Source organism: Blautia sp. AF14-40 (assembly GCF_003479665.1).
Taxonomy (GTDB): Bacteria; Bacillota; Clostridia; order Lachnospirales; family Lachnospiraceae; genus Fusicatenibacter; species Fusicatenibacter saccharivorans.
This window is the reverse complement of the sequence record NZ_QUHK01000013.1, coordinates 1-57,671: the sequence shown is the minus strand read 5'-3', so window position 1 is coordinate 57,671 and position 57,671 is coordinate 1. Positions and strand designations below refer to the sequence as shown.

Below are 57,671 nucleotides of genomic sequence, written 5' to 3'. Positions count from 1 at the left end.
GCAGATAGTACAGCAGTGTCTCTGCCTGTACGGAGGACATGCGCTTCTGTGCCAGATGGATTCGGATTCTGCCTCTGCTTTCGTGTTTAATATAAAATTTCAAATCTTATGCCTCCTAGAAAAACACCTGCAGAGAATTCTGCAGGCGCTTCGTTTTTTCCGTATGAATACGACGTAAATCAGATGTTGCTGTGTACAGCTTATGCCTCAACCGTATCCTCTGCTTCTGCTTCAACAGCTTCCTCTGCTGTCTCTTCTGCTACATCCTCTACTGCCTCTTCTGCTGCTTCACGCTCTTCGTTGATCTGTTTTGCGTCAGCATAGATGTCCTCCGCATTCTCCTGGATGGTCGTTACCGTATCCATAACAACTTTCTTTGCACGAAGAACAGCTGCGGTGCAGTTGGTGTAAAGTTTTTTCGCATCCTTGCTGGACAGTGCTTTGATACCTGCTGTTCCGAATAATACTCCTGCTGCGAAAAGTCCTGGATGTTTTAAATCTTTGATTGTCATATTACATTTCCTCCTATTGTTAAAATAAATTTTTCCTGAATTTTACATCTTCCCCCGCTGTGGTTCACAGTATAGCACTCACCTGCTCGGTTAGACAATACGTACAGTTCTTTTTGATAATTATTTTCATTAAAACAGGGAAAACGGAAGGAATTTTCACCCGTTTTCCCCGTTTTTCAGCCTTCCACCGCTGAAACAATCACATTTTCAATATCCTGATTCTGAATATAGCCCTTTGCCTTCAGTCCGGATTTCATCACGTCCATCCACATCTCTCCGCTTAAGCGGCAGATGGTATGATCGCTCAGTTCTACGGTACAGCCCTGATCTTTGAAGCATTCTTCTCCACAGGCAATCTTGTAAAAATTTTTGCGGCTGATTGCACCGATGCTCTCCAGTGTATTCACCATGCGATACACCGTAGCAGGCCCGATGCTGCTGTCTTTCTGCAGAGCTTTATAGTAAATTTCTTTACAGCAGGAGCACTCCTCTTCCAGGATAATATCGAGCAGAATCCGTCTCTGTCTGGTTATTCTGCATCCCTGTTCCCGGAGCTTCTGAATAATCAGTTCTCGCTTCATCTGTGTTCTGTGATAATTTCTGGCTTCATGCTTTGTCTGTTCCTGCGGCATACGTTCTACCTCCTGATGATGATTCCTGTCCTGTCAGTCGCAATGTCCCTTGCACTGCCCGCAGTTACCACCACAGCTTCCCTTGCCGCTTTTTTTATCTTTAATCATACTGCGTACTGCAAGTCCTACCAGACCAACAACGACTACAAGTGTGATAAAAGTTCCCATAGAAACAACTCCTTTCTTTTCAAAAGAGTCCGCATCCTGCAGCGGATGCCGGATACGGACTCTTCATCAGATACATGTTCTCTATCTGTCACAGCAATTATTTGCTGAACATTTTGTTGGTGGAAACGCTCAGAGTTGCGCTCTCTTTGTAAGGTCTTACCAGCAGATATACAAATCCGATGATGAGCAGAACAGCAACTACCGTTCCGATTCCAAAACCGCCGCCGATGAACAGGTTACCGATCTGATAGATGCACAGGGATACAACATAGGCAAGCAGTGTCTGATATCCGATTGCAGTAAAAAACCATTTGGTATTGTTCATCTCACGTTTGATTGCACCCATTGCTGCGAAGCACGGTGCGCACAGAAGGTTGAATACCAGGAAGGAATAAGCTGCTACCGTAGATAAGCTTCCTGCAAGCTGTCCCCATATCTCGGCGCCGTCTTCTGCAACTTCGCCAAAGCCGAACAGGATACCGAAGGTACCAACAACGTTCTCTTTTGCGATCAGTCCGGAAACAGCTGCAACAGCCATCTTCCAGTCGCCCCATCCAAGAGGTGCAAACAGAGGAGCGATCACGCTTCCGATGGAAGCCAGGATACTGTCATTTAACTGCTCAGCTTCCAGCATTCCGAAGGATCCGTCAACCCATCCGAAGTTCATCAGGAACCACAGAACGATGGTAGACATCAGGATGATCGTACCGGCTTTTTTGATGAAAGACCAGCCACGCTCCCACATGCTGCGGAGAACGTTGCTTACCGTCGGCCAGTGGTAAGCCGGAAGCTCCATAACAAACGGAGCCGGATCGCCAGCGAACAGTTTTGTTTTTTTCAGGATGATACCGGAGCAGATGATTGCTGCGATACCAACGAAGTAAGCACTTGGCGCAACCCAGGAAGCTCCATTAAACAGGGCACCTGCGATCAGGGCGATGATTGGAAGTTTTGCTCCACAAGGTACAAACGTTGTTGTCATGATGGTCATTTTACGGTCACGGTCATTCTCGATGGTACGGGAAGCCATGATACCAGGAACACCACAACCACTTCCGATCAGCATCGGAATGAAGGATTTTCCGGAAAGTCCAAATTTACGGAAGATACGGTCCATGATGAATGCAACACGCGCCATGTAACCGCAGGACTCCAGAAATGCCAGGAACAGGAACAGTACCAGCATCTGCGGTACGAATCCAAGTACGGCACCAACACCGGCAACAATACCATCCAGGATCAGACCCTGCAGCCAGTCAGCGCAGTGGATCGCATTCAGCAGATTTTCAATGGCCGGCGGAATGATCTCTCCAAAGAGTACATCGTTGGTCCAGTCCGTTACAAAAGTACCTACTGTTGTGACAGATACATAATATACAACCCACATAACAACCGCGAAGATCGGAAGTGCCAGCCAGCGGTTAGTTACGATCCGGTCGATCTTATCCGATGTTGTCATGGCGTTTTTCTTGTTCTTTGTGACACAGTCACCGATGATGCTGGAAATATAAACGTAACGCTCGTTTGTAATAATACTCTCGGTATCGTCATCAAATTTGTCTTCCAGCTGTTTGATCTCGGCAGATACATCCGGAACGGATTTCATCTGCTCTGTGATCTTATCATCTTTCTCCAGAAGTTTGATTGCAAAGAAGCGTTTCTGCTCATTTACAATATCACTTCCGAGTTTGCTCTCAACGGTGCGGATGACTGCCTCCACATCCTTGTCAAACTCATGAACTGGTACAGCAGCACCTTTTTTCTGTGCAATCTGCACTGCTTTATCAGCAGCTTCTTTGATTCCGGTTCCTTTCAGAGCAGAGATGGTTACAACTTCACAGCCCAGCTTTTTCGCCAGTTTGTCGATATGTATTTTGTCTCCGTTCTTTTCAACAATATCCATCATATTGACAGCCATGATCACCGGAATACCAAGTTCCATGATCTGTGTGGACAGATACAGGTTACGCTCAATGTTGGTACCATCTACGATGTTCAGGATCGCATCTGGTCTTTCATTAATCAGGTAATTTCTGGCTACCACTTCCTCCAGTGTATACGGAGATAAAGAATAGATACCCGGAAGGTCCATGATGGTGACATCTTTGTGGCCTTTGAGCTTTCCTTCTTTTTTCTCGACGGTTACACCTGGCCAGTTTCCTACGAACTGGTTGGAGCCTGTCAGTGCATTGAACAATGTTGTCTTACCGCAGTTCGGGTTTCCTGCGAGTGCAATCTTAATTGCCATTTTTTCCATGCCCCTCTTTCTTTGATTTTTACTGATTTTAATAACTTCACAAGCCTTACCAATATTGGCTACAGCTTGCTTTTGTTAGCATCCGCTAACAAGCAGGCAAAAAAAATTTACTCTACTTCAATCATTTCGGCATCTGCTTTTCTTAAGGATAATTCGTATCCTCTGACGGTTACTTCGACCGGATCGCCGAGCGGAGCAACTTTGCGCACGAATACGTCAACACCCTTGGTGATTCCCATATCCATGATTCTTCTTTTGACCGGACCGGAGCCGTTGAGTTTTACAACTTTAACGGTTTCTCCTACGGAAGTCTCTTTTAAAGTCTTCATCTTCTCTCCTTCTTTCCTATCAAATCAGGATTTTGGCTGCCATATCTTTTCCAACGGCCACCCTGGAATCTTTCACATTCACGATGAGATTGCCGTCGATTTCCGATACGACTGTCACGTTTCCGCCAACGACGAAGCCAAGATTTTCAAGAAATCTTCTGGTCTCTTCTTTTCCGCCGACTTTTCTGATTGTGTAACATTCGCCTGGATTTGCCATCGTTAAAGGCATAGTCAATTACCTCCTGTGTATGATAATGAGTTTCATCTCTATTTCAGTTGTTAGTATATGCTAACGTACGTTAGATGTCAACTGCTTTTTTACTATTTTTTTGTATTTTTTTCTGAAATTTACTCCGTTACTGAGAAAAAGCCTTCGTTAAGAGCCCTGTTTTTTTGAAAAATAAGGCAGAACAGAGAAATTTCGTATCTCCCTGTTCTGCCCTTTTTGCTTTCCATTTTCTTAGAAACGGTACATCATCTTATGCCATTTTGCACCGCCATGTGTCGAGTCGGAAAGTTCGATATATTCGTATCCGATCCTTTTGTAGAATGGAATCATATGATCCTTGCATGTAAGAACAACGGCTTTTTTATCACGCTCTCCTGCGCTTTTTACCATATGACGCATCAGTGCTTCTCCAATGCCCTGTTTCTGGAACTTCGGATTGACGTCCAGTCCGAAAATCATCTGATAATCACCGTCCGGGTTGTGCAGCGTGGCGTCATGGTAGAGTGCATCCGCCAGATAATCGGTATCCGCACAGCAGCCATTGCAGAAGCCTGCGATTTCGCCGTCTTCAGTTTCCGCTACAAAAAAGCTGTTTTTGCAGGTTTTGTACCGCTCCATGAAGTCTTCATAACCTGCCGCCTCGGCAGCCGGGAAACATAGCGCCTCCACCTCGGCTACCTTTTTCAGATCTTCCTCTTTTACCGGACGGATCGTATACTTTACTTTTCGTTTTAAATAGGGCTTCAGTCCCGCAACGACTTCTTCCACCGTTCCATCCACGAACGGATTCTTCAGTCCGGCCAGCTCCAGCAGTGCAAAATATCCCTTGCTTCCGCCTGCCTGGCAGAGACGGTAATAATCGCCCCACGCCTTTTCCGGCTCTTTTTTGGAACGCTCAAAGAACTGGAAAGCACAGATCTGTGCCAGCGCATAATCAATATAATAGAACGGGTTCACAAAGATATGCTGCTTCTGCATCCAGAAACCGCCCTCCTCGAGGAACTTGTGGCCGTCATAATTTCTCCATGGCATATAGGTCAGCTCTAACTGATGCCAGATCGCACGGCGCTCCTTGGCCGTCATGCCGATATTTTCAAATACCTTATGCTGGAACTCATCCACACATACCATGTACGGAATCACTTCCAGCGCGCTCATCAGGTGCGCATAACGGTAATCATCTGCTTTCTCTCCAAAGAATGCATTCATCCAGGGGTATGCGAAATGCTCCATTGTCATCGAGTGAATCTCCGCCACCTCGCTTGTCGGGAATACCATATCCATAAACGGAATCTGTTTTGCCGCCGTATACGCCTCGAATGCATGGCCCGCCTCATGAGTCAGAACATCAACGTCCGCGCTCGTACCATTAAAGTTGGAGAAGATGAACGGCGCCTTGAACGTATTCAGAAATGTGCAGTAACCGCCTGTCTGTTTTCCCGGCTTCGTCTCCAGGTCAAACAGCTCATGCTCCACCATAAAATCAAAGAACTCACCCGTCTCTTTCGACAGCTCATGGTACATCTTCTGCGCCTTCGCAACCAGTTCCTCCGTCGTTCCTTCCGGAACCGCGTTTCCTTCCGGGAAAATCAGCTCCTCATCGTAATAATGCAGCCTGTCCACTCCAAGCCGTTTCTCCTGCTCCTTCCGAAGCTCCAGGCAGAGCGGTACAATCTTCTCCTTCACCTGCGCACGGAACCTTGCAACATCCTCCGCCGTATAATCGTATCTTCCATAGCTCAGGTAAATAAATTCAATGTAAGAAGAAAATCCCAGCTTCTTCGCAATTTTATCGCGCAGCGGAACCAGCTTGTCATACAGCGCATCCAGCTCCCCGGAAATCTCTTCATACAAATCTCCCCATGCCGTCATCGCCTCTTTCCGCATCTGGCGGTCCGTACTCTGCATCGCCTTCAGAAGTCCATAAAAATTACACGTTTCGCCCTTAAATTCCGTCGAAGCATTCGCCGTAATTTTACTGTACTGCTGCGTCAGATTCGCCTCTTCGATCAGATCCTCCACGATACAGTCGTCCGCTAATTTTTGGCCAACCTCCATATTCTTCACAAAGAATTCCCCGAACTCCTCTGCAAACTCTTTGATAAACGGAGACTCCAGAATCACCTTCTCTGCCTTTTGTATCAGCAGATGGATCGCCGGAATCGTCTCATTCCAGAACTGAACCTCTCCTTCATAAAACGAATCTCTGGTGTCCACCGTATATCTTACCTGCGCCACTTCCGCCATTGTCGCCCAGGCATCCTCGCGCGTTTTTTCTTCCATAAAAAGTCCGCGCAGCTCCTCATATGATTTTGCCTCTTTGAGCGCCTTCGTATACGCTCTTACTTTTTCCTGCTCTGCCTCCATGTCCGGCCTTACGTATTCAATTTCCGAAAACTTTTTCATCTTCTCTTACCTCCTTCTATTCCAGAACGCCCAGATTTTTCAACTCATGATAAACCCGGGACGCCGGCAGTCCCATCACATTATAATAGTCTCCCTGGATTCCTTTCACAAACTTTGTCCCAAACACCGTCTGAATTCCGTATCCTCCAGCCTTATCCGACCACACAGGAGCCTCCCCCTCTTTCTCAAGAGCAAGATACCCGTTTATCTCCTCCTCTGTCATCGCATAAAACTCTACATCTGTACGGTCACAGAACGATACCACACGCTTTGCGTCCCCCTCTGTTACCGCAATCGTAACTCCAGTATACACCTGATGCACCCTTCCCTGCAACTGCTGCATCATACTTCTGGCATGTTCTATCCCCTTCGGCTTGCCAAGGATCTCCCCTTCAAAAGCCACAACCGTATCCGCCCCGATCACAACGGCATCCCCTTCGGTAATCTCCGCAACATCCAGACATTTCAGCCGTGAAAGCTCCTCCACAACCTTCTCCGGTTCCGCAGACGTCACAACTTCTTCCGCCCCTGAAGCCTGAACCTTACACCGTATTCCCAACATCTCCATCAACTCTCTTCTTCTGGGTGACCCCGAAGCCAATATCACTTTCATCCTGCTGTCTCCTTTATTTTTTCTTTCATGACATGCATTTTTTTCACACCATGCAGCGGTCCGCGGGAATGTGCGGCTTGCGCCGGATGGCCGGATAAAATAAGTACGCCGGGAACAAACACAATCCACTCGTGTCCGTTCCCGGCGTACTTATTTTATCCAGATGCCTGAATTTCCGTCTTATGCAAAGCAAAACGATAAGCCGGGTTATGTCGTGTGTAATCATCTATCCAATGGAACTGTCGCCAGTCCCCTTAAGCGACCCACCTGAAAACATGACGGGCAGCCATATACGTTTTCTATTCGGTCTTGCTTCGGATGGGGTTTACATGGCTTTCTCTGTTACCAGAGAAACGGTAGTCTCTTACACTGCCTTTCCACCCTTACCAGGAAAAACCTGGCGGTATCTCTCTGTTGCACTATCCCTGGAGTCGCCTCCGCCGGACGTTATCCGGCATCCTGCCCTGCGAAGCCCGGACTTTCCTCACCTGGCCCCTTTCGGTCCTGCCAGCCGCGATTACATATCTTACTTTGTCAAAAACGGAACATCAGACAGTTAATAATCATATCACAAACTTTCTCTGTTGTCCATCCCCCAAATCACAGATCCCGCAAAGCAGCCTCTCATACATCAAAACAGCTTCCGCCCACAAACTCCCGCAGAATCGAATTCTTTGGAATATCCTCAATCGGCACTCCGACAAAATAATCCAAAAACTTCAGCAGCCGCTTTGCTTCCTGGTACTCCGGCTCTCCCTCCTCAATCTGGAACAAAAGCGGCTCCGCATACAGCTTCAGCACCGAAAGCTCATACACCAGCGCTGAATTGAACATCACATCCGCCTTCTCCTGATTCGGGAAAATATTACGATCTTCCCCGCGGCGCACCGACGGCCACATCGCAATCGTCTCCTTCGCCGATGTCGCCCGTGTCCGGCTGTCACGCACCATACGCCGGATCAGCCGGCCGTCCGTCGTTGGAATCCGGTTGTGCTCATCCACATTGATCTGCGTCAGCGCACTGATATAAATCCGGAATTTACTTTCCGAAGGAAGCGACCACGTCAGTTTTTCATTCAGCCCGTGAATCCCCTCCAGCACCAGCACATCGGTCTCCTTCATCTGAATAAAATTCCCCTTGTACTCGCGCTTGCCCGTCTTAAAATTAAAATACGGCAGTTCCACACGCTCTCCGTTCAAAAGTGCTGTCATATCCCGGTTCAAAAGCTCGATATCCAGTGCTTCCAGGCATTCAAAATCATAATCGCCGTTTTCATCCCGCGGCGTATCTACCCGGTTCACATAGTAATTATCAAGGCTGATCGGATGCGGCGTCAGACCATGCGCTGAAAGCTGGATGGAAAGCCGGTTGCAGAACGTTGTCTTTCCGGAGGAAGACGGCCCCGCAATCAGCACAAATTTAACCTGCTTTCTTTCCGCAATCTGCTCCGCAATCTTCGCAATCTTCTGCTCCTGCAGCGCCTCCGCAATCAGCATCATCTGCTGAATATTGCCCTTCGTGATGCGTTCATTTAAGTCGGCAACCGTGGAAATTCCCATCTGCTCACCCCAGCGCTCCGATTCCCGCTGCACCTGGAACACCTTCGGGGAGAGATTCGCTGCCGGCACCGTCTCCGGCGCCTTTTTCTCCGGCATCTGCAGCACAAAGCCGTCATCGTATAAATAGAGATCAAAATACTTCAGATAACTCGTATCATACGTCATAAATCCATAATAATAGTCTTCAAAATCCCCGAGACTGTACAGATTCACACGGGAGACACGGCGGTAACGGAACAAGCGGTCTTTATCCGTCATGCCATGCAGCCGGAACCGTTCTCTCGCCTCGTGCGTATCGACACTCCGCTTATAAATCGGCACCGCCTTTTCCACCTGTTCATGCATATACGCTTTTACTTCGTCCAAAAACTCCTGATTCAGCGTGATATCGCCGTCCACCGTGTAGAAAAAGCCCGAACCCGCCGAAAAATGCAGCATCACATGGCGGATCTTATCGTAGCCTCCCACATGATACACCGCTTTTACCAGCAGAAGAGAAAGACTCCTCTGATACGTTTTATGTCCGATCTCATCCTCCGTTGTCACAAATTCCAGTTCACAGTCTTTTTTCAGCTGTTTGTGCAGCTCCCGCAGCCGTCCGTCCACTTTCACAAGGACAATCGGCGCGTCCATTGTTTTTTCAAAATCCTTTGCAATCTCATAATAAGAGCAATTTTCCGGATATTCGTATCCTTTTCCATCAATTGTTACCTGAATCAATTGTAATTCCTCCTTCTTGCAAAACTTTCTGAAAATTCAGAAGTGACAGAAAAGGCGCGCCCGAAAATTACAACTGCTGAAATTTTCAGACACGCCCCTCTTGTGCAAACGCTGTCGTTACATCGTATGGAAACGCGCAAGCGCAGATTCCAGTACTGCCTCTTTTTCTTTTAATTCCCAAAGGCGCTGTGCTGCCTTTTCACTGGAGTGATCCGAAAGCTGGCGGATCAGCGTCTGGTTCTGCTCCTGCTGTTTCAGAAGGTATTCCCTCAGCACCGGATTTTCCTTTTCCAGAAGGCGCGGTCCATAGAAAAGCTCCTCCGCCTTCAGATTCTCCTTTTCCCCTGGCACTGCCCGCAGAATCGGATAATATTTTCCATCCTCCTCTACAAAATTCTCCTGTGCAAGGAAAAATCCGTGTTCCAGAAGCCATGCACGCACGCGGTCGATATCCGACTGCGGCTCCAGGATCAGCTCCCGAAAACCGGACAGCAGCGGCTCACCTTCGCTTAAAATTCTTATGGTAAGCCCGCCGCCCATGCCCGCGATGAGAAGAGAATCACCCTCTCCCGCACGCAGGGCATGGAGTCCGTCGGAAAGTCTTGTTTCTATGTAGTCCCCCATCTGGTACTGCGCAATATGCTCCCTGGCCCGCTCCAGCGGTCCGCGGTTCACATCCATGGCGATTGCGGAGGAAATCTTCTTCTGTTCCAGCAGCGCAATCGGCACATAGCCGTGATCTGTTCCCACATCGACCAGGCAGCCGCCCGGGGTGACAAACTCCGCTACCGCGGAAAGTCTTTTTGATAACTGCATGTCTTTTCTCCTGACCGAAAACTTAGTCCAGATAATCTTTAAGTTTTCTGGAACGACTCGGATGGCGGAGCTTTCGAAGCGCTTTCGCCTCAATCTGACGGATACGCTCTCTTGTAACGTTGAACTCTTTACCAACCTCTTCGAGGGTTCTCGCACGGCCGTCATCGAGTCCGAAACGGAGACGCAGAACCTTCTGCTCACGGTCAGTCAGCGTGCTTAACACATCCTCGAGCTGCTCTTTCAGCATGGTGAATGCTGCCGCGTCTGCCGGTACCGGCACATTGTCGTCCTGGATGAAGTCACCGAGGTGGCTGTCCTCTTCCTCACCGATTGGTGTCTCGAGTGAAACCGGTTCCTGGGAGATTTTCAGGATCTCACGCACACGCTCTACAGACATGTGCATCTCCTCTGCGATCTCTTCCGGAGTAGGTTCGCGGCCTAACTCCTGCAGTAACTGACGGGAAACGCGGATCAGCTTGTTGATGGTCTCTACCATATGAACCGGAATACGGATCGTTCTCGCCTGGTCTGCAATCGCTCTTGTGATTGCCTGGCGGATCCACCATGTTGCATAGGTGGAGAATTTGTATCCCTTGCGGTAATCGAATTTTTCAACCGCTTTGATGAGGCCTAAGTTACCTTCCTGAATCAGATCCAGGAACAGCATGCCGCGGCCGACATAACGTTTTGCAATGGAAACAACGAGACGAAGGTTGGCCTCTGCCAGACGTTTTTTCGCATCCTCATCGCCCTCTTCCATTCTCTGTGCCAGCTTGATCTCTTCCTCTGCGGAAAGAAGCGGCACTTTACCGATCTCTTTTAAGTACATGCGGACCGGGTCCTCAATGCTGATGCCTTCCGGAACGGAAAGGTCGATGTTTTCCATATCGATCTCTTCTTCCTCGGAAAGGTCGATGTCATCGTCGTCCAGAAGGAGAAGATCGCGGTCTGCCGCATTTGGATCCTCGGTCATATCGGAGAGGCGCAGTACGTCGATACCGCTTGCCTCCAGGTATTCAAATACCTTCTCCATCTGCTCCGCATCCAGCGGCATATCGCGGAAAAAGTCGTTGATTTCCTGATATTCCAGGACGCTCTTTTTCTTTTTGCCGTATGCTACCAGCTCTTTTAATTTTTCCATAAATTTTGCTTTATCGAACTCCATTGACTGTCCATCCTTCCATAGCTTGTATATATTCTGTCCCTGCCCTGCGAAATTAAACACGCAGAACAGAAGATTCCAGGGTTTTTCTTTGGTATCCAGGCCTCCTTAAAAAGCGAAATCCGGAAGTTCCCCTGCTTTCCACCGCTCCAGGCTCTTTTTGTCCGCCATCAGCTTCTGCAGCGCCGCCATATCGGTCACATTCATATGTGCCGACTGATACGCAATGCTGTTTTCTTTCATATTGCAGATCACATCATGCAGCGCGCGCCGTTTTTCCTCCTCTGTCTCCAGCGGGATTCTGGCATTAAAAAGGCCTGCAACTTCTTTCTGCTCCTCGGAATCAACAAACTGATTCAAAAGCTTTGCCGGATTCACCCCGCCCTCGTGATACTGCAGCACAATCATCTCTGCAATCTGGCGGTAAAGAGGTGTGGTAAAATCCTCCGGCGTAATATATTTTTCCAGTTTTCCAATGAGCGCCGGATAAGAGGTCATCCATGTCAGCATCAGCTTCTGTGCTTTTTCGACACCGCCCTCTTTCTCTTTTTTGTTTGCGGCTGTATTCCGCGGCTTGACACGCTCCGTCCTTCCGGCTCCTGATAGTGCCATCTGACCGACCTGCTTTCGCAGTACTTCGACGGCAATCCCGTATTTTCCTGCCACTGCCTCAAGATAACTGTTCCGCTCGATCTCATCCTCGATTGCAACGAGACGACGCACCGCCTCATGCAGGAAATCGGATTTGCCCTGCGGGTCGGCAAGGTCGAAATCGCGTTCCTTCATGCGGATCTCATACAAAACGCTGTTCTCCGCCTCTTCCAGACGTTTTTCGAACGCTTCGCAGCCCTCGTGCTGGATAAACTCATCCGGGTCCTTATACGGTCTCAAATTGACGACACGCGTTGTAAGACCAACCCCTTTGAGCATCGGAATCGCACGAAGCGCCGCTTTGACGCCTGCCTCATCGCTGTCATAGATCACAAGAACCTCGTCGGTATACCGTTTCATCAGCCCCGCCTGCAGCGATGTGAGTGCTGTTCCAAGAGAAGCTACCGCGTTATTGAATCCTGCCTGGTGCATGGAGATGACGTCCATATAGCCCTCGCAGATAATCAGATTTTTTCTCCGTGAAGAGCGCGCCAGATGCAGCCCGTAGAGATTGCGGCTCTTATCGAAAATCTTTGTCTCCGGCGAATTCAGGTATTTCGGCTTTCCATCCCCCATCACACGGCCTCCGAAGCCGATGACACGGCTGTTGGCATCCATGATCGGGTAAATGACACGGTTCCAGAACTTGTCCTGCATGCCATGCACCTCGTCCGCCAGAAAAAGGCCCGACTGACGCAGGATTTCATCGTCATACCCTTTTTCTTTTAAGAAACGGTACAGCAGGCTTCCATACTTATCTGAATAGCCAAGGCCGAATTTTCGAATCGTATCATCCGAAAGGCCGCGCCCCTTCAGGTAATCGTAGCCCTGTTTTCCGCGTTCGGTGTGGAGCTGGTAATAATAGAATTTCGCCGCCTGTTTGTTGATTTCCAGCAGCGTGTTCTTTAAATCCGCCTGCTCCTTTGCTTCTTTCGAATACTCCATCTGCGGAAGCTCCACCCCGGCCCGGTCGGCCAGAAATTTCAAGGCTTCCACAAACGTGAAGTTTTCGTATTCCATCAAAAATGTGAAAACATTTCCTCCGGCTCCGCATCCGAAGCAGTAATACATCTGCTTTCCTGGGCTGACGGAAAAGGAAGGGGACTTCTCATTGTGGAAAGGGCAGAGCCCGAAGTAAGAGCTTCCTCTTCTTGTCAGCTTTACGTAGCCGGATATCACATCTACGATGTCATTTTTCATACGAATTTCTTCCACTAAATCATCGGAATATCGCATTTTTTCCTCCCTGTATCTAATAAACCGCCCAGGCTTTCGGCACGAACAGCTCCTCGTATTTGTGCATGGAATACTGATCGGTCATACCGGCAATGTAATCGCATACTACCTGTGTCTTGTCCTCGCCGCACCCGATCAGATTCCGGTACTCGCGGGACATCTGTTCCGGGTGCTCCTGGTAGTAGGTGTAGAGGGAAATCAGCATCTTCTTTGCCTTCTCCTCCTCTTTTTTCGCCTCCGGGTTGCGGTAGACGTTCGCGAACATCAACTCCCGCAGCATGCGCATGCCCTCGGCAATCTCCGCCGACTGGCGCACATACTCCGTTCCGCGGCTCTGCTCCACAATGTCGTGGATCAGCGTATTGAGCCGCTCGCGGCATGTATCGCCAAGGACGACGCGGATCGTAATCGGGATGTCATCCTCGCTTAAAATGCCGGCACGGATGGCATCGTCCATATCGTGGTGGATGTAGGCGATCTTGTCGCAGAGACGCACAACCTGTCCCTCCAGGGTCGACGGCTTTCCCGCCGTGCGGTGGTTCAGAATTCCATCCCGCACTTCCCAGGTCAGGTTCAGGCCCTGTCCTTCCTTTTCCAGAACCTCCACGACACGAACGCTCTGTTCCGCGTGGCGGAAGCCCCCAGGATGCACCGCATTGAGCGCCGCTTCCCCGGAATGGCCGAACGGCGTGTGTCCGAGATCGTGGCCGAGCGCAATGGCTTCGGTCAGATCCTCATTCAGATTCAGCGCCCGCGCAATCGTGCGGGCAATCTGGGACACCTCGAGTGTGTGCGTCAGGCGGGTCCGGTAATGATCGCCCTGCGCAGCAAGAAACACCTGTGTTTTGTCTTTCATCCTGCGAAAGGCTTTGGAGTGGAGAATCCTGTCCCGGTCTCTCTGGTAGACGGTGCGGATGTCACACTCCGGTTCATATCGGTCCCTTCCTCTGGAATTCCGGCTGTGCGCCGCATAAGGACTCAGCTCCTGAAATTCCCGTTCTTCAAACGATTCTCTCAAGTTCAAACGAAGACCACCTCTTTCCCGGTAATATGCCTGTAACAGTTCTTTTCATTGTCCTCCTATTTCCTATATTCGGTGCCCGATTCCGATTTCCTTTTTTATTTTTCAAATTTTTCAAATTTTTTCAAAAAAAGTGTTGACGGCTTACAACTCTGGTGCTATAATACATCTTGTCGTCAGCGAGATGACAAAAACTTAAAGAACATGCGGAAGTGCTGGAATTGGCAGACAGGCCAGACTAAGGATCTGGTGGTCATTGCGATCGTGTGGGTTCAAGTCCCATCTTCCGCATGAAATTTAAAAACTACATAACATGCGGAAGTGCTGGAATTGGCAGACAGGCCAGACTAAGGATCTGGTGGTCATTGCGATCGTGTGGGTTCAAGTCCCATCTTCCGCAGAACGAAAACCCTTGTGCATGCAAGGGTTTTTTCCTGCTCAAAAAAATCAGAGGAAATTCCTTTCCGGATCCCTCTGATTTTTTATTTTTCTTTTTTTCAGAATTTTCTCTGCAATTTCTGTTTTTACAGGTTCGGTCTTACAATCTTCGGTGTATAGCCAGCCTCTTCCAGTGCTTTGACAATACGGTTCTTGTGATCGGTGCCGAATGCCTCCATTGTGATGCGGAGCTCTACTGCAGCACTTCTGTTCGTTGTGAAGAACTGGTTGTGGTCCAGTTTGATGACGTTTCCGTTCTCGTTTGCAATCACCTGGGAAACGCGTACCAGCTCGCCTGGTTTATCCGGCAGAAGAACGGATACAGTAAAGATACGGTCTCTCTGGATCAGTCCGTTCTGGATCACGGAAGACATGGTGATGACGTCCATATTTCCGCCACTTAAGATCGAAACAATCTTTTTGCCCTTGACATCCAGATGCTTTAATGCAGCCACAGTCAGAAGACCGGAGTTCTCGACGATCATCTTGTGGTTTTCTACCATATCAAGGAATGCTACGATCAGCTCATCATCATCCACGGTAATGATCTCGTCCAGGTTCTGTCTTACATACGGGAAAATCTTGGATCCCGGTGTCTGTACTGCAGTACCGTCTGCAATTGTGCTGACAGGAGATACGGTCGTTACCTCGCCTTTTTCAAAAGAAGCCTTCATACAGGCTGCTCCGGACGGCTCAACACCGATGACTTTGATGTTTGGTTTCAGCAGTTTTGCCAGTGTGGAAACACCGGTAGCCAGTCCGCCTCCTCCGATCGGAACAAGGATATAATCTACGAGCGGAAGCTCCTGAATCACTTCCATAGCGATGGTTCCCTGGCCGGTTGCAACGGTCAGATCATCGAACGGGTGAATAAAGGTATAGCCATGCTCTGCTGCAAGCTCGTATGCTTTTGCACATGCCTCATCGTACACATCTCCGTACAGAACAACCTCAGCGCCGTAGCTCTGGGTACGCTCTACTTTGATGAGCGGTGTGGTCGTCGGCATCACAATGACAGCCTTTGCACCGTAGCATTTTGCCGCATACGCAACGCCCTGTGCATGGTTTCCTGCAGATGCGGTGATCAGTCCTTTTGCGCGCTCCTCTTCACTTAAGGTGCTGATTTTGTAATAGGCACCGCGCAGCTTATAGGCGCCGGTCAGCTGCATATTTTCCGGTTTTAAGTAGACTTTATTTCCCGTCTGCTCGCTGAAATATTTGCTGTAAACCAGTTTGGTCTCCTGTGTTACTTTTTTTACAATTTCAGACGCTTCCTCAAATTTCGGGAGTGTCAGCATTTCTTCTGCCATAGTCTTTTCTCCTTGTTGTCTTTTTAAGCATTCTCTTCGGATGTATGGAACAGTGCATTTACAAACTGGTCTGCATCAAATTTCTGCAGATCGTGGATGCTCTCGCCCACGCCGATGTATTTGACCGGAATATCAAGCTCGGACTGGATGGCAACGGCGATACCGCCCTTTGCAGTTCCGTCCAGCTTCGTCAGAATGATACCGGTGACATTTGCCACTTCTGCAAACTGTCTTGCCTGCTGCAGCGCATTCTGGCCCGTGGTACCGTCCAGCACCACCAGCGTTTCCAGGTATGCCTCTGGGTACTCTTTTTCCAGAATCCGGTAAATCTTGTGGAGCTCTTCCATCAGGTTCTTCTTGTTGTGAAGTCTTCCTGCCGTATCACAGATCAGCACATCCGCATTTCTGGCTTTTGCCGCTGCGACTGCATCGTACACGATGGACGCCGGATCTGCTCCGTTCTGTCCGCCGATGATATCCACGCCGGCGCGGTGCGCCCACTCCGTGAGCTGCTCGCCTGCCGCTGCACGGAACGTATCTGCTGCCGCAAGAACAACCTTTTTGCCCTGATCCTTCAGAAGGCCGGCCAGCTTTCCGACGGAGGTCGTTTTTCCGACTCCATTGACACCGATCACCAGCACTACCGATTTCCGGTTTTCAAATTCATAGGCTGTATCGCCTACATCCATCTGTTTTTTGATGCTCTCGATCAGAAGCTGTTTGCACTCTGCCGGATCGGTAATGTGCTCTTCTGCCACCCGTTCTTTTAAGTGGTCAATAATTTTGGTCGTTGTATTGATGCCGATATCTCCCATGACGAGAATCTCCTCGATCTCCTCATAAAAATCGTCATCAATATTGGAATAGCCACTGAAAATAGAATCAATTCCAGCTACAATGCTGTCTCGGGTCTTCGTCAGACCGTTGACAAGACGTTTGAAAAAGCCTACTTTCTCCTCCGCCATACCGTTCGCCTCCCTTTATCTTTTCTATCTTACTTCTTTCGTATTGTATCTTATTCGTTTCTATTTGTCCAGTTCTCCCTCGATCAAATCGACAGAAACAAGGGTAGAAACACCCTTCTCCTGCATCGTGATGCCGTACAGACGGTCTGCCGCCGTCATCGTACCGCGCCTGTGGGTGATGACGATGAACTGGGTATTTTTTGTCAGCTTATGCAGATACTGTGCAAAACGCGTTACGTTGGAATCGTCGAGCGCCGCCTCGATCTCGTCAAGTAAACAGAACGGGGACGGCTTTAAGTTCTGGATTGCAAAAAGCAGCGCAATCGCGGTCAGTGCCTTCTCGCCTCCGGAGAGCTGCATCATATTCTGCAGTTTCTTTCCCGGCGGCTGGGAAATGATGCGGATACCTGCCTCGAGTACATCCGTGTCCTCCTCGAGCTCCAGCGTTCCCTTTCCGCCGCCGAACAGCTGGCGGAACACGCGGTCAAACTCTTTCCGGATCTCCTCGAATTTTTCCGTGAACTGCTTGCGCATACCGGCATCCAGCTCATCGATGATGCCCTGCAGTGTCTCTGCCGCTTTGACAAGATCGGTGTGCTGTGCATCGAGAAAGGCGTGGCGCTCCGAAATCTCTTTGTACTCCTCAATCGCATTCACATTGACAGAGCCAAGCTTCCGGATCGCATCTTTTACTTCCAGCACACGCCGCTTTAATTCACTGCGCTCCGGAATCTCCTCCATCTGGAACTCTCTTGCGTGGCCCGGTGTCACTTCGTACTCTTCCCAGAGATACGAGGTCTGTGCCTCTTTTGTCTCCTCCAGCTTTTCTTTCTGGCTGTTCAGACGGAAGCACTCTTTGTCCATTAGGGAAATCTGGTCGGAGAGCTGATCCCGCTTCTCGAAAAATTCTTTGTGATCTGCGCTTAATGCTTCTTTTTTCTCCTGCAGTTCCACAATCCGGCGGTCTTCCTCTTCTTTTGCCTGCACTGCTGCTGCAATCGTCTTCTGGATCTCCACGATGTCCTGCTGTTTCTTTTTGACATCGCCTTTTTCCTCCGCCGCTTTTTCCAGCATGGTGCGGCTTTCCGCTTCCAGTTTTCCTGTCTCTTCCTCAAGACGGCGGATGTTCTGGGCAAGGAATCCATCCTTCTGGGACAGATTTGCGTAATTTAACCGGATTTCTTCAAGATCCTTCGTATATTCTGCTTCCCGGCGGCGAAGCCCTGTAAGCGCCTCCTGCGCCTTCTGGATATTCTCCTGCAGCGTGCTTTCCCGCTCCACCGATTCCTGCATTTCCTGACCGATGACTTTCCGGTTCCGCTCAATCTCGGCGATCTGATTTTCAATCTCGAGACTCTCCTTCTGAAGCGCTTCAAAATCCAGACGGATTTCCGTCTTTTTCTCGCGCGCTTTTTCCAGATTCAGGCGCACCGTATTCTGCTCGATGTACTGCCGCTGCAGTTTTTCATTCAGCTCGGTGCGGAGATCGCGGATTTCATTCCGCTTATTTTTCTTCTCTTCAAGTTCCTGCTGGATTTCCCGCAGTTCCTTCGCAAGACCCTGTACGCTCTTTTCGAGTTCCTCAATCTCACGCCGTCTTCCGAGCAGGTTGCTGTTGTTCCGGAACGAACCTCCTGTCATGGAACCGCCCGGGCTCAAGAGCTCGCCCTCGAGGGTTACCATGCGGAGCGTCTGACGGTATTTCCGCTGAATCACAATGGCATGGTCGATCGTGTCGACCACCAGCGTTCTTCCAAGCAGCTGTGCCACAAGGCCCTCATACACCGGGTCGTACGAAACAAGTGCATTTGCCACACCGAGCACACCGGTTTCTCTTGCCGCATCCTCATTCACCTGCGTTTTTTTCCCGCGCATACTGGTGAGCGGAAGGAACGTCGCACGGCCGAAATGGCCCCGTTTCAGGTATTCAATCAGGTATTTCGCCGTCGCCTCATTGTCGGTGACAATATTCTGAATGCTGCCGCCAAGTGCGGTCTCGATCGCCGTCTCGTACTTTTTCTCCGCCTGCAGAAGCTCCGCCACAACGCCGTGGATGCCGGGATTCCGGTCTTTCTGCTCCATGACCTTCCGAATACTGTTTCCATAGCCGTCGTACCGCTCGGTGATGTTCTTTAAGGATTCGAGCCTTGACGCTTCTCTGTGGTAATTGGTCTGGCCGGCTTCCATCTCTTTCGTCTGGTTCGAGAGATCCGCCGTCAGCGCGGTAATCTTCTGATCTGCCTCCTGGTACTGCTGTTTCAGGCTGCTTACCGTCTCTTCGAGCGCTTCAAACGCGTTCTGCAGTTCTTCCATCTGCCCGTTCTGTTCGGACTCGCTCGTCTTTAAATGCAGCACCCTCTGGCTTAATTCTGCCTTTCGGATGCCGATCTGCTCGAGCATCGCATCGTAGCGCTGCATTTTTCCCTTCGTGGAACCCCGCTGGTTCAGAAGGCCGATGACTTCGCTCTTATCCTGTTCACTCTGCAGCTCGACTGCCTGGATCTGCTCCTGGCATTCCGAGAGAGCGGCCTCTTTCTCACTCTTTTCCGTCTCTGACGCAAGAAGTGCTTCATGAAGCCCGTCCTTTTCTGCCTGATATGTATTTTTTTCTGCCGTCTTTGTGCGGCTCTCCGCGCGGATCGCCTCCAGACGTTCTCTTAATGTGTCGCTGTTCCTCTCCGATGCATGAATCTGCTCGTTCAACACCTCGATCTGGTTTTCGAGCTGCTGACGTTTCAGTGCATTCTCCCCCGCCTGATCGCGCGCAGAAAGAATCGTCTGGTCCAGTTTTTCCTGCTCCTGTTCCAGCTTTTCATACTCCTGCTTCGTATGCTCAAAAGCCTCTTTCGTGCTCTTTAACTGCTCTTCTGTAATCCGGTACCGGTCTTCTACTTTCGCGAGATCGTTCCGGATGCGCTCCATCTCGAGCAGAAACATATTGATATCGAGGAGCTTTAATTCCTCTTTCTTCTTTAAATAAATCTTTGCCGTCTCAGACTGGCGTTCCAGCGGCTCTAACTGCCTTGTCAGTTCCGAGAGAATGTCGTTGACGCGCACCAGATTCTGCTGCTCTTCCGCCAGCTTCTTTTCGGTCACGGCCTTCCTTCTCTTGAATTTGACAATTCCTGCCGCTTCGTCAAACAGCTCCCGGCGCTCTTCCGGCTTACCACTTAAAATCTTATCAATCTGACCCTGTCCGATGATGGAATAGCCTTCTTTTCCGATACCGGTATCGTAGAACAGCTCGTTGATGTCCTTTAACCGGCACGATGCGCCGTTCATCAGATACTCGCTCTCACCGGAGCGGTAGAGCCGTCTCGTCACCGTGACTTCCTCGAAATCGACATTCAGCTTGTGGTCGGAATTGTCGAGTGTAATTGCAACCGACGCGTAGCCGAGCGGCTTTCTCGTCTCGGTTCCGGAGAAAATAACATCCTGCATATTTCCGCCGCGGAGCTGCTTGGCGCTCTGTTCGCCGAGCACCCAGCGCACCGCATCGCCAACATTGCTCTTTCCACTGCCGTTCGGCCCTACAACGCCGGTAATACCGTCGTGGAACTGCAGAATGGTTTTGTTGGCAAACGACTTAAATCCCTGCATTTCAATGGATTTGAGATACATAATTCACCTACGCTTTTTTCTGGCAAGAATTGCATCGTATGCCGCTGCCTGTTCTGCCGCTTTTTTCGTTCTGCCCTTTCCGGTACCGAGCGCTTTCTTTCCGACGCTGACCTGTGCCCAGAAGCTCTTGTCGTGATCCGGTCCCTCTTCTTTTAAGATGGTGTAAACAATCTCTTCATCCGTCTCACCCTGGATCAGCTCCTGCAGAATCGTTTTGCTGTCGTAGAAAAGCTGTTTGTGTTCGATATCGTTTAAGATATAGTTCAGAACGAACGTTTTTGCCGGTTCAAAGCCGCCGTCCAGGAAAATCGCACCGATCGTTGCCTCCATAGCATCCGAAACGATGGAATCGCGGTGACGGCCGCCGGTTGCCTCCTCGCCCTTTCCAAGGAGCAGAAAGCTGCCAAGGTCAATCTCACGGGCACAGAATGCCAGTGCCGGTTCACAGACGAGGCTGGCGCGTTTTTTCGTCATCTCGCCCTCCGGGAGACGCGGGAATGTCTTGTATAAAAATTCGCTGGATACAACTTCCAGCACGGCATCTCCTAAGAACTCCAGACGCTCGTTGCACTCCAGGCGCTCCATATGGTGCTCATTTGCGTAGGAAGAATGGCGCATCGCCATCTCCAGCAGTCCGAAATCCTGAAATTTATACTGGATCTTCTTTTCCAAATCCACGAGTTTATCAATATTATTCATAACCTGTTTTAAGCCTGTCCTTCCTCATAGTTACCGTTTGCAGGTGTTCTGCGGACGGTAACAAAGGGGCTGTCCTGTAGCAAACAGCCCCTTCGCCATTTTCTATTATTCTGCCAGTTTCTTTTTGATCGCTTCCACCGCATCCTCAACCGATACGATGTGCTCTGCTTCTTCTGCTTCGATCTGGATATCAAATTCTTCTTCAATTCCCATCACAATCTGAAATACATCCAGGGAATCCGCTCCCAGATCATCTGCAAAGGTTGTCTCCATGGTTACTTCATTCGGATCTACGTTTAATACATCCGCAATGATCTCCTGTAATTTTTCAAACTCCATCTTTCGCTGCCTCCCTGCTGCTCTTATAGTCTGCCAGATGCTCCTGCACTTTCTGCGGAATCTTCTCCTCGCTGAATGAAATGCACTGGAGAATGGAATTTTTAAATTCGTTGGCTTTTGAGCTTCCGTGCGTTTTTACAACGAGTCCTTTTAAGCCAAGCAGCGGTGCTCCGCCGTACTCACTGGCATCAAAAGACTTCAGTGTCTCTTTCAGCGCCGGTTTCACAAGAAGGGCTCCGATTTTACTGCGCAGAGATGTCATCATGCCCTGTTTTACCTTGGAAATCAGGGTCGCGCCGACGCCCTCATACAGCTTTAAGATAACGTTTCCGACAAACGCCTCACAGACAACAACGTCTGCGGCTCCGTTTGGAATTTCTCTTGCTTCGATACTGCCGACAAAGTTGATATACGGGTTTTCTTTCAGAAGCGGATACGTCTCTTTAACGAGCGCGTTTCCTTTTTCTTCTTCCACACCGATATTCACGATTCCCACACGCGGATTTTTAATGCCGACAACGTGTTCCATATAGATGGAACCCATCATGGCAAACTGCACCAGATGGGACGGTCTTGCATCAACATTCGCACCGCAGTCGATCAGAAGGGATACACCGTCTTTCGTTGGGATCAGCGGAGCCAGCGGCGGGCGCTCTACGCCCTTGATGCGTCCTACGATCGTCTGTCCGCCGACCAGGACTGCTCCGGTGCTTCCTGATGAGACAAACGCGTCTGCCTCTCCGTAGCGCACTTTTTTCATGCCGACAACAATCGAAGAATCTTTTTTGTGGCGGATCGCATTGACCGGCGGCTCTCCCGTCTCAATGATCTCGGTTGCCGGGACGATCTCAACCCGCTCCTTCGGGTACGTATATTTCTGCAGTTCTTTTTCGATGACGTCCACCTGGCCGACCAGCTGGACTTTGACACGTTCATCTGCGTTTACGGCCTCAACGGCGCCTTTTACCGGCTCCACAGGCGCATAATCGCCGCCCACCGCGTCCACTGCAACTCTGACTAAGTCACTCATGTTTTTTCCTCTTTTCTCTTTTCTAAAGCGCGTTTGAAAACTCTTTTTCTTTCAAAAAACCGTTTTCAACCACGCTCTAAAAGCACTTATGCAAGCGCTGTATTAACTATACTAAACTCCTTTGCAAAAATCAAGCACAAATGCCCATCCGCGCTTTCTCCTGTATTCCAAAAAAGCGGGTGGATTTATCTTTCCAAAATCCATCCGCTCTGTTTTGTCTTATTTTTCTTAAGAAACCTTGACTCCGCTCGAATTCATCTCATGACCGTCTATGGTTGTATTCCGTGCCATGACACCGGTATCCGGATCCAGATAATATTCCTCACCATCCTGCGTGAACCAGCCGGTCTGCATCTGACCGTTGTCCGCCAGATAATACCATTCTTCTCCGCTCCAGTACCATCCTGTCACCATGTATGAATTTTCATCAAACACGTACCAATAGCCGTCGATATTCTGCCAGGTATTGGTTGCATAGCTTCCATCATTATTCTGATACTGCCATCCGTTTTCATTCTGAACCCATTTCCCTGCCGGAATTACCGTAACTTCTGTTACCGTACTCGTCGCCATGGAAACGGTATTTCCAACCGTGTTTGTTGCCACAACGTAATAGTAATCTTTGCCCTCCGCCGAAGTATCGACCTGGTATGTCACTTCTGTTGCGCCTTCAATCGGCGTTCCTCCGCCGTTGGAATTTACGTTGTTCTTATACCACTGATATGTTACTGTGCCTTCTCCCGTTATTCCTGCCTCACAAGTCAGCTTTCCAGATGTATTTCCAACGGGAATCTGCAGGCTCTCCACCGGATTTACCGAAAAAACCGGCTTTTCCAGATTGGCATCTACATGAACAGCATCACTGTCCTCTTTTGAAATATCTACGCTGACCGAAGACGAAACCGTCGTCTCAGTTCCCATCATTTTATCCATCAGACTGTCTGTGGAACATCCTGAGAGGAATACTACACTGCACATGCATGCTGCCAGAAATATGATTCGTCTATTCTTCATATGCTTTGCACTCCTTTTTTATAATTGTTACGAAAATGTTGCAATATTGTTTCAATTCTCACCGAGACCATTATAGCACATCACGACACACCACGTCAAATCTTTTATATGACGCTTCCAGACAACCCGCAGAGACAACAAAAAAGCCCCCGGTGACGGGAGCCTTTTGCTGCATTGCACATCGGAACTGATTCCGATTTATGAATATTAGTCCATTGCAACGACTTCTTTTTTGTTGTAAGAACCACAAGCTTTGCAAACTCTGTGCGGCATCATAAGAGCACCACATTTGCTGCATTTTACAAGGTTCGGAGCAGACATTTTCCAGTTTGCTCTTCTCTTATCGCGTCTTGCTTTGGAAGATTTATTCTTAGGACAAATGGACATAGTTACACCTCCTTAAATTTGCTGAATATATCTTTGATTGCAGCCATTCGGGGGTCTAGCCCTGTGGTATCACAATCACAGGTCTGAATATTCAGATTCGCACCACAACGGCTGCAGATTCCTTTACAGTCATCTTTACACAGCACTCGAATCGGCCATTGGACTATGAGTTCATTACGAACCAGTTCTTCCACATCGAGCGCGTCTCCCTCCACAAACGAAGAGTCCTCTTCTTTTTCCTCGCGTTCTTCCTCTGACAGATTCAGATCAATCTGCAGATCGAACTCGAGCTGGAATGGAGTCGCTACCGGTGTCAGGCATCTTGCACATGGAATCTCCATTGTAAGGTCTGCACTGCCGGTGATCGTGATCACACGATTGCCTTCATGCGTAAGACCAAGGATAACAGGATGTTTTTCGATTACCCGATAGTCCTGCCCGCCGATCGAAAAAGTTTCGGATGTAAGCGGAATTTCATACTTTTCGGACTTTCCGTCCTGCGCAAATAACTTGGTCAGACTGATTTTCATATTGTTCTCCTAATCACACTTTACCAATTATACCCGGGAAGGTAAGAATTGTCAACTGCTTTTTGAATTATTTTTTATTTTCCTTTTACTAACTCTACAGTCTCCTCGCAGATTGCGATTTCCTCGTTGGTCGGGATCACGCATGCTGTAATCTTGGAGCCTTCTTTGGTGATGATCTTCTCAACGCCGCGGCAGTTATTTGCCTCAGAATCGAATTCCAGACCCATGAACTCAAATGCTTTGCAGATGGTCTCACGAAGCGGAATAGCGTTCTCTCCAAGGCCTGCGGTGAAGGTGATCACATCTACGCCGCCCATAGCTGCGATGTAGGAACCGATGTATTTGATAATGCGGTAAGCGTATGCTTCCAGACAGTTGATGGCATCCTGATTGCCTGCCTCTGCTGCTGCAGATACATCACGGTAATCGCTGGAGATGCCGGTCATGCCGAGCATACCGGATTTCTTGTTCAGAATGTTCAGAACCTCGGATACGGTCAGGTTCTCTTTGTTGCACAGATACTCAACAAAAGCCGGATCGATATCTCCGGAACGGGTTCCCATGATCACACCTTCGAGCGGGGTAAGGCCCATGGAGGTATCTACACATTTGCCGTTCTTTACAGCGGAAAGGGAAGCACCATTTCCCATATGGCATACGATGATCTTCAGATCGTTGTAGTCTTTGCCAAGGAACTCTGCGGTTCTCTTGGATACGAATTTATGAGAAGTTCCGTGGAAGCCGTATTTACGGATTGCGTATTTCTCATAGTACTCTTTCGGAATACCGTACATATATGCTTTCGGAGGCATGGTCTGATGGAATGCGGTATCAAATACTGCTACGTTCGGAACGCCCGGCATCAGTTTCATGCAGGCATTGATTCCCATCAGGTTTGCCGGATTGTGCAGAGGACCGAGGTCAGCGCACTCCTCGATAACTTTGATTACTTCGTCATCGATGATAACAGAGTTTGTGATCTTCATTCCGCCGTGCAGAACGCGGTGTCCGATGGCATCTACTTCTTCCAGGCTCTTGATGACGCCGCTCTTCTCGTTTACCAGAGCGTCCAGAACCATCTGGATTGCCTCTACGTGTGTCGGCATTGCTGCTTCTGTTACCTCTTTTTCGCCGTTCTTTGGCTCATAAACGAGGCGTCCGTCGATACCGATTCTCTCACAGAGTCCTTTTGCCAGGACGTCACGGTTATCGTAATTGATCAGCTGGAATTTCAGAGAGGAACTTCCGCAGTTTACTACTAATACGTTCATTTCTAAATTCTCCTATTTTAAAATTCTTATTAAAACTTCTGGCCGGCCTGTTCTCCGCAGCCGGCCAGAAAACCGCTTGTAATTGGTTTTATTTCGTGCTTACTGTGCCTGGCACTGTACAGCAGTGATTGCTACAACACCAACGATATCCTCTGCGGAGCATCCACGGGACAGATCGTTGACTGGAGCTGCGATACCCTGCGTCATCGGGCCGTATGCTTCTGCTTTTGCCAGTCTCTGTACCAGTTTGTATCCGATGTTTCCGGCATCCAGATCCGGGAAGATCAGAACGTTTGCTTTTCCTGCTACTTTGCTGTCCGGAGCTTTGGATGCACCTACGCTTGGAACGATAGCGGCATCAAGCTGCAGCTCGCCGTCGAGTGCGAGATCCGGGTTTGCTTCTTTTGCAATTCTGGTAGCCTCAACAACTTTGTCTACATCAGCATGTTTTGCACTTCCTTTGGAGGAGTGGGAAAGCATAGCAACTCTTGGCTCGTTTCCGGTCAGCATGCGGTAGGACTCTGCGGAAGACTCTGCGATTGCAGCCAGCTCTTCCGGATTCGGGTTCTGGTTCAGACCACAGTCACCGAATACGAATACACCGTCATCGCCGTACTCGCAGTCCGGAACTACCATCAGGAAGAATGCGGATACGAGTTTTGTGCCTGGTTTGGTCTTTAAGATCTGCAGGCATGGACGTAAGGTGTTTGCGGTAGAATGGCAGGCACCGGAAACAAGTCCGTCTGCATCTCCCATTTTAACCATCATAACGCCATAATATGTATAGTCATTCAGGATGGTCTCTCTTGCTTTCTCCGGAGTCATGCCTTTCTTTGCACGAAGCTCTACCAGCTTATCTACATAAGCCTGTGTTTTCTCGTTTTTCTCTGGATCTACAATAGTAGCTTTGGAGACATCCAGTCCCTCGCTGCCTTTCTTTACTGCCTCTTCGCTTCCGATGATGATCAGATTTGCAAGGTCCTCTTTCAGGATCTGTGCAGCAGCCTCATATGTTCTTCTGTCTTCTGACTCTGGCAGTACAATTGTTTTTTTGTCTGCTTTTGCTCTTGCTTTAATTGTGTCAATAAATCCCATGATCTTTTGACTCCTTTCGATAAATTTACTCGATATTCTCATTGTAGTACGCTTTTTGCCCTTTCGCAAGTATAAAATTCAAAACAACTGGACAAAAAATCCAAAACGGAGGAATTCTTGCATTCCTTTTCTGTTTTTGTTACGATAGGGCTATGTGATCCGCGGTTCCTCTCTATTTGGAATCGTGCTATTTTTTTCGAAAGAAGGTACGTTTTATGACCATTACCGCAGTCATTGCAGAATATAATCCTTTTCATAACGGCCATGCTTATCAGCTGGCAAAAGCCAGGGAGCTTACCGGGGCGGACTATCTTGTCGTGATTATGAGCGGCGATTTCGTCCAGCGCGGCGCACCTGCGATTCTTGACCAACACGACCGTGCGGAGCTGGCGCTTCTTGGCGGCGCGGACCTTATCTTACAGCTTCCGTGTCACTTTGCACTCGGCAGTGCACAGCATTTCGCACGCGGGGCGGTATCGCTTCTTACTGCGCTTGGCTGTGTCGATTTTCTCTGCTTTGGCAGTGAATATGGAGACACGGCGCCGTTTCTGGAACTCGCTGATGTTCTGCTCCACGAGCCGGAGGAATACCGTGAGCTGCTCTCCGGTCTGCTTCGGAACGGACTTTCCTTCCCGACGGCGCGCGCACAGGCACTTTCCGCTTATTTTTCTGACAGCGCTTCCTTCTCTTCGCTTTCAAAAGAAGAACTTGATACCTTTTTAAAAGAACCAAACAATATTTTAGGCATTGAATACGTCCAGGCACTTCTGCTGTCACAAAGCCGCATTCGGCCGGTAACGATCCGCCGGGAGGGCAGCGGCTACCACGAAGGAGCGCTTTTCACACAGGCACTCCCTTCTGCTACAGCAATGCGGAATCTTCTTTTTTCCAATCCGCATAAGGGTCCGGAACTGTCCGCGCTCGCCTCCTGCATGCCGGAAGCAGTCTATCCCGCTTTCCAGGACGCCGTCACCGCACACGGCCTGCTTTCCAGCGATGATTTCAGCCTGCTCCTCGCCGCGCGGCTCCTCACAGAAACGAAGGAATCCCTTTCCTCTTATCTTGATCTTTCGCCGGATCTTGCCAACCGCATCCTCCGCCAGCGCCACGCATGCTCCTCATTTTCAGAATTCGCCATGCAGCTTAAAACAAAGGAAATGACGTATACCCGCATCAGCCGCGCCCTGATGCATCTGCTTCTGAACCAGAAAACATTGTACCCGGCCGGCTATAACCGTGTTCTCGGTTTCCGAAAAAGTGCCGGTGCATTGTTAAAAGAGATTAGAAGACGTTCTTCTCTGCCGCTCATTGCCAAGGCAGCCGACGCCCCGCGGCTTCTTACCGGCGATGCACTTGCCGCCTTTGAGAGCGATATACAGGCCTCTCTTTTTTACGAGACTGTCCGTTCTCACAAAACAGGGACACCGTTCGTCCATGAATACACAAAAAAGCTGGTTCTGTTATAGAACCAGCTTTTTTCCAGCAGCATCATCTGCCGCTGTGGAACTGTATAGTCCTCCACAAACGGGAAAACATTTTTTGTATCTGCACTTTCTCTTGTAAAGTCAAACTGCATGAAACGCATCTCACCATTCAGTATAAAATTGATCATAACATGATGCATGATGTGTTCTGCTGTTCCCTGTGTGATTGCTTCCATCGTCATCTGCTGTTTTATCCGATTAAGATCATCTATATTGCCAGATGCATAACGCATGAGTATCTTCAAAATCAATGTACAGGATTTCTATATAATGATTTTTAAGAGCTTTTTCATATATTGCAGCCTGAACCGCTTTCTCCAACAACTGAATTCCTCCTTGTTTTCTCATGTACTATTAATGCTTCATAGCACTCCCGCTATAAATTACTTTCATCAGTAATTCCACATCAACAGGCTTAGCAACATGTTCATTCATCCCTGCTTCTTTTGCCCTTATTCTGTCCTCCGTGAACGCATTTGCTGTCATTGCAATGATCGGTATTTTCTTTGCATCCTCTCTGTCCAGAGACCTAATCATCTTTGTAGCTTCATAACCATTCATGACCGGCATCATAATGTCCATAAGAATGACATCAAATTCACCAAGTTCACTATTTCTGAACAGTTCAACAGCTTCCTGACCATCCCATGTTTTTGTCACGTCGGCACCTTTTTTCTTTCAGGAAATCCTCTCTTAGCTGCCCGCCGTTTTCTGTTTCCATTTTAATATTTGTACTCATTTGTCTGGCACTTTCAATGGCACGGAGGAGACTTTTGGATTCCGAAGATTCATTATAATGGGTGTAGTGGAACACTGCACTTTCACATAGTTTACAATCTCCACCATTCTTTTCTCTGCTTCTGCTTTTTCTGCGTGGAAGAAATAAAACAGAGAGACTACAGCTACACAGATTCCTATCAGACCGCCGATCAGCTGGATCCGTTTTTCTCCACCTCCAGATACTTCTGGGGATCATCCAGGTATTTTTCAATGATTTTCAGGGATGTGCCATCCAGACGCATCTCTTCCTGTGTCTGGCCCATCTGCTCACAGATTCCCCTGTCATCCTCTTTTGCAAAAGCAACGCCTATTCCGGTGATCATCAGAGGCTCTTCCAGGATACGGAAGCTTGCATCATAATCCTTCTTATACTGAACGATAGATTCCTCGTGTGCAGCAACCGCATCTACATATCCTTTTCCCAGAAACGTATAGATCAGCTCCCGGTGTCCCAGGATGATCAGATTTCCCAGCTTTGGGATCCTCTCATCCGTCCGGTTCAGAAAGATGCTTTCCGGTTTGGTTGTGGACTGGACAGCGGTAATCGTCAAGACGTCCTTCCATAGAAAAAACAGCCCATGATACAATCAATCTCGCCGCTCTCCACCAGTTCTTTTTTCTCCTCCCAGTTGATCTGGACAACCTTCACCTGTTATCCCATTCTTTTGAATGCTTCCGTAGCCAGTTCTACATCAATTCCTGTCGGTACACCATCCTCATTCAGATAATTGTATGGTGGATAGCTGTCGCTGCCGAGGGTAATAACAGGCTTTTCTGTTTCTTCTTTCGTGTTATCTGTGTTTTTGCACCCTGCCAGGGTGACTGCTAAATATCAAAAGTCCTAATAAAATTACTATAGTTTTTCTTAATTTCAATGAATGATTATGTTTTTGCTTTTACTACCCCTTTTTTGTCAGCAGTTTTGTGATCGCTCTTTTTAATCGCGGAATATCAATCGGCTTTCCAATATGTTCATTCATCCCGGCCTCCAGACATGCTTTCCGATCTTCCTCAAAAGCATTTGCCGTCATGGCAATGATTGGAATCTTTTTGGCATCTTCACGTTCCAGCATACGAATTGCTTTTGTTGCTTCCAGCCCATCCATGACCGGCATCATCACATCCATGATGATGACATCATACTCATCCAACCTGGAATTCTGAAATATTTCAAGTGCCTCTTTTCCGTTTTTCGCTTCTGTAATGTTCAGATGCTCCTCCCCCAGGATTGCATGGGCTATCTCCATATTAATGACATTATCTTCAACAAGAAGCACCCGTTTTCCTGACAGATCCATATCCTGTGAGTAGCTGTCCTTCTGTGAATCATTATTTTCAACCAAATAATCTATCTCAAATGGAACCGTAACCGTAAACGTGCTTCCTACATTTTCTTCGCTTTCCAGTTCTATCGTTCCACCCATCCGTTCAACAATATCTTTGACAATCGAAAGTCCCAGACCGGAGCCACTGAATGTTGTAGTTGACTGTTTGCCTTCCTGCGCAAAAGCATCAAACGCATGTTTTTGAAATTCTTCACTCATACCAAGACCGGTATCTGAACATACAAACTGAAAAACAGCCATATTCCCATCATCCGATAATTCTTCGCAATGAACATTCACTGTTCCATGAAAATGATTGTATTTAATCGCATTGGAAGAAAGATTCATTAAAACCCTGCTCAGATGTACCGGACTTCCAATCAAATATCTGTGGCGGATTGTGCTTGCTTCCACGCCGCCTTCAAATCTTACACCATTCTCATAAGCACTCATTGCAACAACTGTCAGATTATTCCTTAACAGTTCTGCCAGATCAAAGGATTTATGTTCCAACACAAGGGAACCGGATTCCAGTTTGCTGATATCCAGGACATTGTTGATCAGATTTTGCAGATAATCGGCGGACTGAAGTACCTTCTTCCTGCATTCCCTTAACTTGACCACATCATTGTTATATTTTTCAGCGATATGGATCATCCCCACAATTCCGTTTAGCGGTGTACGGATATCGTGGCTCATACGCCGGAGAAAGGCTGTTTTTGAAAGATTCGCGCGATGAGCATCTTCCATGCTTTCCTTAAGCTGTTTCTGATACATGAGTTCCCGTGATTTTTCTTCCGTAATATCTCGTACGACATAAAGCACATCCACAGCGTTTCCATGTGCATCTCTGCTCTTTACAATAAATCTGGCCAGCCGCCATTCTCCGTTTACTCCCATAAATTCAATCGAAACAGAATTCGTATTACGAAGTCTCTCTGTCAATGTATCAAAGTCAAGAAACTCCCGGTATTTTTCTCTCCCTTCCTGGGCGGCAAATGCTGTTGGAAGCCTTTCCATAACATCATCAATTTTCCCCTTTTGTCCAAGGATTTTTTGCACAAGGTCATGGCCTTTCAAAAGCTCATATGTCCGCTCTTTAACATTGGCTTGTACGATTGTTACATACAACGTAGCAATTGCGGCAATAATCTCTGACCTCTTTGTTGCCTCATCAAGAGCCTTTTTCAACAGTACCGTACTTTTCAGATTTTTCCTCACACATCCAAGATGTCCGCCAACATCAGACAGCAGTGTAATGGAAATCTCATTCTGCCTCAAATCAGGATTATCTACCCCGATAAATCCATTCATCTGATGATTGGCATAAATCGGCACCGCAATCAAGGAACATATTTCCTGTGTTTTTAACAATTCATATTCTTCCGGTTCAGAATTTTTTGTCGCTTCCAGATCATGAATCACGATTACTTCCTTGTTTTCAAATCGTTTCACCCAGTTCGGCATCGAACTGACCGGGATTGCCTGAAGGTTATCTATCTCTGGTGCCACTCCATCGGCACACCATTCAAATGTATTGCTCAGACTGTCCTTCTGATCGGTTTCCCAGTCAAAAACATATACCCGGTCTGCCCCTGTATAGTTTCCAATCGCCTGCAACAAAGAGTGAATGATTTCTGACAGCTCCTGCTCATTTTCCACCTGATCCATAAGCGATATCTGATGCAGGATCGTGTCCATACTATGTAATTTTATTTGATAGAGTTCCTGAATCTCTTTTGTTTTCATTTTCTATCCCCCCCTGCAGTAAAACTATTATGGTTACGTCTGTGAAATAACACCGTAAGAAAGGATCCTGCTACGGCAGGATTCTCCGCCTAAACTTATGCAAAAAACTGGTTTTATTATACTCTAACACTTTACTGCACACAAGAAAAACATTACCTTTTAGCGTTAAAAGGCAAAAAAAGAACAGCAACTGTGCCCGAAGTTCCAGTGATGTGTATCAAAAACGGAAATGGACTTTCGGCAGATATATTTTCTTCTGTTTCTCTGTCTTCAGGATCAGATGGAGGAACTGACAAAACAGACACAGACCCGCAATGATAAGATGCAGCTGATGATGGAACAGATCGCGCTGTCCAATAAGAGCAGCCAAAAAGAAAAAACAGATCGGCAAAAAGAATGAAAACAGCTTCCAGATGCCATATCCAGATGTTACCGCTTTGTGCCTGAAAAGTCGAAGTTGAGGAACATCATATTTTGGAGATCTGAAGATCGCAGGGTGCTGGGTACATTACAGGCGCAAGTTCCATGAGGCACTGGAGGTCATACCGAAAGATCTGAGGAAACAGTCTGTTTTGTACCTCATCATGAACCAGATCCGTGCGATTTACCGGGAGGAAGGAAAGCTTTCCGGTCTTTCATCAGACGAACGGACTGCCCATCGACTTTTACATAATAAATTCCGCTGATCCATTTAGATTCCTGCAGCGCTCCGTTCTTATCCATGTAATACCATTTTCCACCGATCTTCTGCCAGCCAGTCTGCATTTTGCCGTTTTTGTTCAAATAATACTTTGTGTTTTCTATGGCGGCCTTCACATCCACATCCGCAGAGGTATTGCTAGAACAACGGCTGCTACCGCTGAAGTTCCCCGTAATAATTCATTTTTTCTTACACTTTTTATGGGTTGCAAGTAAAATTATCAGTATGTAATATATCATACTATACATTCCTTAAAATTACTATTTTTATTTGCGCAGATGGTAAAAAAGCCGGCAGTGATCCTTTCCATTCAGGATCACTGCCGGCTTTTCAGCTGTCTTTTTAGTTTTTAAACGAATGAATCGGAGCCGGGATTCTTCCGGTGCGATTGACGAATGCCTCGCATGAGAAGTTGTTGACCGGCATGATCGGTGCATAGCCGAGGAGGCCGCCGAATTCTACGGTCTCGCCTACGCCTTTTCCGATGACCGGAATCAGGCGGACTGCCGTTGTTTTCTGGTTGACCATACCGATGGCAAGCTCATCTGCGATGATTCCGGAGATGGTCGATGCTTTCGTGTCTCCCGGGATGGCGATCATATCAAGACCTACGGAGCAGACACAGGTCATTGCCTCGAGTTTTTCAATGGTCAGTGCGCCGTCGTTGACTGCGTTGATCATACCCTGATCCTCAGAAACCGGGATGAATGCGCCGGAGAGACCGCCGACATAGGAAGATGCCATAACACCGCCCTTTTTCACCTGATCGTTCAGAAGCGCCAGCGCCGCTGTCGTTCCCGGTGCACCTGCGTGCTCGAGGCCGATCTCCTCAAGGATATCCGCAACGGAATCTCCGATCGCCGGAGTCGGTGCCAGGGAAAGGTCAATGATACCAAACGGAATGTTCAGCCGTTTCGAAGCCTCCTGTGCAACGAGCTGTCCGACACGCGTTACCTTAAACGCCGTCTTCTTGATCGTCTCGCAGAGTACCTCAAAGTTCTCGCCGCGTACTTTTTCCAGAGCATGTTTGACAACACCAGGGCCGGAAACGCCGACATTGATGATGGCATCCGCCTCGGTTACGCCGTGGAAAGCGCCTGCCATGAACGGGTTGTCGTCCGGTGCATTGCAGAAAACAACGAGTTTTGCGCATCCAAGGCAGTTGTTCTCTTTGCTTGCCTCCGCCGTCTTCTTGATGATCTCACCCATCAGTTTGACAGCATCCATGTTGATACCGGTTTTAGTGGAGCCAAGGTTGATGGAGCTGCAGACAAAATCCGTCACAGCCAGTGCCTTCGGGATAGAACGGATCAGAAGCTCATCTGCTGTCGTCATACCTTTGCTTACCAGAGCGGAATAGCCGCCGAGGAAATTGACGCCGACTTCTTTTGCCGCACGGTCCAGAGTCTGTGCAATCGTCACGAAATCCTCCGGCGTTCTGCAGGCTGCTGCGCCGACTAAGGCAATCGGGGTAACGGAAATTCTCTTGTTTACAATCGGAATACCGAACTCGCCCTCGATCTCCTCACCTACGGAAACCAGATTTCTGGCAGTCGTCGTGATTTTGTCGTAGATTTTGCGGTTCAGCTTGTCAAGATTGGAGTCGATACAGTCCATAAGACTGATTCCAAGGGTAATGGTACGAACGTCCAGATTCTCTTTTTCGATCATCTCGTTCGTTTCCTTTACTTCAAACAGATTTATCATGTCGTTTTTCTCCTTCGCTTTAGATACGGTGCATCATATTGAAAATATCTTCATGCTGGCAGCGGATGACAACGCCGATGGAACTTCCAAGCTTCTCCAGATCTTTTGCAAGCTCTGCGTTGGATTTCTCGCTCTTGGAGACGTCCGTTACCATCATCATGTTGAAATATCCCTGCACAATCGTCTGAGAAATGTCTTCGATGTTTACCTGGTTCTCTGCCAGATAATTACATACCTTTGCGATAATGCCCACGGTGTCCTTGCCTACGACAGTGATAATTGTCTTCTTCATGTTTCCATTCTCCTTTTTCTGGTTTTATGTCAAAGCCCCGGAAAAACCGGTAATGGCGGCCTTGCGAAAAACATGGTATGTAGCTCTAAAAATGTATATTTAAACCTCAATTAACGGTGATACTTCGCTTCTTTTAGCGACAGCGAGATGAAAATCACCCGAGTGATACGGATTATCACCCGTTGTGACCTCGCAGGCCACGGTTTCAAAGGCCAGTGCCTCATAATTATTTTCCTTGCTCAGATGGCCGAGCAGCACTTCCTGCAGATTGTCGTGCAGAATCTCGCAGAGGAGATGGCCTGCCGCCAGGTTTGATAAATGGCCTTTCGCCCCGGCGATCCGCTGTTTTAACGGATACGGGTACGGTCCGACCGCAAGCATGTTCTCGTCGTGATTTGCCTCTAACAAAACGGCATCCAGCCCGGTCAGATTCTGAACCGTGTAATCGCTGTAAACGCCAAGATCCGTCGCAATCGCAATCGATTTCCCGCCGGATTCCATGCGGTAGCCGACCGGCTCTGCCGCATCGTGGGAGATCGTAAACGGATGTACGGCGATATCACCCAGCGTAAACGTGTCATCCGCGTGAATCGTGTGGAAAATCCCCTCCGGGAACTTTCCAAGGCTCTTCGTCTGCTGCATCGCCTGAATTGTTCCATCCGTTGCGTAAATCGGAATACCATACCGGCGCGCCAGCACGCCAAGGCCCTGGATATGATCGGAATGCTCATGTGTCACGAGAATGCCGTCCAGCTCCTTCGCGCTGCGATCGAGAACAGCCAGCCCCGCCTCCACGCGCTTTCCGCTGATGCCCGCATCGATCAGAAGGCTTGTGGTCTCGCTTCCCGCGAAAATGCAGTTTCCGCTCGAACCACTTGCAATACTACAAAGTTTCATATTTTTTCATCCTATGGTCTAACTGTTTTTTTGTTTCCTCAAAATCGCCGCTGTTGTCGATTTCAAAATCGCAGTGGCTGCTGAATTCATCCTCGGAAAGCTGATTTGCCATGATTTCGCGAACTTTCTTCTCGGAATAGCCGCGTCCTTCGATCAATCGCTCCTTCCGGACTTCTTCATCCGCATAAATATACCACAGTTCATCACAAATTTCATCATATTTTTCTTCGATTAAGAGTGCGGCCTCCACAAAGACGTATTCCGTCCCTGCTTTTTCCGCGGCTGCAATGGCTTTTTTGATATACCGTTTTACCGCCGGATGAACGATCGAATTCAGGGCTTTTAACTTTTCTTCGTCCTGAAAAACGATCTCAGCAATCCGTTTCCGGTCAAGTTCGCCGGTCTCTGTGGTGATCTGTCTGCCGAACAGCTTCACAATCTCTCCATAGCATTCGCCGCCCGGCAGCATCACAAGGTAACCTGCCTCGTCCGCCTGGATCACCGTTGCATCATAATTCTGTCCAAGGTACGTGAGCACTTCGCTTTTTCCAGCGCCCACGCCGCCTGTAATTCCAAAAACTTTCATTCTTTTGTATCCTTTCGCTCCTGGTATGAGTGCGCTATTTCGCCTCGTACCAGTTGTTTCCTGTGTGCATATCTATCTCGAGTTTGACAGCCAGATGTGCCGCCCCGGTCATCTCCTCTTCCAGGATCTGTTCTGCCTTTTCGAGCTCGTCTTCCGGCACTTCCAGCAGCAGCTCATCGTGTACCTGAAGAAGAAGTCTGGTCTTTAACTGCTCCTCTTTCAGCCGTTTCGCCACGCGGATCATCGCTATTTTAATAATATCCGCCGCCGTTCCCTGGATCGGCGCATTCATCGCAACGCGCTCGCCGAATGACCGCTGCATAAAGTTGCTCGATTTCAGCTCCGGCATCGGCCGTCTGCGTCCGAACATCGTCACGGAATAGCCTTTCTCTTTGGCATCCTCCACGCAGCGGTTCAAAAACTCATGGATACCCGGATACGTCTCGAAATACTGCTGGATATAGGCCTCTGCCTCTTTCCGGCTGATGCCGAGATCCTGGCCCAGACCGAACGAACTGATGCCGTATACGATACCGAAGTTGACCGCCTTCGCATTTCTTCTCTGCAGCGGTGTTACCTCTTCAAGCGGCACATGGAACACTTTCGATGCCGTCATGCGGTGGATATCCTCCGCCTCGCGGTACGCCTCGATCAGGTTTTCATCGCCCGACATATGGGCCAGCACGCGGAGCTCAATCTGGGAATAGTCGGCATCCAGAAAGACACAGCCAGGCTTTGGCACGAAGGCTTTCCGGATCAGACGGCCAAGCTCCATCCGCACCGGAATGTTCTGCAGATTCGGATCGGTACTGCTGATGCGGCCGGTCGCGGTGATGGTCTGGTTAAATGTCGAATGGATTCTTCCATCTTTCCCGATCACGGCCTGCAGACCGTCGGCGTACGTCGATTTCAGTTTGGCAAGCTGGCGGTACTCCAGAATATCGGCAACAAGTTTGTGATCCGGTGCGAGCTTTTCGAGCACATCGGCGGCAGTGGAATAACCCGTCTTGGTCTTTTTGCCGCCCGGAAGCTGCAGCTTTTCAAACAGAATCACGCCAAGCTGCTTCGGGGAATTGATGTTGAACTCCTCGCCGGCCTCCTCGTAGATCTGTGCCTCCAGCTCTCCGATCCGCTCCGCCAGCTCAGCTCCGTAAACGGAAAGTGCTTCTTTTTCTGCGGCGATTCCATCCGCTTCCATCTGACGGAGCGTAAACACCAGCGGAATCTCCACATTCCGGTACAGATCCCACATGCCCTGCTCCTTCAGCAGCTTTTCCATGTTTTCCTGTGCGGCAAATACAGCATACGCCTGATGACCTGCATACGACTCCTGCTGTTCCGGCGTCATCTTTCCTGCGGCCGGAATCTTGCTTCCGCCGAAGATCTCTTCCACTGCCGGCACATAGCGGTGTACGTACTCTTTTACGATATCATCGTACGAATACTGTGATTTCAATGGATTTAATAAATACGCGGCAATTCCGGCATCAAACAGATGGGCTTCATCGGCGTCCGGCATATCCTTCAGAAATTCTTTTCCGTCCATGACGCAGAAAACCGGAATCTGCTTCTGCAGCTCAGTCAATTTTTCTTTTAAATAATCTCCGGTCAGGAAACCTTCTGCTGGGAAGTAAACAACATCCGGCTCTCCGCTTCCATACGCAACTGCCATACCGACAAGTGAACGGCTCCGATCTGCCATCGGTCCGTCCTTCGGGGTTTCTTCTGTCAGAAGAGCGGCTCCTGCCTTCTCCTCCTTCGCGATGGTTCCAAAGAGTTCTTCCGCCTCGGAAAAATCCGTTACGGTGCGCAGAAAGACGGCATCCTCTGGTTCTGCATTCGTCTCCTCGAAGCGGCCCAGCAGGTTTTTAAACTCCAGACGTTTGAACATCTCATACGCTTTTGGTGTATAAAAATTCGAGAGTGCCGCTTTTTCACGGTCGAGCTCCACCGGCGCATCGGTATCAATCGTTGCAAGTTTTTTGCTTAATTCCGCCAGATCATAATGATCACGCATCGCCTCTTTTGCCTTGTTCGGTTTGATCTCCTCGAAATGTGCATGCGCATTTTCCAGTGTCTCGTACTGCAGCAGGATTTTCGTCGCGGTTTTCTCGCCGACACCCGGCAGACCCGGGATATTGTCTGCGGTATCGCCCATCAGCGCTTTCAGATCGATGATCTGTTTCGGGAGAAGACTGTATTTTTCCAGCACTTCTGCCGTGTGGTAATTTTCGATCGTCGTCACACGCTTCACGGTCTTTGGAATCCGGATCAGAATGTGGTCCGTTGCAAGCTGCAGCAGATCGCGGTCTCCAGATACGATCGTAACTTCCATCCCTTCCGCCTCGCATTTGCGGCCGAGCGTTCCTAAGATATCATCCGCCTCATAGCCCTCTTTTGTAACAATCTCAATGTCCATTGCTGCGAGCACTTCCTGGATCACCGGGACCTGTTCGCGCAATTCCTGCGGCATCGGCTTTCTCGTTCCCTTGTACTGGTCATACATTTTGTGGCGGAATGTCGGTGCATGGAGGTCAAACGCCACGGCAAGATACTGCGGCTGCTCCTCATCGAGAATTTTAAACAGAATATTCAGGAATCCATATACGGCGTTCGTGTGCAGTCCTTCTGCATTGGACAGATCCGGTATGCCGTAAAAAGCCCGGTTCAGAATACTGTGTCCGTCCAGTAATACGATTTTATCACTCATAATAATCCTTTCAGCCAGGGTAATTCTATCACTTCAAAATAGTGCAGAGCCAGGAGCACCAGAAACAGAACGAGAATCAGCATCAGCACCCGGAAAAACGTATCTTTGTACCGGCGGTGTCTCGCTTCTTCCTCTTTTTTCTCCAGATCGCGTTCCAGAAGTCCTGTCAGATTGTAGGAATCGGGCGCGTCATCCTCGAAATATGCCATCGCACGGTTCACAATAAAATATGTCTCCAGTTCCTCGTGGCATGTATGGCATTTCCGGATATGGGAAATAAACGGTTCCATCTCTTTCTCCGGCATATTTCCCTGCACGTATGGCTGTATTAATTTTTCTGCTTCTTTACAGTCCATAAAATCCTGCTCTCCTTTTGTATCCGGCCAGTGTTTTTCTCTGGCCGTTTTTTCTGCTATCTACCATCATACACTATTTTCTTATAATTTAAAAGAGACAACCCGCCGAAAATGGGTTGTCTCTTGTTCTCTTATAAGATAACTGTTTTCTAGTGGATTTCCATTATGCACGGACAATGTTCGGGGTCTCTTTTCCTGCCTCGAAATCCAGCGCATTCTGCAGTGTGGTCTCTGCAATCGCACGCAGTGCTTCCTCGGTGAAGAATCCCTGATGTGAAGTGATCATAACGTTCGGGAAGGACAGGAGACGTGCTGTGGTGGAGTGCTCCAGAATCTCATCGGAACGGTCCTCGAATACGTTCGGGGTTTCCTCCTCGTATACGTCAAGGCCAACGCCGAAGAATTTTCTTGCACGGATTCCCTCGATCAGGTCGTCTGTCTTTACCAGACCTCCGCGGGACGTATTGACCAGGATCACGCCGTCTTTCATCTTTTTGATGCTCTCGCGGTTGATCATGTGGTATGTGCTGTCCATCAGCGGGCAGTGCAGGGAGATCAGATCACTCTGTGCCAGCAGTTCATCAAGAGTTACGTACGTAACAAAATCTTTTAAGGATTCATTCTGGTATACATCGTAAGCAATGACTTTCATGCCGAAACCGCGGCAGATTCTTGCCATAGCCGCACCGATTTTTCCGGTTCCGACGATTCCGGCGGTCTTCTGATAGAAGTTAAATCCCATCAGTCCGCCCAGGCTGAAGTCGTTTTCTCTTACTTTCGTATATGCTTTGTGCATGTGGCGGTTGACCGTCATGGCCAGTGTCATCGCATGCTCAGCTACAGCCTCCGGGGAATAACCCGGTACACGGCGTACATCAATGCCGTATTTTGCAGCTGTCTTTAAATCTACGTTGTTGAAGCCTGCGCAGCGCATCAGGATCAGCTTGACGCCTGCCTCATGCAGTGCTTCTACGGTTTTTGTTCCGACATCGGAGTTTACGAAGGCGCACACGGCATCGTAGCCCTTTGCCAGGGAAGCGGTTCTTGCAGCAAGTCCGGTTTTTAAATATTCCACTTCAATTTCCGGAAACTGCTCTTTGGTTCGGTCGAAAGATTCTCTGTCGTAGCTCTGGGTATCGTAAAATAAAATTTTCATAATGTTTTTCCTCCTCGCTTTGCGGTCATCTTATTGTTCCCGCTTACAGGTATTACTATACTTCATTGTTAAAACTTTGTCAATGTATTATTTGTTAAAATTTTATCAATTAGTAAATTTATTTTCAACATCTTTCACAACAGTACAAATTTACTGGATCACCTCGTCCAGGAACCGGGACGGCTCGACTTTCTTTTCAAACCGTTCCTCCACATAACAGAGCGTCAGCTCTTTCCGGGCGCGCGTCATTCCGACGTAGAACATCCGCCGCTCCTCCTCGATCGCCTCCGCAAGGACTGCTTTCTGATACGGCATTACGCCCTCGTTGACGTCAAGAAGATAGACCTTGTCGTACTCGAGTCCCTTGACGCTGTGCAGGGTGGAAACCATAACTCCTTCCGCACTCTCTGCGCGCTGCTTCTGTTTTTCCTTCATCTTCTGCTGGTATTCCTCAATATGTGCAAACCAGCCCTCGATGCTTTTCTGGCTCTTTGCCGCCTCCTGCAGCTCGTCCAAAACGGAAATCAGATCATCCTCTTTCAGATGGCGGTATGCAGCATATTCCTTCACATACTGTTCATAGCCGATCGCATAGCGGATGTAATTGACCGCGCCGAACGGCGATAAATGCGTCAGTGTCGTGATATCCTGCTCCAGTTTGCGGATCCGCTGGCACATCCAGTCTTTTTCTTCGTAATATTCCAGAAGTGCATCGAACGAAACAGTCGCCTCCTCAAAGGCATCCCGCGACAGATAACGGTTCGGGCGGTTGGCAATCTTTAAAAACTCGCCGCGCTTCCGGCTTCCCATCGCAAGATTCAGATACGTCAGCAGATCTTTCGCAATCCAGTGGTCATAGAGATCCGGCAGGGTATCCCGCATCTGGAACGGGATCTGTGCTTCCATCAGTTCCTCTATTGCTGTCCGGCAGCCAAGATTCGTGCGGAACAAAAGCGCCATCTCTTCATACGGACAGCCGTTTTTCTCCGCCTCCCGCAGCTCCTCGGCAACGGCACGCATCTCCTCGCGCGGGTTCTTATATCCCCGGATTGCAACCGGAGCGCCTTTCTCGTTGTTGGTGGAAATCACCTTTTCATACCGCTTTTTGTTGTGGTGGATCAGGCATTGGGACCGCTTCACGATAAATTCCGTACTACGGTAATTTTTATCGAGCACTACCTGCGCCGCGCCCGGGTAATCTTTCGGAAAATTCAGCATGATCTCCGGCTTGGCCCCGCGGAACTGATAAATCGACTGATCGTCATCCCCGACAATAAAGAGGTTATTTTCCGGCAGCGCCAGCATCCGCACAATCTCATACTGCACGGGGCTGATGTCCTGAAACTCGTCAATCAGGATATACTGAAATTTCTGCTGCCAGGCGCGGAGGACCTCCGGCCGCTCCAGAAAGAGACGTTTGCACTGCACCATCAGATCGTCGAAATCGAGTTTTTTGTTCTCCTTCCGCCATTTCTCATACGCCTCATAGATTTCGCGGAACTTTTCCTGCGGCATACAGGCGGAATAGTAATGTTCCAGCGGGATCTGATTGTTCTTCACAGTGCTGATTTCGCGCGCCAGATTTTCCTCGAGATCCTCTTCCTCCAGGTCTCTGGCATAGTGGTTGACCAGCTCGCGCATCAGCCGCTTTTTCTCTTCCTCGCTTAAAATATTGTTGCCGGACATGCGGTACGTATGGCGCAGAATCGCGTAGAATACCCCGTGGAACGTTCCAAAGGTGACCTGGGTACTCGTCTTTCCCATCGCCTTCAAATACCGCTCCTTCATCTCTTTTGCCGCCGCACGCGTAAATGTTACGACAAGAATACGAGAGGCGGAAATGCCGCTCGTTACAAGCTGGCAGGTCCGCCCCGTAATCACTGCGGTTTTCCCCGACCCCGGTCCGGCAAGGACCATCATGGGGCCGGTGGTATGCATCACCGCTTTTTTCTGTGAATTATTATATATCATTTGGATAATTTCTCAATCGCTTTGTCGATGCGGGCAAGAGACTCCTCTTTTCCCAGAACCTCAAGGATTTCCGTTGCGCCGGCCGGTGTCATCTGTTTTCCGGAAAGAGCGGTACGGATCGGCCACATAATATAACCGGTCTTGTATCCTTTTTCTTTTCCGAATGCGCTGAGCATCTCAAAGAGAGCATCATTGCTGAAATCTTCCTGCGCTGCCAGCAGCGGTTTTACTTCCTGAAGAAGTGCAAGGGAGGTCTCCTCGTTTGTCTTCATCTTTTTGTGAGTGTACATCGAAGCGTCGTACTCCGGAACTTCCTCGAAGAAGTCGATGAGGTCTGCAATATCCGGGAATACTTCGATTCTTGTTTTTACCATGGCTGCAATTTTCTTAAAATCGAGCGGACGGTGGATTGTCTTCTGGATATACGGAAGCGCCATCTCATAGAACTTCTCGTCGTCCATTGCCTTCATGTACTCGCCGTTCATCCAGCGGAGTTTTGTCATATCGAAAACGGCCGGAGATTTGCTGATGTGGTGGTAATCGAAGATTTTTACCAGCTCCTCGAGAGAATAGATCTCGCGGTTTCCTTCCGGGCTCCATCCAAGAAGGGCTACGAAGTTGACAATGGCATCTTTTAAGAAGCCCTGATCGATCAGGTCTTCATAAGAAGAATGGCCGCAGCGTTTGGACAGCTTCTGATGCTCCTCGTTGGTGATCAGCGGACAGTGTACGTAAACCGGAACTTCCCAGCCGAATGCCTCGTAAATACGGTTGTATTTCGGGGATGAGGACAGATACTCATTACCGCGGACAACGTGGGTTACACCCATCAGATGGTCGTCGATGACGTTTGCGAAGTTGTAGGTCGGATATCCGTCGGATTTGATCAGGATCAGGTCTTCCAGCTCCTCGTTGTTTACGGTGATGTCTCCGTAGATCTCATCGTGGAAGGTTGTGGTTCCTTCGGTCGGCATATTGAAACGGATGACGTACGGTTTGCCGGCTGCCAGATTGGCCTCTACTTCCTCTTTGGAAAGACCAAGGCAGTGTTTGTCGTAGATCGAGATTTCTTTTCCGCCTACGTTACGCTTGCACTGGCTCAGGCGCTCTGCGTCACAGAAGCAGTAATAAGCGTCACCCTGCTCTACCAGCTGTTTTGCGTATTTCAGGTACAGACCTGCTGCATTACGCTCGCTCTGTACGTACGGGCCGCAGCCGCCGTCTTTGTCCGGTCCCTCGTCGTGTACCAGGCCGGTCTCTTTTAAGGTACGGTAGATGATATCAAGTGCGCCTTCCTGGAAACGCTCCTGGTCGGTATCCTCGATACGGAGCATAAAGGTTCCGTCATCGTGTTTTGCGATCAGATACGCATACAGGGCAGTACGCAGATTTCCTACATGCATCCGGCCTGTCGGGCTCGGTGCAAATCTTGTTTTTACATTGCTCATTTTTCTTTTCTCCTGATTTCTGGTTTTTCTGGAACAATCCTTTTGTCTGTTCCCTTCCACCATTTATTTAGAATGGAAAACAGCCCGGCGTTTCTTCCGAGCTGCACCATCCTTCCACTTTTGCCAGCGGCAATGCTCTTTTTCAGACCTCTACGCCGTGCTGTTTCAAATATTCCATAAAGTCGCCGACGGTAGAAAGGTCTGTCAGTTCGTCGGTGTCGATTTCAATTCCGTACTCGTCTTCTAATGCCATAACCATCTCGTAGAGATCCAGGGAATCTGCACCCAGGTCATCTTTAAAAGAGGTATCTTCGTTGATGCTGTCTGCATCACAGTTGAGCTGTTCTACTAAAATTTCTTTTATCTTTTCTAACATTGTTCTGCTCCTTTCTGCCTCTACCCGGCAGCCAGTATTTCTTTCGAAAAAAGTGTATCTGTTATTCCGGCATTTGTCAATAGATTTTTCTACTTTTACTGTTCTTCCGCCTGTGCCTCTCCTTCTCCGCTCTTTCCATCCTGGAACACAATAAAGCGGGAGACGCACAGGGCAATGCCGATTTCCGTCAGGATAAAGAGCACCGATGTTCCTCCGTAACTGATAAATGGAAGGGTAATTCCCGTTGCCGGCATCAGTTTCAGAACGACACACAGGTTCAGAATAACCTGAATGGAAATATGTGCAAAAACGCCGCTCACCATCAGCATTCCATACGCGTCCGGCGCATTCTGTGCAACCACAAACAGACGGTACAGCAAGTAGCCAAACAGCAACAATACAAGAAGCGCGCCAAATATTCCAAGCTCCTCGCAGATGATCGAGAAGATCATATCGTTCTGTGCTTCCGGAATTGTTGTAATCTTCTGCGTACTGTTGCCAAGTCCTTTTCCGAGAAATCCACCGGAGCCAATCGCATAAAGTCCCTGCAGAATCTGATAGCTGCCTCCGGAAAGCCATTCATAGATACGGTTCGACCGGAAGTCACCGCCTATTCTTTCAAAGATCTGCAGATTATTTTTTAAAATGATAATCGCAAAAACGCCAATTACCGCCGCGCCCGGAATCACACGCGCATAAAATTTTACCTCCGGGTCCGCCAGAAACAAAATGACGCAGGCGATGAGTCCCAGAATAATGGCGGTACTCAGGTTGTCCGTCAGAATCCACGCAGCCAGCGCCTGCAGCACGCCAAGTCCGAGGACAATCGCTTTTGCGCGGATGGTACGCATATTTTTTCCCATCTTCAGGATAATGTATGGCAAATACAGAATCAGCCCCAGCTTTCCAATCTCCGCAGGCTGAAGACTGACACCGACGATCCGGAGCCATCTTCTCGCCCCATAGGCTTCATAACCAAGCGGCGTAAACCTTACCGCCGCCATCAGAAGGAGACTTCCCCAGTATACCAGTGCTGCAATCCGCTGGAACCATACACTATGATAATCTACAAACTTCGACAATATCACAATCCCCACCAGAACAATAGCAGAAAGCCCCGCCTGATGCGTGAAATAATACATATCATTTCCTTTGAATGTACTGGCCGCCTCGTAGGCGCTCGCGCTGTACAGCATAATCAGTCCGAAGCTGACCAGCAGAATGGTGCAGGCCAGCAGGTTATAATCATAAAAATCCGAAGGAAGTTTTTTCTTCCTCTTTTTCTTCTTTTCTTTCTTCTGGGATGGCATGTTTACTTTCTCTGCCATGAAGTTTCCACCTCCATTGTTTTACTCCATTTATTTCAGTGCATAGCCAAGCAGGCTGACAAAGCCCGGATTTCGGTCGGTCGTTCCGAGGATAACCTTACGCACCAGCTCCGGATCGTCCGTGATAATGTTGTCCACGCCGCAGTTGACCATCCGCTGCATATCTCCCTGATAATTCAGCGTCCAGGCACAGACTTCTTTACCAAGACTGTGCGCATGCTCTACAAAGCTTTCTGTGATGTACGTATATTTTACAGAAAAGAAGTCCGCCGCGTCCATATCCTCCAGGCCTCCGTACGACATTTTCATCGTATACCCGGTCTTGATATCCGGATTGATTTTCTTTGCCTGCCTGAGGAAATTGTAGTTCATGGAGGTCAGCACACACTGATCCACAAAGTCATTGTCCTCGATGATTTTCACCACTTTTTTGACAATATTCTGGTTGTGGCCGTTGTATTTTACTTCGATATTCAGGTTGATTTTTCCTTTCGCGTACGCGATGACTTCTTCCAGCTTCGGAATCTGCTCGCCGCGGAATTTTTTGTTGAATCGTACACCGGCATCGAGCTGGCTGATTTCATCGTAGGTCAGGGTCCAGATGCTGGCATTCAGACCGGTTGTCCGCTTCAGATTTGTGTCGTGCATAAGGACAATCTCACCATCACTCGTCTCCTGTACATCGATCTCCGCGTAATCCGACATGCTGTCCACTGCATATTTGATCGCGCTCATCGTATTTTCCGGTGCTTTTCTGGCTCCGCCCCGGTGCGCTGACACCGAAATATACTGGGAGGAAGCCGTTGCCTCTGCACGTGTTGCGCGCATGGCATATACAAGATAAACCGTTTCTCCCGCCAGCATGGCGATCGTGAGAACCACCGCCGTTACCGGACCGCAGAAGGTGCGTACCAGCTTCGAGCTCGGCTTTTTCGTTGTCCGGCTCTTCTGGTAGCCCTTTCGGGAGGAACGGATAAAAATCAGATACAGATACGTAATGCTTCCGACAAGGCCGAACGCTCCGCCGATCAGGCTCATCGTCGATTTGACCCAGTCACCGTAGACGATGACGGTACTGACAACGGTAGACGGCGTTTTCACCAGCTTTGCATAGGCAACGACAGCCGTTCCGAAAATCAGATACAGAACCCACGTAATCAGAAAAATCATCACCTGGAAAGAGACGTTGATGCCAAGCTCACGCAGCACGCGTTTTTCCAGTGTCTGGCGCACCCGCAGATGGGTATTTTTCTCTTTTTCCGTCATCATGCACCGGAACGGGATGGTGTAGGAAAACACAAACGAGAACGCGACAAGCAGAATCGTCAGCACCACCGGGATCCAGTATGCCGGGAAGGCATTGAAAATCTTCGTCAGGGAAACCTGAAGCAGTTTCATACTGCGGATGGCGCTGTAGCTGCTGTGCAGCCAAAGGTACGGGAAGCTCGCCGCCATGTAGAAAAACCAGGTCCACGGGCGGGCGCGCACAAACTGTGCGGCTCCTCTTCCGCCGGCAAGCATCATGGCAGGAACGGAAATCCGTTTTCGTTTCCAGGAGGCCTCCAGAGCCGCCATGACAGCATAGATTTCAAACAACATACAGAAAAAGAAAACAAGCAGAATTCCAAAAATCAGCAGAAGGGTCAGCGGATGCAGCATGATCTTGTTGAAGTTTTCCGATGTCATATAACTCGTTCCCAGCTGTTTTAAGGAAAAGTTGATCGCCGCATTGGCGAGTCTTGAAACCAGCTGGCTGGAAAACAGGCGGTAGACCGTCTCAAATATCACGATGCTAAGCAGGTCTTTCTGCAAAAGTTTCCATGCCATATTCAGATAAATTCGTATCATTCCTGCATTTTTTACTGCCTTTTTTCTCATCTGCTGTTGTTCTCTCCTGTCAGCCGCAATTCCCCCCGATGAATCTGTATGCAAAAATTACCTTTATTTTTTCTCTTTTGTATTTTACATTTGACACTTCGAGTCTTTTTTGAAGCTCTTTTTCTTTCTGTTCATTTTAAACTATCTTCCAGTATAACACAAAACCGGGTCTTTGAGTATTCTTTTTTCTATTTCTGGTTGCACCACTTCTGCAGTTTTTTTACCATGGCGGATGGGCTGCTTACTGTGCCGTCGATTGGCGTGCCGAGTTTTTTCTGCCAGGCGAGGATTGTCTGCGGACCGATATAGCCGTCCATGCCGGCCGATGCCCATTTCTGCATTTCTTTTACAAGGGCCGATCCGCCTTTTGGCGTACTGTCCCACTCGGCGGCTGTGATGCCATCACAGAATTTCCGGTTGACGGCCAGCTGATTGCTGATTTTTCCATCCTGCGGTGTGCCGAAAAGTTCCTGCAGACGGCGCGTCAGATTTTCGCCCCAGATTCCGTCCTCTGCGACTGTCTTTCCGGATGGCTTTGCTGTCTCTGCCGATTTTTCTTTTGCGGGACCGGCATAACGGCAATACGCTGTATGGCAGTTGACCCAGCCTGCCCCTGAGAGAAGCCGTCCCCAGCTTGTGTTCTGGATTTCCGTCACCGTGTAGCTTCCCTGATCCCGGATCGTTCCGGCAATCCTGCTGTCCGCATCCGGTGCCTGACGGATGTTGAGGGCCGCTGTCTGCACCTGATAGATCCCGGGCGCATACGTTTTTCCTGTTCCGCTGCCTGCTGTTCCCGTTCCTGTGCTCCCTGCACCGCTTCCGATCATCCGCTTCATGCGGTCCCAGTCACCGCGGTTCATGATCTGGCTCGGACAGTATTTGCTGCAGATGTCATAATGACGATAGACTCTTTCCAGCGGAATCCCCGTCTCCCGCATGATCTCCCGCACCAGTGCCGCAGTATTCTCAAATGCTTTTTCATAATTATACCCGGCCTGCACACACATCTCCACACCGATGCTGTTCTTGTTGCCGTACTGCTGAAACAGATTTTTTCCTCCGTAATTAATGCCGACATGCCAGCACCCCCGGCTGTGCGGTGCCGCCTGGTAGGCTGTGTCACCGTCATCGACGTAATAGTGTGCGGAAATGTTCTGGAAATTCCCGTCATGCTGTGCTCTCGCATGTGCCCGCGCATCGGCACCTGCTGCGAAGTTGTCGGTGTTGTGGACTACGATACATTTGGGATTGTTTTCCGCATACGTATTCTGATTGCCAAGATACGACCGATCAATTCTCATATTCTCCCCTTTCTGACGGTTCAGACTGCTCCGGCATAACACAGATTTTTTGAAGCGCCGTTCACTCCGGCTTATGGATCTGCTTGATAATCTGATTCACATAATTGCTCAGCCCCGCCACCAGAATCCCCTGCGTGACCGCCGTAAAAACCGCCATCGCCCCCTCCTTCGCCGTCTCAATCTCACTCGTCGCCATCACCCAAACCGCACACAGCACCATGCTGATGCCGCCTAAGATCAGCGGAATGTACTTATTCTTCACCGCCTGCGACTGCCGCAAAGCAACACCGAAAAAATACAGCACGAACGCAACGACGATGAGTTCGGGCTTTACATAATTCATTGCTTCCATGGAACATCCTTTCTGACTGTTCTGTTTTTGAAAGTCTTTTTTCTATATTATGATGGGATAATGATTTACGACTGGATAAGATTTTCTTACTGTAAACCCAAAAAATCCCACCTGTTTTTCAGATGGGATTTTCCAGTGGTGTGCTGTTCTTTGATTTTTAATTTACTATCTTGTGCAGCAATTCCCCTGACCTGCCCCTGGCTGCGGTGCCGCACAGAAAGTCTTTGCATCAAACGACGGATTAAACGCATAAAAGTTCTTCGAATTCAATTCATCCTGTACAGAACGCAGTGCTTCACCAAAACGCTGGAAATGCACAACTTCACGCGCCCGCAGGAAACGAATCGGATCTGCAACTTCAGGATCTTTTACCAAACGAAGGATGTTATCATACGTTGACCGGGCTTTCTGCTCTGCTGCAATCATATAAGAACAACTTTTGATTAAAAGTTCCAGTGAATTTCAATCGGAACGTCCCTTGTTCCCGGAATACGTTTGCCGACAGATATATAATCAATCAGCGTTTCCACAATCTCGCGGGTAAGATGTTCCAAGTTGGTATATTGTTCAATCAGTTCGCGGCGATTATCGCCCGCCGCAATTTTTTCTTCGATTTCGGCTAACTGCTTTTCTCCGTCAGCAATCACACGTTCCAAACGGTCGCGCTCTGTGGTAAATCCTTTTGACATATCCACATAATCGCTTTCAGAAATTAAGCCCTTTACCTTATCCATATAAAGCTCTCGAATACCCTTTGAATACTCGTCAACCTTTTTTTGATAAACGGTAAGGTTAGAGAGTAGACGGGCTTTCTGCTCCTGTAAGTTATCACAAAATTCAATGTTCTGTTCTAACTCGTCTTTGTCAAGATATTCGGTAGCCAAACGGTTCAACTCGTCAATTACAAGTCGTTCCAGTTTATCAACAGAAATAAAAGAGCCAATACAAGCGTCTTTTGCTACATGGCGGTTAGAGCATTGCAGATAATGTTTATTGTGATTTTTGGAAGAACGCATTGTATAACCGCAGTTCGCACAACGGGCTTTTCTTGCAAATAAACCGATTGTGCCAACATCAAAGGGCTTTGCCCTTTGTTCGATTAACGCTTGCACTCTGTCCCATAACTCCCGGTCAATAATAGGTTCATGCGTTCCCTCGACAATGTACCATTCGCTTTTCGGGCGGGGTTTGTTTTGTTTCGTCTTATAGGACACACTACCATATTTCCCCTGCACCATATTGCCGATATAGATTTCATTTATCAGCATATCGGAAATAGCAAAGTATTTCCAAAGAGTGCTGTTTCTTGTTTTCGGCTGTTGGTATCGTAAGCCATGTAGACGTTTATATTCTGTTGGATTTGGTATGCCCCGGTCATTGAGCATACGGGCGATTGCAGTTTTACCGTAACCTTGTGAAAACAGGGTAAACACTTCTCGAACAACGGCAGCGGATTCTTCATCAATAATCAAATGCCCTTTTTGGTCTGGGTCTTTCTTGTAACCATAAAGAGCAAATGCGCCGATATGAAAACCATTCATACGTCTGTTTGTTAAGACACTTCGGATATTTTCAGACATATCCTCTAAGTACCACTCATTGACAAGCCCGTTAATTTGACGGGATTTTTTATTTCCCTTGTTAGCGGTATCTGCATTGTCAACAATACTGATAAAACGAATACCCCAAATAGGGAATAGTCCATGTATGTACTTTTCTACAAGTTCCAGTTCGCGGGTAAAACGTGACTGTGTTTTGCAAAGGATAATATCAAATCTGTGTTGTTCTGCGTCTTTGAGCAAACGGTTAAATTCTGGTCTGCGGCGGTCAGAGCCGGTATAGTCGTCGTCGCTGTAAATGTTGTAAAGTTCCCACCCCTGTTCCATAGCGTATTGCAGCAGCATAGCTTTTTGATTTTGTATGCTGTTGCTGTCGTCGGTTTCAAATTGCTTGTTTCTATCTTCTTCGGATAAGCGGCAGTAAATAGCTACTTTCATGTTCATATCTCCTCAGAGATAAAACAAGCTCCCTCTAATGGAATTATACCATAATAGAGGAAGCTTGTCATTATCGCTGCGCCGCGGTTATTCCTTTATTTTTTTCTAACTTATTGATAAGCTCAATCCATTTTTGCGTGAATTGGCTTTTAGTAGTCGTATTTTCGCCGCTTTTGAAAACACTACTACAAATGTTCTTAGATTTTTCGTTATTTGCCATAATTAGCCCCCTTTCAAGAATGGCTAATACACTATATGAAAAGTGGCAAGTCCACTATTACAACAAAGGGGCTTTCATCGGACGGCTGTTAGCACAACCTCGCGGGAGTTCCACCCCTGCCCGTTAAGGCAGCTCTACCCAATGCCTGCGACGCTTTTAACGCTCGGACTATGGCTATAAAGGCTTGTCTACCCTTAGTGCGTGTCGTCGCCACAAGCCGCTACACTTGTTCCCCGGCGTGGTGGTGGTCGCTCGACTTTCTCCAATAGAGGAAAAGTGTCATGGCGCACCCGCCGTATGGCTCGACGCAAAAAGGACGTATCCGATTTGCCCTATACTGCGTCGCCGTTATCTTGCGTCGCTTTCTTTTTCAAGGAGCAAGCAAGGTCAAGTCAACAGGCAGCGGAAAGGGGGACGCTGCTTGTGGTTATCTCAAACCTTGAATGAAAGGACTGCCCGCATAAGACGCGAACGCAAACGGTCGCGTATATCCTCGTCTATGCCCCAATAGGTATTCCCGCGCTCGTCGCGCAGCTTTCGCATAGATAGGGACGCTATGTAACTTTCGTAATGCTGTACGACAATGTTCATAGCTTCCGGGTCGCCCTTAGTTGCGGCTATGATTACCGGGTAAGGCAACAAGCCGCGCTCGTCCTGTTCTGATTTAATCTGTGTAATCATAGGCGCGTTCCTCCAAATAGCGTTTTAACAGCTCAAAAGAGCTTTCCCGGCGATAGCGTACTGTTGTTCTCGGAATGTTGCAGAGCTTTGCAATTTCTGTTTCGCTCATATCAAAAAAGTAATACAACAGGACAGCTTCGCGCTTTTCTTCCGGCAAACTGTGCAGAGCTTCGGCAAGCAGCTTCGCAGTAATTTCCTTGCCACCAACAACAAAAGACTGTTCCGCTTCATCATCTACAAAATACTGGTCGTAGACAAAAAGCTGATTTTCTTCCTGTGGCGACAGGTCGGAAAAAGTAACCTCGCGTAATTGCTGCCGCTTAATGTCCCTGCTGGCGTTCATAGCTTCCCGCTTCAACGCCTGTTTGCAAAAGCCGTTAAAAGCGCAACGGATTTGCCATTGGGTACGAATAGGCTCGTTCATGTTCTCACCCCCTTTCGCAGCCGCGAAAGCGGTAGAGTTTTGAAATGTCCCCTTTCGTAAACCCTCAAAACCACGCACCCCCGAATAGTCGGAGGTTTTACGGAATTTCTCAAAAAATTTTTTGAGAAAATGCAAAATGCGCCCGTCTGCAAAACGCAGACGGGCGCAAAGGAAATATCGCAAGTATATATATGAGTTTTTAGTTCATCTATGTAGCCGGAATATCCCATTGGCGGGTAATGGCTTTTTTTGATAGTAACCCATTAAGGCATAGTAAAAAGGACATGGCGATACCTCCTTGATACCGCCATATCCTCAAAAAAGGGTAACTTTAACACACCCTCCGTATTCTCACTTTTGAAAAAGAAAACAGCGGCTTTGATTGTTATTTCAAAACCGCTGTTAGGTTGCTTCTATTCTGTAAGGCGCGTGAAAATTTTACCGCCGAACAACGGTTTTTTTTATTTTCCGTTGGGCGGTTTCTACTTTTACGTATTATTTGACTACTTCCGTACTATTATCACTATTGATTTCTAACTTGTTTTGTCCCTCTCCAATTATCCTTTGTTTACAAGCGAAAGTTTCCTTGTTATAAGCCGCTTTATTAAAACGGGTCGTAATATCTAAAGTAGCATTACTGTTTTTTTCGTCATAATCCCTCCTACATTAAGTCTTTGTTTTCAACACCCTGTATGGAGAGAAAAGCAAAAATCAGTGAGATAAGCGTTAATATGACAGGGAATATAGCATTGTTTGCCATAGTAAAGTCGCCTATGTTTGCCTGCGTCAGTATAATAAGCAAAAATGAGGATATGATAGTTGCTTTTGACGATTTCATAGCCAAGCCAATAAACAGGGCTATAAAGCTCATTGTTACTATGACAACCGATTTCAAAATTAACTGCACATAAAAGCTCAAACTTGCCATATTAAAATCAAGTGGAAAAGCAGATACCATAAACTGTGAACCAATCAAAATGCACCCATAAAGTAATAACTTTGTAAGCACTAAAGCAGTAAAACTAAAAATCCATACCGCAAGCATTTGTGAAATAAGGATTTTCTGTCGCTTTATCGGATAAGAAAACATTAAATTCATGGTTTTATTCTTGTATGCACTCACAATGAACGAAGAAAGCATAACACTGGTAAATACAAGGAAAGACATACTTGTAAACAATTCAATAGGCGAAGATATAGTATTATTGCCGGGAACTGCGTCTGGTACGCCAGTATCCGGGTCGTTTGCAATACCAAGATAGGCAAGTGCGAACATGAATAGACAGAGAACCGCTGCCAAAATTACAGCATTACGGACATATTTGCCGATATTGTTTTTCTTCCATTCCAACTTAATCAGTTTCAACATGATTTCTCCACCTCCCCAGTCATTTTTAGGAAGTAATCTTCCAAAGTTTCCGCTTTTTTGCCAAGAGATATTACCTCAACATCATTCAAAGCAAGAGTTTTCGATAAGTCTTGTGTTGATACATGGCTGTCATAAATGCGGATTTTTTCGTCCTCAATAATCTTAAAATTATCAACTCCAAGTTTTTCACTTAACACATAAGCCGCCTTTTTCGTATTTAGTACAGACAATTCAATATAGGCTAAACTCATTTGCTCGATTTCTTTCATGCTGATTTCTTTCATCATCACACCATGATTGATTACACCGACAGTATCAGCAATACTTTCAATCTCTGAAAGAATATGACTGGAAATCATAATTGTTATGCCATATTCGGTGCAGAGTGTTTTCAACAGGTCGCGGATTTGCTTCATTCCTGCCGGGTCAAGTCCGTTTGTCGGTTCATCAAGGATAAGCAGCTCCGGCTTACAAAGAATAGCGCGTGCAATTCCAAGACGTTCTTTCATGCCAAGAGAGTAATTTTTAACGAACTTCCCGGCTGCGTCGGATAAACCCAACATATCAAGCGCATTTTCTACGCTGCCATGATTGTAGTACCCCATATATTCACAATGGAGTTTCAGATTTTCATATCCTGTCATGTGGTCGTAAAAGGTGGGAAATTCAATGATACTTCCCATTCGTTTTAAGACCTCATAGGATTGTGGTGAAAGTGTTTCTCCAAAAATCTCAATAGTTCCATTGGTAGGCTTCCAAAGGTTTGTAATCATCTTCATAACCGTTGTTTTACCTGCTCCGTTCGGTCCTAAAAAGCCATAGATTTCTCCTTTTTTTATGTGGAGATTAACGTCATTTACAAGATTTCTTCCGCCAATGGTTTTCGTAATGTGATTAGTTTGTAAAATGTACTGCATATTTCTTATCTCCTTTCTACATACCATTGTAACGGTTTCGATTTTCAAAACTCTTGAATAATCCTTACAAATTTCTTTCGCGGCATTTAGTAAGACATTTTTTTAAGTTTGACACTAAATACTGTCTTTATATTTGGAGTGCTGTCTAAAATAATATCTCCGCCAAGCTGTAATGCTAAATTTTTAGAAATTGTCAACCCCAAACCATTTCCCTGTATATTACGATTTCGGGAGTCCTCCATAGTAAAAAGGCGGTCAAATACACTAGCTGCAAAATTTTTGTCAATGCCTTTTCCCTTATCAATCACATCAATAAATACTGCGTTTTTATCTGTTCTTAAACTTATTCCTAAATATTTTCCATCTGCTCCATACCGGATAACATTAGAAATAAGATTAAATAAAATGCGCTGTATAGCTTCTTTATTTCCATGAACGTAAACAGAAGTTTCCGGTATATCAATATCAACTTGAAAAATTTTATTTGTCAGTATTCCATAAAAATCTAAGATACTTTCACGACAAACCTCGCACACATCAATTCTTGATAGTTCTATATCCATATCGCCAGACTCTAACTTTGCCAAAGTGAAAAACTGGTTAATCAATTCCATGACGTTTTCTGCTTTCTGCTCGATTTTTCCTAACATTTCGTCTGTACTTGTCCCATTGATACGCATAATTTCCAAATATCCCAAGATGACAGTCATAGGTGTCTTTATATCATGCGAAATATTAGAAAGCATTTTTTTTGAAGCAATTTCCGAACGACAATAATCAGCTTTTACTTTCAGATGATTTTCCAACAAACGGTTTATTTGCGCAGCAAGTTCCATAAGTTCTTTGTTTTCGGTAAAAACCATTACGCGCTCGGAGCTGTTTGTATCAGTTATTTCTTTTAGCTTTTCGCTGATTTTTTGTATTTTTTTCTGTATTCCAGTGCGAAAAGCAAATTGCTGATACAAAACTGTTATGAGTAAAATTACAATACAAATCAAAAGAAAAAAGATAATCGTCGGCTCACTCATAGCGTATCTCCCAATTTATAACCAATCCCCCAAACTGTTAGAATATAACGGGGATTTCGGGTATCGTCCTCAATCTTATTCCTCAATCTGCTGATATGCACATTAACAGCATTTTCATCTCCTAAATATGCGTCATTCCAAACAAGGGAATATATTTGTTCTTTGGTATATACCTTTTTAGGGTTTTGCAATAGTAATTTCAAAATATCAAATTCCTTTGCGGTCAATTCAATATTTTTCCCTTTTTTAGTAATGGAATAGTCGGATAAGTTCATTACCAAATCTCCGGCAGCCAGTATAGCCGGAGCAGTAACCGATGTATTATCATACTGGGTTGTTCTTCTTATATTTGCTTTTATCCGGGCTAAAACTTCTGCAACAGAAAAGGGCTTTGTAATATAATCATCAGCACCTAATCCCAAACCTAAAGTTTTATCTGCTTCGGTATCCTTTGCCGACACAATAATAACAGGAACTACGCTGTTTTTTCTGATATACTGCATAACGTCCATACCGCTGATTTTGGGTATCATAAGGTCTAACAAAACTAAACTAAATGTAGAAGTATCGAATTGATTACAGGCTTCTTGTCCGTCAACTGCACAAATAACTTCATAATTTTCAGTCGTTAAATAACTAGTCAGCATTTCGCTGATTTCTGTATCATCTTCAATTAACAGAATTTTGTGTTTATTCATAAATTGCTTTTTTCTCCTTTCTTCTGCCGTCAACAGGTTTTTCTGCGTCCTTTGGTATCAGCCACATATAACCGATTTTAGAAACTCCCGGTATTCTATCTTCTTTACAAAGTATCTGTACTCGCCTTTCAGAAATCCCCCATTTCTTTGCTGCTTCGGGGCAAGAAATATATTCCATAGTCAACCGTCCTTTCTTCAAATTCTATCAGAATAATTATACTCGGATAGACGAACAATAGCAAGTGTATGATATGCTCTATTTCTATCCGTACCATGATGTATGTAATCATATCTCGAAAGGAAGATGAAATATACAATGTAGTTGGGTGAAATGACTATGAAGCAGAACAAAGAAAAATTTGATTTTAAGGCTTTCGGGCAAGCTATTAAAGCCGCAAGAAAAGCAAAGGGAATATCACGCAATCAGTTAGCCGATACACTGAATATTGCGCCCCGATATATCGCGTCCATTGAGAACAGCGGGCAGCACCCAAGTTTACAGATTTTATATGAGCTTGTAACCCTGCTTGATGTATCAGTAGACCAGTTCTTTTTCCCTGAACGGGAACAGGAAAAGTCCACGCGCCGCCGTCAGCTCGATACCATGCTCGACGGTATGAGTGAAAAAGATTTGAAAATCCTGTCTGCTACTGCCAAAGGAATAGAGGAAGCCAACAAGGACGAAACGGGAGAATAAAGTTCTCTCGTTTTTGTTTATATAGAGTGATTGAAGCGTCGCAGATTGCGGCGTTTTTCTTTTGGGAAAGTTCGTCAAATTTGCCGTTCCCGGTGTTGTAGGTAGTAAGGGATTAAGTTTCGTAGCAAGCATAGGAAAAGAGTACCCTTTTCCGTATTTTCGCCCTCCCGTCCTGTGGTGCGTCGGTTGAAAATTGCTTGTTGGGAAGTGTCCCAAACCCTCGGAATGGAAAG

54 protein-coding genes, 2 tRNA genes, 1 other RNA gene and 3 pseudogenes (1 of these 60 running past the window's edge) are annotated in these 57,671 nt (G+C 47.6%); 5 read left to right on the top strand and 55 right to left on the bottom strand.

Going from position 1 to position 57,671, the window contains the following annotated elements:
- The 15 genes from DWW13_RS10835 to DWW13_RS10765 form a co-directional block, all read right to left on the bottom strand.
- Window positions 1-103, bottom strand: partial view of a heavy metal translocating P-type ATPase gene (locus tag DWW13_RS10835; RefSeq protein ID WP_117761772.1) — the start only. The gene continues 1,985 nt to the left of window position 1, outside the view; the window shows 103 of its 2,088 coding nt (coding positions 1-103); it begins with the start codon at window positions 101-103; its stop codon lies off the left edge, out of view.
- A 97-nt stretch (window positions 104-200) separates the two neighbouring features.
- The gene (locus DWW13_RS10830; protein WP_022462749.1) at window positions 201-512 is read right to left on the bottom strand and encodes a DUF6110 family protein; all 312 of its coding nucleotides are present in this window, start codon (window positions 510-512) and stop codon (window positions 201-203) included.
- Between the two features lie 176 nt (window positions 513-688).
- A complete protein-coding gene (locus DWW13_RS10825) occupies window positions 689-1,144 on the bottom strand; it encodes a transcriptional repressor (protein WP_022462748.1) in 456 nt (151 codons plus the stop codon).
- 33 nt (window positions 1,145-1,177) lie between these two features.
- On the bottom strand, window positions 1,178-1,312 hold the full coding sequence (locus DWW13_RS10820) for a FeoB-associated Cys-rich membrane protein (RefSeq protein WP_022462747.1): 135 nt from the start codon (window positions 1,310-1,312) through the stop codon (window positions 1,178-1,180).
- A 97-nt stretch (window positions 1,313-1,409) separates the two neighbouring features.
- A complete protein-coding gene (gene feoB / locus DWW13_RS10815; protein ID WP_022462746.1) occupies window positions 1,410-3,560 on the bottom strand; it encodes a ferrous iron transport protein B in 2,151 nt (716 codons plus the stop codon).
- 116 nt (window positions 3,561-3,676) lie between these two features.
- Window positions 3,677-3,898: a FeoA family protein gene (locus tag DWW13_RS10810; RefSeq protein WP_022462745.1), complete on the bottom strand. Its 222-nt coding sequence runs from the start codon at window positions 3,896-3,898 to the stop codon at window positions 3,677-3,679.
- Window positions 3,899-3,917: 19 nt separating this feature from the next.
- Window positions 3,918-4,127, bottom strand: a complete 210-nt coding sequence (locus tag DWW13_RS10805) for a FeoA family protein (protein ID WP_022462744.1) — start codon at window positions 4,125-4,127, stop codon at window positions 3,918-3,920.
- Between the two features lie 231 nt (window positions 4,128-4,358).
- Window positions 4,359-6,533 carry a M3 family oligoendopeptidase gene (locus tag DWW13_RS10800; RefSeq protein ID WP_118720073.1) on the bottom strand — a complete coding sequence of 725 codons (2,175 nt, stop codon included), beginning with the start codon at window positions 6,531-6,533 and terminating at the stop codon, window positions 4,359-4,361.
- Between the two features lie 16 nt (window positions 6,534-6,549).
- Window positions 6,550-7,146, bottom strand: coding sequence for a Maf family protein (locus tag DWW13_RS10795; protein WP_117510305.1), 597 nt, complete (start codon window positions 7,144-7,146; stop codon window positions 6,550-6,552).
- Window positions 7,147-7,328: 182 nt separating this feature from the next.
- Window positions 7,329-7,679, bottom strand: an RNA gene (rnpB, locus tag DWW13_RS10790) — RNase P RNA component class A.
- 91 nt (window positions 7,680-7,770) lie between these two features.
- Entirely contained in the window at window positions 7,771-9,426 is a 1,656-nt protein-coding gene (locus tag DWW13_RS10785) for a nucleoside kinase (RefSeq protein ID WP_022462741.1), read from the bottom strand.
- A 117-nt stretch (window positions 9,427-9,543) separates the two neighbouring features.
- Complete coding sequence (locus tag DWW13_RS10780) at window positions 9,544-10,242, bottom strand: tRNA (adenine(22)-N(1))-methyltransferase (protein ID WP_022462740.1); 699 nt, start codon at window positions 10,240-10,242, stop codon at window positions 9,544-9,546.
- A 22-nt stretch (window positions 10,243-10,264) separates the two neighbouring features.
- Window positions 10,265-11,407 (bottom strand): RNA polymerase sigma factor RpoD, encoded by a 1,143-nt coding sequence (gene rpoD, locus DWW13_RS10775; protein ID WP_055228389.1) that lies wholly within the window; start codon window positions 11,405-11,407, stop codon window positions 10,265-10,267.
- A gap of 105 nt (window positions 11,408-11,512) precedes the next feature.
- Entirely contained in the window at window positions 11,513-13,291 is a 1,779-nt protein-coding gene (gene dnaG / locus DWW13_RS10770) for a DNA primase (RefSeq protein WP_055228390.1), read from the bottom strand.
- A 16-nt stretch (window positions 13,292-13,307) separates the two neighbouring features.
- Complete coding sequence (locus DWW13_RS10765; protein ID WP_055218880.1) at window positions 13,308-14,315, bottom strand: deoxyguanosinetriphosphate triphosphohydrolase; 1,008 nt, start codon at window positions 14,313-14,315, stop codon at window positions 13,308-13,310.
- A 203-nt stretch (window positions 14,316-14,518) separates the two neighbouring features.
- Between DWW13_RS10765 and DWW13_RS10760 the strand changes: the two genes are divergently transcribed.
- Both DWW13_RS10760 and DWW13_RS10755 read left to right on the top strand, forming a co-directional pair.
- A tRNA-Leu gene (locus DWW13_RS10760) sits at window positions 14,519-14,603 on the top strand.
- Window positions 14,604-14,627: 24 nt separating this feature from the next.
- Window positions 14,628-14,712, top strand: a tRNA-Leu gene (locus DWW13_RS10755).
- A 124-nt stretch (window positions 14,713-14,836) separates the two neighbouring features.
- Here the strand turns inward: DWW13_RS10755 and ilvA are convergent.
- From ilvA to pta, 11 genes are all read right to left on the bottom strand, one after another.
- A complete protein-coding gene (gene ilvA / locus DWW13_RS10750) occupies window positions 14,837-16,048 on the bottom strand; it encodes a threonine ammonia-lyase (RefSeq protein WP_055219017.1) in 1,212 nt (403 codons plus the stop codon).
- A gap of 35 nt (window positions 16,049-16,083) precedes the next feature.
- The gene (gene ftsY, locus DWW13_RS10745) at window positions 16,084-17,025 is read right to left on the bottom strand and encodes a signal recognition particle-docking protein FtsY (RefSeq protein WP_022462735.1); all 942 of its coding nucleotides are present in this window, start codon (window positions 17,023-17,025) and stop codon (window positions 16,084-16,086) included.
- A gap of 60 nt (window positions 17,026-17,085) precedes the next feature.
- Complete coding sequence (smc, locus tag DWW13_RS10740) at window positions 17,086-20,646, bottom strand: chromosome segregation protein SMC (RefSeq protein WP_118720071.1); 3,561 nt, start codon at window positions 20,644-20,646, stop codon at window positions 17,086-17,088.
- A gap of 3 nt (window positions 20,647-20,649) precedes the next feature.
- Window positions 20,650-21,345 carry a ribonuclease III gene (gene rnc / locus DWW13_RS10735; protein WP_055267346.1) on the bottom strand — a complete coding sequence of 232 codons (696 nt, stop codon included), beginning with the start codon at window positions 21,343-21,345 and terminating at the stop codon, window positions 20,650-20,652.
- Window positions 21,346-21,450: 105 nt separating this feature from the next.
- Window positions 21,451-21,684, bottom strand: coding sequence for an acyl carrier protein (acpP, locus tag DWW13_RS10730; RefSeq protein WP_022462732.1), 234 nt, complete (start codon window positions 21,682-21,684; stop codon window positions 21,451-21,453).
- On the bottom strand, window positions 21,674-22,714 hold the full coding sequence (plsX, locus tag DWW13_RS10725; RefSeq protein ID WP_118720069.1) for a phosphate acyltransferase PlsX: 1,041 nt from the start codon (window positions 22,712-22,714) through the stop codon (window positions 21,674-21,676). Before plsX ends, acpP (DWW13_RS10730) begins: the two co-directional genes overlap by 11 nt.
- Before the next feature lie 228 nt (window positions 22,715-22,942).
- Complete coding sequence (locus DWW13_RS10720) at window positions 22,943-23,728, bottom strand: hypothetical protein (RefSeq protein ID WP_118720067.1); 786 nt, start codon at window positions 23,726-23,728, stop codon at window positions 22,943-22,945.
- A 207-nt stretch (window positions 23,729-23,935) separates the two neighbouring features.
- Window positions 23,936-24,115, bottom strand: coding sequence for a 50S ribosomal protein L32 (rpmF, locus tag DWW13_RS10715; RefSeq protein ID WP_022462729.1), 180 nt, complete (start codon window positions 24,113-24,115; stop codon window positions 23,936-23,938).
- Between the two features lie 2 nt (window positions 24,116-24,117).
- Complete coding sequence (locus DWW13_RS10710; protein WP_117761778.1) at window positions 24,118-24,645, bottom strand: YceD family protein; 528 nt, start codon at window positions 24,643-24,645, stop codon at window positions 24,118-24,120.
- A gap of 74 nt (window positions 24,646-24,719) precedes the next feature.
- A complete protein-coding gene (locus DWW13_RS10705) occupies window positions 24,720-25,916 on the bottom strand; it encodes an acetate kinase (RefSeq protein ID WP_022462727.1) in 1,197 nt (398 codons plus the stop codon).
- 99 nt (window positions 25,917-26,015) lie between these two features.
- Window positions 26,016-27,011 carry a phosphate acetyltransferase gene (gene pta / locus DWW13_RS10700; protein ID WP_022462726.1) on the bottom strand — a complete coding sequence of 332 codons (996 nt, stop codon included), beginning with the start codon at window positions 27,009-27,011 and terminating at the stop codon, window positions 26,016-26,018.
- 215 nt (window positions 27,012-27,226) lie between these two features.
- On the opposite strand from pta, the gene DWW13_RS10695 reads away from it, so the two are divergent.
- A complete protein-coding gene (locus tag DWW13_RS10695) occupies window positions 27,227-28,477 on the top strand; it encodes a tRNA(Met) cytidine acetate ligase (protein ID WP_118720065.1) in 1,251 nt (416 codons plus the stop codon).
- Here the strand turns inward: DWW13_RS10695 and DWW13_RS10690 are convergent.
- From DWW13_RS10690 to DWW13_RS10675, 4 genes and pseudogenes are all read right to left on the bottom strand, one after another.
- Window positions 28,420-28,728 carry a hypothetical protein gene (locus DWW13_RS10690; protein ID WP_147398325.1) on the bottom strand — a complete coding sequence of 103 codons (309 nt, stop codon included), beginning with the start codon at window positions 28,726-28,728 and terminating at the stop codon, window positions 28,420-28,422. The genes DWW13_RS10695 and DWW13_RS10690 overlap by 58 nt on opposite strands.
- Window positions 28,729-28,849: 121 nt before the next feature.
- On the bottom strand, window positions 28,850-29,155 hold the full coding sequence (locus tag DWW13_RS10685; protein ID WP_416822167.1) for a response regulator: 306 nt from the start codon (window positions 29,153-29,155) through the stop codon (window positions 28,850-28,852).
- 269 nt (window positions 29,156-29,424) lie between these two features.
- Window positions 29,425-30,150: pseudogene (locus DWW13_RS20175) on the bottom strand (substrate-binding periplasmic protein).
- 24 nt (window positions 30,151-30,174) lie between these two features.
- Window positions 30,175-32,349 carry a hybrid sensor histidine kinase/response regulator gene (locus DWW13_RS10675; protein ID WP_118720061.1) on the bottom strand — a complete coding sequence of 725 codons (2,175 nt, stop codon included), beginning with the start codon at window positions 32,347-32,349 and terminating at the stop codon, window positions 30,175-30,177.
- A gap of 479 nt (window positions 32,350-32,828) precedes the next feature.
- Here DWW13_RS10675 and DWW13_RS10670 point away from each other — a divergent pair.
- Window positions 32,829-33,011 (top strand): annotated as a pseudogene (locus tag DWW13_RS10670) (IS66 family transposase); the annotation flags it as partial.
- Here the strand turns inward: DWW13_RS10670 and DWW13_RS19755 are convergent.
- The 25 genes and pseudogenes from DWW13_RS19755 to DWW13_RS10550 all read right to left on the bottom strand — a co-directional run bounded on the left by DWW13_RS19755 (window position 32,932) and on the right by DWW13_RS10550 (window position 56,919).
- On the bottom strand, window positions 32,932-33,165 hold the full coding sequence (locus DWW13_RS19755) for a hypothetical protein (protein ID WP_055267335.1): 234 nt from the start codon (window positions 33,163-33,165) through the stop codon (window positions 32,932-32,934). The pseudogene DWW13_RS10670 and the gene DWW13_RS19755 overlap by 80 nt on opposite strands.
- Before the next feature lie 226 nt (window positions 33,166-33,391).
- The gene (locus DWW13_RS10660; RefSeq protein ID WP_022462720.1) at window positions 33,392-34,756 is read right to left on the bottom strand and encodes a PFL family protein; all 1,365 of its coding nucleotides are present in this window, start codon (window positions 34,754-34,756) and stop codon (window positions 33,392-33,394) included.
- Window positions 34,757-34,775: 19 nt separating this feature from the next.
- Window positions 34,776-35,048 (bottom strand): ACT domain-containing protein, encoded by a 273-nt coding sequence (locus DWW13_RS10655; protein ID WP_118601355.1) that lies wholly within the window; start codon window positions 35,046-35,048, stop codon window positions 34,776-34,778.
- 99 nt (window positions 35,049-35,147) lie between these two features.
- A complete protein-coding gene (locus DWW13_RS10650) occupies window positions 35,148-35,945 on the bottom strand; it encodes an MBL fold metallo-hydrolase (protein WP_055218850.1) in 798 nt (265 codons plus the stop codon).
- Complete coding sequence (coaE, locus tag DWW13_RS10645) at window positions 35,932-36,531, bottom strand: dephospho-CoA kinase (protein ID WP_022462718.1); 600 nt, start codon at window positions 36,529-36,531, stop codon at window positions 35,932-35,934. The genes DWW13_RS10650 and coaE overlap by 14 nt, the downstream gene beginning before the upstream one ends.
- A gap of 34 nt (window positions 36,532-36,565) precedes the next feature.
- Complete coding sequence (gene polA / locus DWW13_RS10640) at window positions 36,566-39,241, bottom strand: DNA polymerase I (RefSeq protein ID WP_118720059.1); 2,676 nt, start codon at window positions 39,239-39,241, stop codon at window positions 36,566-36,568.
- Window positions 39,238-39,597 (bottom strand): zf-HC2 domain-containing protein, encoded by a 360-nt coding sequence (locus DWW13_RS10635; protein WP_022462716.1) that lies wholly within the window; start codon window positions 39,595-39,597, stop codon window positions 39,238-39,240. The genes polA and DWW13_RS10635 overlap by 4 nt, the downstream gene beginning before the upstream one ends.
- 163 nt (window positions 39,598-39,760) lie before the next feature.
- A complete protein-coding gene (locus DWW13_RS10630) occupies window positions 39,761-40,753 on the bottom strand; it encodes a 2-hydroxyacid dehydrogenase (protein ID WP_022462715.1) in 993 nt (330 codons plus the stop codon).
- 150 nt (window positions 40,754-40,903) lie between these two features.
- Window positions 40,904-42,724 carry an ATP-dependent helicase gene (locus DWW13_RS10625; RefSeq protein ID WP_118720057.1) on the bottom strand — a complete coding sequence of 607 codons (1,821 nt, stop codon included), beginning with the start codon at window positions 42,722-42,724 and terminating at the stop codon, window positions 40,904-40,906.
- Window positions 42,721-44,172, bottom strand: a complete 1,452-nt coding sequence (gene gltX / locus DWW13_RS10620; protein WP_022462713.1) for a glutamate--tRNA ligase — start codon at window positions 44,170-44,172, stop codon at window positions 42,721-42,723. The genes DWW13_RS10625 and gltX overlap by 4 nt, the downstream gene beginning before the upstream one ends.
- A gap of 142 nt (window positions 44,173-44,314) precedes the next feature.
- Complete coding sequence (gene acpP, locus DWW13_RS10615; RefSeq protein ID WP_022462712.1) at window positions 44,315-44,548, bottom strand: acyl carrier protein; 234 nt, start codon at window positions 44,546-44,548, stop codon at window positions 44,315-44,317.
- Between the two features lie 95 nt (window positions 44,549-44,643).
- Entirely contained in the window at window positions 44,644-45,876 is a 1,233-nt protein-coding gene (locus DWW13_RS10610; protein WP_082426238.1) for an FtsW/RodA/SpoVE family cell cycle protein, read from the bottom strand.
- A gap of 30 nt (window positions 45,877-45,906) precedes the next feature.
- Window positions 45,907-47,754, bottom strand: a complete 1,848-nt coding sequence (locus DWW13_RS10605; RefSeq protein WP_118720055.1) for a glycerophosphodiester phosphodiesterase — start codon at window positions 47,752-47,754, stop codon at window positions 45,907-45,909.
- 188 nt (window positions 47,755-47,942) lie between these two features.
- Window positions 47,943-49,055, bottom strand: a complete 1,113-nt coding sequence (locus tag DWW13_RS10600; protein WP_118720053.1) for an N-acetylmuramoyl-L-alanine amidase — start codon at window positions 49,053-49,055, stop codon at window positions 47,943-47,945.
- Window positions 49,056-49,116: 61 nt separating this feature from the next.
- Window positions 49,117-49,407, bottom strand: a complete 291-nt coding sequence (locus DWW13_RS10595; protein ID WP_117510326.1) for a phage holin family protein — start codon at window positions 49,405-49,407, stop codon at window positions 49,117-49,119.
- Window positions 49,408-49,572: 165 nt separating this feature from the next.
- A pseudogene (locus DWW13_RS10590) lies at window positions 49,573-49,830 on the bottom strand (manganese catalase family protein); the annotation flags it as partial.
- 20 nt (window positions 49,831-49,850) lie between these two features.
- Window positions 49,851-51,410 carry a recombinase family protein gene (locus DWW13_RS10585; RefSeq protein ID WP_118720051.1) on the bottom strand — a complete coding sequence of 520 codons (1,560 nt, stop codon included), beginning with the start codon at window positions 51,408-51,410 and terminating at the stop codon, window positions 49,851-49,853.
- 64 nt (window positions 51,411-51,474) lie between these two features.
- On the bottom strand, window positions 51,475-51,624 hold the full coding sequence (locus DWW13_RS19035; RefSeq protein WP_178761796.1) for a hypothetical protein: 150 nt from the start codon (window positions 51,622-51,624) through the stop codon (window positions 51,475-51,477).
- A gap of 432 nt (window positions 51,625-52,056) precedes the next feature.
- The gene (locus tag DWW13_RS10580; protein ID WP_069410406.1) at window positions 52,057-52,305 is read right to left on the bottom strand and encodes a helix-turn-helix domain-containing protein; all 249 of its coding nucleotides are present in this window, start codon (window positions 52,303-52,305) and stop codon (window positions 52,057-52,059) included.
- Window positions 52,289-52,729: an RNA polymerase sigma factor gene (locus tag DWW13_RS10575; RefSeq protein ID WP_069410405.1), complete on the bottom strand. Its 441-nt coding sequence runs from the start codon at window positions 52,727-52,729 to the stop codon at window positions 52,289-52,291. The genes DWW13_RS10580 and DWW13_RS10575 overlap by 17 nt, the downstream gene beginning before the upstream one ends.
- A gap of 661 nt (window positions 52,730-53,390) precedes the next feature.
- Window positions 53,391-54,098: an ABC transporter permease gene (locus DWW13_RS10570; RefSeq protein WP_118720049.1), complete on the bottom strand. Its 708-nt coding sequence runs from the start codon at window positions 54,096-54,098 to the stop codon at window positions 53,391-53,393.
- Window positions 54,092-55,015: an ABC transporter ATP-binding protein gene (locus DWW13_RS10565; protein ID WP_117846281.1), complete on the bottom strand. Its 924-nt coding sequence runs from the start codon at window positions 55,013-55,015 to the stop codon at window positions 54,092-54,094. Before DWW13_RS10565 ends, DWW13_RS10570 begins: the two co-directional genes overlap by 7 nt.
- Window positions 55,016-55,101: 86 nt before the next feature.
- Window positions 55,102-56,043 carry a sensor histidine kinase gene (locus DWW13_RS10560; RefSeq protein ID WP_117846282.1) on the bottom strand — a complete coding sequence of 314 codons (942 nt, stop codon included), beginning with the start codon at window positions 56,041-56,043 and terminating at the stop codon, window positions 55,102-55,104.
- Entirely contained in the window at window positions 56,040-56,741 is a 702-nt protein-coding gene (locus tag DWW13_RS10555; protein ID WP_069410401.1) for a response regulator transcription factor, read from the bottom strand. The genes DWW13_RS10560 and DWW13_RS10555 overlap by 4 nt, the downstream gene beginning before the upstream one ends.
- Entirely contained in the window at window positions 56,734-56,919 is a 186-nt protein-coding gene (locus DWW13_RS10550) for a helix-turn-helix domain-containing protein (RefSeq protein WP_069410400.1), read from the bottom strand. The genes DWW13_RS10555 and DWW13_RS10550 overlap by 8 nt, the downstream gene beginning before the upstream one ends.
- A 159-nt stretch (window positions 56,920-57,078) precedes the next feature.
- Between DWW13_RS10550 and DWW13_RS10545 the strand changes: the two genes are divergently transcribed.
- Entirely contained in the window at window positions 57,079-57,438 is a 360-nt protein-coding gene (locus DWW13_RS10545; protein ID WP_442857774.1) for a helix-turn-helix domain-containing protein, read from the top strand.
- The last annotated feature ends 233 nt before the right edge of the window (window positions 57,439-57,671 follow it).

Bases quoted from the DNA above. Each gene is read 5' to 3' on its own strand.
- DWW13_RS10830 (WP_022462749.1), bottom strand. From the start codon at position 512: ATGACAATCAAAGATTTAAAACATCCAGGACTTTTCGCAGCAGGAGTA.
- DWW13_RS10825 (WP_022462748.1), bottom strand. From the start codon at position 1,144: ATGCCGCAGGAACAGACAAAGCATGAAGCCAGAAATTATCACAGAACA.
- DWW13_RS10820 (WP_022462747.1), bottom strand. From the start codon at position 1,312: ATGGGAACTTTTATCACACTTGTAGTCGTTGTTGGTCTGGTAGGACTT.
- feoB (WP_022462746.1), bottom strand. From the start codon at position 3,560: ATGGCAATTAAGATTGCACTCGCAGGAAACCCGAACTGCGGTAAGACA.
- DWW13_RS10810 (WP_022462745.1), bottom strand. From the start codon at position 3,898: ATGAAGACTTTAAAAGAGACTTCCGTAGGAGAAACCGTTAAAGTTGTA.
- DWW13_RS10805 (WP_022462744.1), bottom strand. From the start codon at position 4,127: ATGCCTTTAACGATGGCAAATCCAGGCGAATGTTACACAATCAGAAAA.
- DWW13_RS10800 (WP_118720073.1), bottom strand. From the start codon at position 6,533: ATGAAAAAGTTTTCGGAAATTGAATACGTAAGGCCGGACATGGAGGCA.
- DWW13_RS10795 (WP_117510305.1), bottom strand. From the start codon at position 7,146: ATGAAAGTGATATTGGCTTCGGGGTCACCCAGAAGAAGAGAGTTGATG.
- DWW13_RS10780 (WP_022462740.1), bottom strand. From the start codon at position 10,242: ATGCAGTTATCAAAAAGACTTTCCGCGGTAGCGGAGTTTGTCACCCCG.
- rpoD (WP_055228389.1), bottom strand. From the start codon at position 11,407: ATGGAGTTCGATAAAGCAAAATTTATGGAAAAATTAAAAGAGCTGGTA.
- dnaG (WP_055228390.1), bottom strand. From the start codon at position 13,291: ATGCGATATTCCGATGATTTAGTGGAAGAAATTCGTATGAAAAATGAC.
- ilvA (WP_055219017.1), bottom strand. From the start codon at position 16,048: ATGCTGACACTCCCGAAATTTGAGGAAGCGTCTGAAATTGTAAAAAAA.
- ftsY (WP_022462735.1), bottom strand. From the start codon at position 17,025: ATGGCGGAGGAGAAAGTAGGCTTTTTCAAACGTCTTGTCAACGGTCTG.
- smc (WP_118720071.1), bottom strand. From the start codon at position 20,646: ATGTATCTCAAATCCATTGAAATGCAGGGATTTAAGTCGTTTGCCAAC.
- rnc (WP_055267346.1), bottom strand. From the start codon at position 21,345: ATGAATAATATTGATAAACTCGTGGATTTGGAAAAGAAGATCCAGTAT.
- acpP (WP_022462732.1), bottom strand. From the start codon at position 21,684: ATGGAGTTTGAAAAATTACAGGAGATCATTGCGGATGTATTAAACGTA.
- plsX (WP_118720069.1), bottom strand. From the start codon at position 22,714: ATGAGTGACTTAGTCAGAGTTGCAGTGGACGCGGTGGGCGGCGATTAT.
- DWW13_RS10720 (WP_118720067.1), bottom strand. From the start codon at position 23,728: ATGAAGAATAGACGAATCATATTTCTGGCAGCATGCATGTGCAGTGTA.
- rpmF (WP_022462729.1), bottom strand. From the start codon at position 24,115: ATGTCCATTTGTCCTAAGAATAAATCTTCCAAAGCAAGACGCGATAAG.
- DWW13_RS10710 (WP_117761778.1), bottom strand. From the start codon at position 24,645: ATGAAAATCAGTCTGACCAAGTTATTTGCGCAGGACGGAAAGTCCGAA.
- DWW13_RS10705 (WP_022462727.1), bottom strand. From the start codon at position 25,916: ATGAACGTATTAGTAGTAAACTGCGGAAGTTCCTCTCTGAAATTCCAG.
- pta (WP_022462726.1), bottom strand. From the start codon at position 27,011: ATGGGATTTATTGACACAATTAAAGCAAGAGCAAAAGCAGACAAAAAA.
- DWW13_RS10695 (WP_118720065.1), top strand. From the start codon at position 27,227: ATGACCATTACCGCAGTCATTGCAGAATATAATCCTTTTCATAACGGC.
- DWW13_RS10690 (WP_147398325.1), bottom strand. From the start codon at position 28,728: ATGCGTTATGCATCTGGCAATATAGATGATCTTAATCGGATAAAACAG.
- DWW13_RS10675 (WP_118720061.1), bottom strand. From the start codon at position 32,349: ATGAAAACAAAAGAGATTCAGGAACTCTATCAAATAAAATTACATAGT.
- DWW13_RS10660 (WP_022462720.1), bottom strand. From the start codon at position 34,756: ATGATAAATCTGTTTGAAGTAAAGGAAACGAACGAGATGATCGAAAAA.
- DWW13_RS10655 (WP_118601355.1), bottom strand. From the start codon at position 35,048: ATGAAGAAGACAATTATCACTGTCGTAGGCAAGGACACCGTGGGCATT.
- DWW13_RS10650 (WP_055218850.1), bottom strand. From the start codon at position 35,945: ATGAAACTTTGTAGTATTGCAAGTGGTTCGAGCGGAAACTGCATTTTC.
- coaE (WP_022462718.1), bottom strand. From the start codon at position 36,531: ATGAAAGTTTTTGGAATTACAGGCGGCGTGGGCGCTGGAAAAAGCGAA.
- polA (WP_118720059.1), bottom strand. From the start codon at position 39,241: ATGAGTGATAAAATCGTATTACTGGACGGACACAGTATTCTGAACCGG.
- DWW13_RS10635 (WP_022462716.1), bottom strand. From the start codon at position 39,597: ATGGACTGTAAAGAAGCAGAAAAATTAATACAGCCATACGTGCAGGGA.
- DWW13_RS10630 (WP_022462715.1), bottom strand. From the start codon at position 40,753: ATGAAAATTTTATTTTACGATACCCAGAGCTACGACAGAGAATCTTTC.
- DWW13_RS10625 (WP_118720057.1), bottom strand. From the start codon at position 42,724: ATGATATATAATAATTCACAGAAAAAAGCGGTGATGCATACCACCGGC.
- gltX (WP_022462713.1), bottom strand. From the start codon at position 44,172: ATGAGCAATGTAAAAACAAGATTTGCACCGAGCCCGACAGGCCGGATG.
- acpP (WP_022462712.1), bottom strand. From the start codon at position 44,548: ATGTTAGAAAAGATAAAAGAAATTTTAGTAGAACAGCTCAACTGTGAT.
- DWW13_RS10610 (WP_082426238.1), bottom strand. From the start codon at position 45,876: ATGGCAGAGAAAGTAAACATGCCATCCCAGAAGAAAGAAAAGAAGAAA.
- DWW13_RS10605 (WP_118720055.1), bottom strand. From the start codon at position 47,754: ATGAGAAAAAAGGCAGTAAAAAATGCAGGAATGATACGAATTTATCTG.
- DWW13_RS10600 (WP_118720053.1), bottom strand. From the start codon at position 49,055: ATGAGAATTGATCGGTCGTATCTTGGCAATCAGAATACGTATGCGGAA.
- DWW13_RS10595 (WP_117510326.1), bottom strand. From the start codon at position 49,407: ATGGAAGCAATGAATTATGTAAAGCCCGAACTCATCGTCGTTGCGTTC.
- DWW13_RS10585 (WP_118720051.1), bottom strand. From the start codon at position 51,410: ATGAACATGAAAGTAGCTATTTACTGCCGCTTATCCGAAGAAGATAGA.
- DWW13_RS19035 (WP_178761796.1), bottom strand. From the start codon at position 51,624: ATGGCAAATAACGAAAAATCTAAGAACATTTGTAGTAGTGTTTTCAAA.
- DWW13_RS10580 (WP_069410406.1), bottom strand. From the start codon at position 52,305: ATGATTACACAGATTAAATCAGAACAGGACGAGCGCGGCTTGTTGCCT.
- DWW13_RS10575 (WP_069410405.1), bottom strand. From the start codon at position 52,729: ATGAACGAGCCTATTCGTACCCAATGGCAAATCCGTTGCGCTTTTAAC.
- DWW13_RS10570 (WP_118720049.1), bottom strand. From the start codon at position 54,098: ATGTTGAAACTGATTAAGTTGGAATGGAAGAAAAACAATATCGGCAAA.
- DWW13_RS10565 (WP_117846281.1), bottom strand. From the start codon at position 55,015: ATGCAGTACATTTTACAAACTAATCACATTACGAAAACCATTGGCGGA.
- DWW13_RS10560 (WP_117846282.1), bottom strand. From the start codon at position 56,043: ATGAGTGAGCCGACGATTATCTTTTTTCTTTTGATTTGTATTGTAATT.
- DWW13_RS10555 (WP_069410401.1), bottom strand. From the start codon at position 56,741: ATGAATAAACACAAAATTCTGTTAATTGAAGATGATACAGAAATCAGC.
- DWW13_RS10550 (WP_069410400.1), bottom strand. From the start codon at position 56,919: ATGGAATATATTTCTTGCCCCGAAGCAGCAAAGAAATGGGGGATTTCT.
- DWW13_RS10545 (WP_442857774.1), top strand. From the start codon at position 57,079: ATGAAGCAGAACAAAGAAAAATTTGATTTTAAGGCTTTCGGGCAAGCT.